Source organism: Burkholderia sp. BE17 (assembly GCF_009362305.1).
In the GTDB taxonomy this organism is placed as follows: domain Bacteria; phylum Pseudomonadota; class Gammaproteobacteria; order Burkholderiales; family Burkholderiaceae; genus Burkholderia; species Burkholderia pyrrocinia_C.
The window spans coordinates 1-54,305 of the sequence record NZ_WHNU01000008.1 but is presented as its reverse complement, the minus strand read 5'-3'; the positions used below and the strand labels follow the sequence as shown (position 1 = coordinate 54,305).

Here is a 54,305-nt window from a genome sequence, read left to right as displayed (position 1 = left end):
GCCGATGATCGTGCCGATCGTGTGCCTCGCGCTGCTCGGGATCGGCGCGCTGGTCGCGTGGACGCGGTCGGAGCGGGGGATGGTGGCGGCGCGGGTGTGATGCTCATGGATTCGCGGCTGCTCCAACCGGTTCACGCTCCTGGAGCGTGCCGGTGTGCTACCGTGCGGTCCATTGGCACACGTGGGGAATGCAATGAATTCCGCGACGAAGTTCGCGTTTCGGATCGATCCGCAATTGCTTGAAGCCGCTGAATCCGTTCTGGCGAAAAACGAGACGCTCTCTGCGTTCATCGAATCGGCATTGCGCGCTCGTATCGCGCGGCGACGCCTGCAGCGCGAGTGTGTCGCGCGCGGTCTCGCATCACGCGACGAGGCGCGGCGTACCGACGACAACGTCGCTGCTGCGGACGTCCAGGCTGAACTCGCGCGCATGCTGAAAGCGGCACGGGCGACAAAAGCGGCCGAGTAAGCCATCCGGACGGCGATCCGTGCATCGCGGACGCAAGTCACGATCCTCGCCGTCCGGCATCAACGAGAAGACGACTACCGCTGACCGCGTAGGCGACGCGGCGCAACCGCATTCCGCCGCCTACCCGTGCGAAGCCTCATCTCCGCCATGCGCAACCGCCACCGGCTCATGCGACAGCGGAATCTCCACCTCGACCGTCGTACCTTCGCCGAGCCTTGTCGCGATCCGCAGCGTGCCGCCGACCAGATACGCACGCTCGCGCAAGCCGACCAGCCCGAACGAGCTCGACTTGCGCGGTGCACCGGGATCGAATCCCGTGCCGTCGTCGCAAATCGTCAGCGCGATCGTCTCGTCCCGGTGCACGAGGTCCACGTCCGCATGCGACGCGGCCGCGTGCCGCGCGACGTTCGCGAGCGCTTCCTGAGCGATGCGGAACACGGCCGTCGCGTACGGTTCGTCGAGCTGCAGTTCGGGCGGGTCGACGTGCAGCGTGCACGCGATCCCGTGACGGTGCCGGAAATCCTCCACGAGCCATTGCATCGCCGCGGCGAAGCCGAGATCGTCGAGCATCAGCGGTCGCAGGTCCGACGCGATGCGCCGCGTTGCGGCGACCGCGCCGCGCGCCATCGTGTGCATCGCCGCAATCTTGCGCGCAAGCAGCGCGTCGTCCTGCGGCACGTGGTCGATCAGCCATTCGAGATCGTTCGTCAGCGTTGCGAGCAGCTGCGCGAGTTCGTCGTGCAACTCGCGCGCGATGCGACGCTGCTCGGCCTCGCGCGCGGTCGCGCTGATCGCGGCGATCTCGCGCAGATCCTCGCGTGACGCCTGCAGCGCACGCTCCGCACGCACGCGCTCCTCGACTTCGCGCCGCAAGTCGCGGTTCGATGCGCTCAGTTGCTCGGTGCGCGCGGCGACGCGCTGTTCGAGCCGTTCGTTCGCCTCGTTCAACTGCGCGCTCTTCTGCACGATGAGCAGATGCTGGTGGCGCTCGCCGGCCAGCGCGCGCACCGTCTGCGCATGCAGCCGGCCGTTCTCGAACAGCATCGCGAACAGCACGACGCCGGACGCGACGAGGCCGTACGCGCGGCCCGCGTAGAAGCCGAGATCGTAGCGCCCGTGATTGAGCATCGACGACAGCGCGATGTCGAACAGCCACGCGACGAGCACGGTCATCACCCACAGGTCGAGCACGGAATGGCGGCGCCGCTGCCGCCACATCAGCATCAGCGCAACCAGGTTCAGCCCCCAGACGACCGTGATCGCGTTCTTCATGTTCGCGGCCATCCGGTTGCCGTGCATGATGCGCGGCAGCAGGTCGTGGCCGGCGGTCGCGAGCACCGCGAGCGCGGCCGTCGCGCCGACCGCCGCGGCGATGCAGAGCACCACCGGAATCGCCGCGCGGCGCTGCGGGGCCGGGATCGGGCGCGCGCGCGACGCCGCGCGCAGCAGCGCGTACGCGGCGACCGCGAGCGGAAAGCCGCCGTGCCAGAACAGGTACAGCCAGGCCGTGGTCTGGTCGCCGGCGCCGAGCAGGCCCGTCGGCGTGAACAGCCCCGGGAAGGTCAGCATGTGCGTGCCGGCCATGAAGGCCGTGAACAGGTAGCCGCCCGCGAGCGCGAGCAGCGATTTCTCGCGCAGGATCGCGTACTGGCCGAGCAGGAGGCCGGCCGTCACCATGTCGTTGACGACGATCGCCGACTGGTACACGGGGATGAACGCCCAGCCCTGCGCGAGCGGCATGCCCGCGAACGGCGCGAGCGCGGCGAAGATCGCGGCCGACACGAGCACGGTCGCGATCGCGAGCCGCCGTTCGGGCCGGCCCGGCGGCAGCGACGACATGAACAGGCGCGACGTGTCCGGATCGTCGTCGTCCGCGGGGGCGGGCGGTAAGTGGAGGGCGGTCGTCATGCGTCGTCGAAGCCGGGGTCGAGATCGTGGCGCATCGCGTAGCGGACCAGCGCGGCTTCGTGCGGCAGTTCCATCTTCTCGAGGATCCGCGTCTTGTACGTGCTGACCGTCTTCGCGCTCAGCGCGAGTTCGGACGCGATCTGCGTGACGGTCTGGCCCGCGACGATGCGGTGCATCACGTCGAGCTCGCGCGCGGACAGCCGTTCGTGCGGCAGCATCTGAGCCCGCGTGCGCAGCGTGCGCGTGAGGCTTTCGGCCGCCGACGGGCTCACGTAGACGCCGCCCGCCGCGACCTTGCCGACGGCGTCGACGAGCTCGGCGGTCGCGCTGTCCTTCGTCAGGTAGCCGGTTGCGCCGGCCTTGAACGCGCGCGCCGCGTACTGCGCCTCCGCGTGCATCGTCAGCACGAGCGTGCGCAGCGACGGCGCGTGGCTCTTGATCATCCGGATCAGCTCGATGCCGGTCGGTGCGGGCATCGACAGGTCGAGCAGCAGCACGTCGGCGGCGCCGCGCTCGGCCAGCGCGAGCGTGGCCGAGCCGTCGCTCGCCTCGCCGACGATTTCGAAACCGCCGGCCATCTCCAGGATGTGACGCAGTCCGTCCCGCATGACTGCGTGATCGTCAGCCAGAATTACCCTGATCATCGAGCGACCCTCTTCGGGATGACGCCGCGGGCCCTGCCGTCCGGTTGCCGCCGCGACTGTTCTTCCGATCAATATATTCCGCCCAATCCCAAAACGGTACACATCCGGGAAATTTTCGAGATATCCGACCCCGGAATGTGTACTGAACCGAAGTAATCGATGAGAAAAGGCGCAGCGTGGACCGCTTGTGCATAGGGTATTCCCTGGTGGCCGATGCACCCGGGGCGGACCGGCGCGGCGTCACGCGAAGCGCCCCGCGAGCGGCCCCGATTCGGGGCTAAACTGGTGCCCGATGCCACCGCGCCAACCGAGGAGCCCCGCGATGATCGACCTTGCCGATATCCTGCCGTCCGCACTGCCTGCCGCCGTCGCCTGGGCCGAAGCGGAGGCGGCGCGCGGGATCGCGCGGGGCGTGCCGCTGACGCCGGCGCAGGCCGACGACGCGCGCAAGGTGGGCGTCGCGCAGCCGCAGCGGGTCCGCGTCGTGACCGTCGAGCGCATGCCGTTCCCCGAAACGCCTTCGCTGGCCGCGATCGCACGCGACACGGGGCTGCTGTCACCGGGGACGATCGGGCTCACGCTCGGCCATGCGGTGTACGTGCTGCGCGGGCAGGACACGCGCCGCCTGCTGACCCACGAATTCCGTCACGTGCATCAATACGAGGCCGCCGGGTCGATCGGTGCGTTTCTCGCGCGCTATCTGTACGAGATCGCGACGGTCGGGTACCACGACGCGCCGCTCGAGGCGGATGCGCGGCAGCACGAGTTCGATTGACCTCCGACGCCGGCACGACCGCGCGCACCTCGCGATGAACGTTTCCCACGCCACTGCCGGCCCGGTGTTCGCACACCGGGCCGCGCCGCTTTGGAGCGCGCGATGAGCGACACGATCCACGCATGGATCGGCGCGATCGGCGCGCATCCGCTGCTCGTGCTGGCGATCGTGTTCGTGACCGCGTGCGCCGAGGCGATCGCGCTGGTCGGCACGGTCGTGCCGGCCGGTGCCGTGATGTTCGCGGCCGGCGCGCTGATCGGCGCGGGCGCGCTCGACGGGTGGACGACGATCGGCGTCGCGGCCGTCGGCGCCGTGGTCGGCGACGGAATCAGCTACGAGCTCGGGCGGCACTATGGCGGGGTGATCCGCAACGCGTGGGCGCGCTTCGGCTACGCGGCCGCTTACTCGCGCGGCGAGGAGTTCGTGCTGCGTCACGGCATGAAGAGCATCGTGCTCGCGCGCTTCCTCGCGCCGGTGCGCGCGGTCGTGCCGGTCGTCGTCGGCTGCGCGATGCTGCCGCGCCGGTCGTTTTATCCGGTCAACGTGATATCGGCACTCGTGTGGGCGCCCGTGCATGTGGCGCCGGGCATCCTGTTCGGCGCATCGGCCGTCCTGGCCGCGGCGATCAGCGTGCGGGTCGCCGCGATCCTGGCGGTCGTCGCCGCGCTGGTCGCGCTGGTGTGGATCGGCGTGCGCGTCGCGCTGCGGCGCGGCTGGCCGCTGCTGCGTCGCGCACTCGTCGAAGTCGTGCACGCGTGCGCGCGCCGCTGGCCGCGCATCGGCGCGCGGCTGCACGACACGATCGCGCGCGGGCGCCGCCTGCCGGGCGCGGTGCCCGTGCTCGCGCTGCTGTTCGTCGGCTGCGTGTGGCTGTTCGCGGGGCTCGTGCAGGATGTCGTCTCGAACGATCCGCTGATGCAGGCGGACATCGCGCTGTACGCGTTCCTGCAGAACCTGCGCACGCCGCCCGTCGATGCCGCGATGCGCGCGCTCGCGGTGCTGCACGGGCACGATACGGGGCTGATCGTCGCGGCCGCGTTTCTCGTCTGGCTGATGATTCATCGCTGCTGGCTGACGTCCGCGTGGTGGCTCGCGACGATCGGCATCGCCGTCGTGCTCGTGCCGGCGTTCGGCGCGGGCGTGCCCGGTGCGACGCCCGCGAGCCTGCCGCCCGGCGCGCTGCACGTGCCGCTGCCCGATGCCGATGCGGCGTTCGCGATTCTCGCGAGCAGCGGCCTCGGCTGGGTGCTGGCGCACGACGGGCCCGCGCGGTGGCGCATCCCGGTCGTGACGGCCGTCGGGCTGTGGGTCGTGCTCGGCGGCTTCGCGCGGCTGTACGTCGGCGACACGTGGTTGTCGGGTTTGCTCGGCGGCTGGAGCCTCGGGCTTGCCTGGTTCGCGGCGCTCGCCGGCGCTTATGCGTACTGGCGCGTGCGCGAGCATGTGCAGCCGAGGGGCGCAGTCGTCGCGGTGGTCGTGGTGCTCGCGACGACCGGCGTATGGACGGTTCCCGCGCAATGGCAGCTCGACCGCGCGGCGCGCCCGCATGTCGGCGACGTGGTCGCGATGACCGTCGACCAGTGGATGCGCGGCGGGTGGCAGCGCGTGCCGACGCGGCGCACCGAGATCGGCGGCGACCGCGAGGAATATCTGCCGCTGCAATGGAGCGCGACGTCGGACACGCTCGATCGCCATCTCGCGCAGGCCGGCTGGCAGCGCGCGACGCCGTGGTCGCCGGCCACCGCGCTGCGCTGGCTGTTGCCGCAGGCGCCGGCCGACACGCTGCCGGTGCTGCCGCGCTACACGCATGGCGAGAGCACGCGCCGCGTGTTCGTCCGCGTCGATCCGGACCACCCGGAAAGCCGTGTCGTGCTGCGGCTGTGGCGTTATCCGTACGTGCTGCAGGATGCGCTCGGCACGCGGCCGCTGTGGTACGGCGCACTGTATCGCGAGACGCTGCACCGGCCGGCGCGGCTGATGACGATCGTGCGGACGACGCCGATCGACGATGCGGCGGCGATTGCGCAGGCGCTGGCGGTCGAGCCGACGATCGAGCATCCGTCGGCGGGAATGAATGCCGCGCCGGCCGGAATTCTGCTGGTGTGGATGACCAGGCCGTGAGCGGGCAGGCGGGCCGCGCGCCGCTTACGCGCGCGCCGGCTGCGCGGGGACGACGGACAGGCGCAGGCCGACCGTCTTGAGCACCGCGAGCAGGGTTTTCAGCGTCGGGTTGCCGTTGGGGGACAGCGTGCGATACAGCGATTCGCGGCTGATGCCGGCTTCGGCCGCGACGGCGCCGAGCCCGCCGTACGCTTCCGCGACCGTGCGCAGCGCGAGCAGGGCGGCCGCGCGGTTGTCGGGATCGTCGAGCGATTCCATGGCGACGCGCAGATAGGCCGCCGCGAGTTCACGATCGGCGCCGAGTTCGGCGACTTCCGCGTCGTGGTGCGATACCGCGCCTTTGAGTGTGGTCACATTTGCCTCCGTTTCCAGTTCAACCAGTGTTCCTTTGCGCGCCCGATGTCGTCGGGTTGACTGCCCTTGTCGCCGCCGGACAGCAGCAGCAGCACCAGTGCCCCGCCGCGCCGGCCGAAGTACACGCGATAGCCGGCGCCGACATGGATGCGCAGTTCGATCACGCCTTCGCCGACAGGCACGCAATCGCCGAAGTTGCCCGACTGCACTCGGCGCAGGCGTTCGCGAATCCGTGCCTGAGCGGGCTTGTCGCGCACGGCGTTCAGCCATTCGGTGAAAGGCTCGCGACCGTCGTCGCGCTGATAGCGAAGCAGTTCGAACTTGGATAGCATTGTAACTTATAAGCTACAGAAGCGGTGAGGGAAACGAGGCGGCCATGCGGCCTGCCACAGGCGGTGTGAGCGGGGTGCAATGCACGTGGCGCCGGTCGTCGGATCGAGGCGGCGTGCAACGTAACGGCGCCGCGGCCGGCGCGCATGCGACGCCTTCATGGTTCGGGGTTTCAGGCAGCGAAGCCGGCTTCCCGGACGACGATCATTCTTTCATCCGGTGCGTATGGCGGCGATTCGGCCGAATGGCCGGTGTCGATGGCGCGATGACGAGGCACGCGCCGTGGGCGGGGTGTCGGGAGGGAGTGATGTGAACGGCAAACCTGCCGGCGTCGGCGCGTCGCGCGCCTGTCATGCCGACAGGTCTTCCCGCCTTACTGCTTCGCCGGCGCGGCCGTTGCGACCTTGTCGAGCGCGGCCGGGATGTACGTGTCGAGCTGCGCGGTCACCGATTCGTAGAAGTCGATCGGCTTGCCCCAGGCGTCGGGCACGTCGACGTGCTTGCCGGACGCATATTCGGCGAGCGTGAACACCTTGCCGGCCGCCGACGGATAGAGCGCGAGCACCTTCTCCTTGTGCTTGTCGGTCATCGTCAGGATCACGTCGGAATGCTTGACGTCGTTCGCGTTCAGTTGCACCGAGCGGTGCGCGGACGTGTCGAGGCCGCGCCGCTTCATCAGGATCACGCCGTTTTCCTCGGGCTTTTCGTCGTACGGATCCTCGTCGACCGCGCGCGAGATCACCGCGACATGCGCGTGGCGCTGCGCGATCAACTGGCCCGCGATCGCTTCGGCCATCACGCTGCGCCCGGTGTTGCCGGTGTCGACGAACGCGACCTTCTTCGGTTCGTCGGCGAACGCCGACGTCGCGCACTGGATGCCGGCGCAGCAGAGCAGCGCAAGCGTGTTGAGGGTGTGGCTTCTTTTCATTGATGTCTCCGCCATGGTGGGGTGATGTCGCCCCGGCATGGCGCCGAGGCTTGCGGGAGATCATGACGGCCGTGTGCGGCGAAAAAAAATAAACGACCGGTTTTCGCAAGACGGTGTCGCTTCGTTGCAAGCGGACACGGTGGCGGCGCATGCGCCGTGCGCCTTGCGCCGGCGCAACGGCGAGCGCCTGTCGGGTTTCTCGCAGGCATTCAAGCGCCGGTACAGCCTGTCGACGGCCGCGTATCGCAGCGGCGTGCCGCGGGACGGCGGCCATCGATGAATCGCGGTACGATCGATTGCCTTCCCGCCGACATCCCCTTCACGAGAGAACCCGCATGATCACGCTTCGCCCGATGACCGAGGACGATTTTCCGCGTTTCTGGCCGACCTACCGCGCCATCGTCGCCGCTCAGGAAACCTATGCATTCGATCCCGCGCCGACGCCCGAAGCCGCGCGCGCACTATGGCTCGACGCGCCGCTCTGCACGTGGATCGCCGAAGAGGACGGCGTGGTGCTCGGTTCGTACTACCTGAAGGCGAACGCGGCCGGGCCCGGCAATCACGTATGCAACTGCGGCTACATGGTGAGCGAAGCCGCGCGCGGCCGCGGCGTCGCGCGCCTGATGTGCGAGCACTCGCAGCAGGTCGCGCGCGAGCGCGGTTTCCTCGCGATGCAGTTCAACTCGGTGGTCGCGACGAACGAGGTCGCGGTCGCGCTGTGGCAGAAGCTGGGATTCGAGATCGTCGGCCGCCTGCCGCGCGCGTACCGTCACGCGCGGCTCGGATTCGTCGATTGCTTCGTGATGTTCAAGTGGCTCGGCGACGCGGCGGCCGCCGAAGCCTGAGCACGCAGCCGCTTCGTCAGACGGCGAACGCGCCGTCGAACACGATCCGCTCGTCGAGCGCGAGCGTGCCGCGCGCGAAGATCAGGTCGAGATGGTGGCTGCCGTTTTCGCCGCCGCCGAGCCCGAGATGCAGGCCCGGATGGCGTTCCTCGAATCCTGCATTGCGGCCGTACAGCCCGCGGATCCCGAGGTTCGTGCCGATGCCGAATTCCTCGATCCGCCGGTGATTCGCGTGCCGGTCGAGATAGGTCGAGAAGTCGCGCCGGAAGCCCGCGTCGTCGCTGTCGAAATCGACGATCGTGCTGTTCTCGACGTGCAGCGTCGCGAGCCGCTCGGTCACCTTGTACTTGATCGCGAACGGCACGGTGCCGAGAAACGTGCCGCTGAACACGACCGAGCCGCTCAGGTCGGTGACGTGCGTCGCGATCTCGCCGGGCACGACGTCGAGATTGCCCATCCCGTCCACGCTCGTCCATTTCTGGTCCGGCGCGAGCGAGCCCGTCAGCGTGTTGCCGGCTTCGTCGATGAAGCGGATCTGCGATGCGCGCGCGGCCGCGTCGATCAGCCGGCCGTTGCGTGCCGCGATGTCGTCGAGCGATTCGGCGAATGCCTCGTCGAGATGCGGGCCGTAATCCTTGAATAAAACCGACTTGCCCCAATGCTCGACGATCGCGGGGCGGATCGCGGCAAGGAACGGCGGCCCGCTCGGCGACGGCGTCGGCAGGCACGACGAGTCGTACAGCAGCACGAACAGATCGGCGCGATCTAGCGCGGCGGCGATGTCGGCGGGCGGGGTGGTTTCGAGGCAGAGGGTGGTCGCGTCGAGCGAATCGGGCAGGGCGGCAAACGCGCGCAACGCGATGTCGCGGTTGCGGGTGTCATAACCGACCAGCAGTTTTCCCGACTCGCCGCGCGCGAGCTTGTCGCGCAGCGCGGGGTGAAAGCCGAGCGCGCGGTGCAGGTTCAGCATGCGTGTCTCCGGAAGCGGCGGAAGGGCCGTGGCCCTTCCGCGAGAACGGGTGGCCCGCTCAGACCGGCCAGAGCGCGGTGCCGAACGGCACCACGGCGTCCTCGACCATCATGTCGACGGCCTCGGGGTGCGTGTCTTCCTGCATCCAGTCAAGCAATTCGATCTGCTGGGTTTCCTGCATGTCAATTCTCCTGTGGTGAACATGAGTGATTCAACATGAAAGCGTGGCTAAAAGATCGCCGCTCCTCATCCGGAATTTCGTGAATGCCGGGCGAGTGGCGTCGATAATAGTCTGACGAATTTGCGAATGCAATGCGTTGCAAGGTTTTTAGCCAAAGGCTGCTAAACACGGGAAATTTCGGCAGAAGATGCGGAAAAAGGCAGATAAATCGAATAACGGGACCGAGCTTATTTTCCAAATATCGGGACCGCGGCCGGTTAAATGATTCCGGCGATTCTTTTAAATCGGAAATGCAATGGCGCCGATCATTTCGAATCGCGTCATTCATGAAAGACGATCGCACGCGGCAACCGCGCGCGTGGCCGGGCACGGCGGCGCCCCCGGTTTTCTGGCACCATCGGACGATCTTGCGCGACGGCCGCGGCCGCGCGCGCCGCCGTCCCGGCGGCACGACCCGAACAACGATGGAGACAACCGATGCCCACGGCGCTGCAACCGGAGCGTGCCGGCCCGTCGCGGCCGGACGCCGACGCAACCGACCCCGACCGCATGGCCGCGTGGCGGCTCGCGATCTGCCTGTCGCTCGGCAGTGCGATCGCGCTCGGCCTTGCACGCTTTTCGTATGCGCTGCTGTTGCCGCCGATGAAGGCGGATCTCGGCTGGACGTTCGCGCAGGCCGGCGCGCTGAACACGGCGAACGCCGCGGGCTACCTGATCGGCGCACTCGCGTTTCCGTTGCTGTCGCGGCGCTGGCATGCGGGCACGCTGCTCACGGCCGGCTGCGCGCTGACCGCGTTGCTGATGGCCGCGTGCGGATTCACGTCGGACATGCACGTGCTGCTCGTGCAGCGGCTCGCGACCGGCGTCGGCAGCGCGCTGATCTTCATCAGCGGCGGCGTGCTGGCCGCACGGCTCGCATCGGCATCGCCGCGCGATGCGGGGCTGCTGCTCGGTCTCTATTACGGCGGCACGGGATGGGGCATCGTCGCGTCGTCGCTGCTCGTGCCAGCCACGCTCACGCATGGCGTGCACGGCTGGCAGCCCGCATGGTTTGCGCTCGCGTTCGCGTGCGTGCTGTTCTCGGCGGTGGCCGTGTCGGCCGCGCGTCGCATCGAGCACGCGCATGCGGCACCAGCCACGCCGCGCGACGGAACAGCATCGGCCGTCACCGCGAGCCCGGCCCGCTTCGCGCTCGCGCTGGCCGGTTACGGCCTGTTCGGCGTCGGTTATATAGGCTACATGACGTTCATCGTGGCGCTGCTGCGCGGCGCGGGGATGAGCGGCACGGTGGTATCCGCGTTCTACGTGATGCTCGGCGTCGCGACCGTCGTCTCGGCGCGGCTGTGGTCGCGCCTGCTCGACCGGATGCGCGGCGGCCAGGCGCTGGCCGTGCTCAACGCGCTGCTCGGCATCGCGACGCTGATGCCCGCGATGTTCGTGCATCCGGCCGCCGCGTTCGCGTCGGGCGTACTGTTCGGCGCGACGTTCCTGTCGGCTGTTGCATCGACCACCGCGTTCGTGCGGCACAACCTGCCGCCCGATGGCTGGGCGAAAGGGATCAGCGCGTTCACGACCGTCTTCGCGTTCGGTCAGATTGCCGGGCCTGTCGCGATCGGCTGGGTGTCGGACAGCGCGGGGCTCGCGCGCGGGCTCGTGTATTCGGCGCTGACGTTGTTCGCGGGCGCCGCGCTCGCGGCCGGGCAGCGTGCGTTGCGGCCTGCCGCGTAGTCACGCAAAGGTCAACGCGCGCACGCCGTGCGCGACACGCGGTGGAACGCGCGGCTGAAGTAGATGAGGCTGTCGCCGTCGTCGCGCACGCGGATCGACGTCGCCTCGATGAACATCACCGAATGCGAGCCGACTTCCTTCATCTCGGCGATCGTGCCCTGCAGGCTCGCGAGCGCGTCGCGCAGCACGGGCACGTCCTGCTCGCCGCGATCCCACACGGGCAGCTCGAAGCGCCGCTCCATCGGCAGGTCGGTGAGCCCCGCGAAATGCCGCGCGAGCAGTTCGTGCTCGGCTGGCAGCACGTTGATGCAGACATGGCGGTTGCGCTCGAAGGTCGCGTGCATCGCGCTCGACCGGTTCAGGCACACGAGCAGGGTCGGCGGCGCGTCGGTGACGGAGCATACGGCGCTCGCGGTGATCCCGCAGCGGCCGTGCGGCCCGGCGGTGGTGATCACGTTGACGGCCGCGCCGAGGTGGGCCATCGCTTGCCGGAACGCTTTCTGCGCGTCGGTCGGTTCGACGCGTGCAGGTCGCGCGCCAGCGGGCGTGGAGATCGTGGAGGATGTGACGGACATGGGCGCTCCCGGGAGGACGAAGGCGGCGATCGTGCGCGCTGCCGGTGCGGCGTTCGATCGTCGACGATGACCCAAGCGTACGTCGCGAAAATGCGGACGACCATTCGCACGATTGACGATGAAGATGGCGTTCTCGCCAACGTGTCTAAAGGTTCTACCTAGATGCGCGGCGCGCTGCGCGAAAAAAGCGCGATTGTGCGTTCGTGCGGCACGTAAAAGGGTGTTCAGCGGGTTTTCGGCTCGTTATGATGTATCGCACACCCCCAGCGAACGACGCTCGCGACGAGCCGGCAACCGGCCCCATGCGCGGTGCGTGCGATACCCATACCTATATTTTGCGAGACACCCGCGATGACGTCACCCGCACCGATCGTATACATCGTCGACGACGACAGCGGCATGCGCACGTCGCTCGCGTGGTTGCTCGAATCGGTCGGCATCGCGTCCGAAGGGTTCGCGAACGCCGCCGACTTTCTCGCGCGCTTCGACGTGAACCTGCCCGCGTGCCTGGTACTCGACGTGCGGATGCCGGAGAAAAGCGGCTTCGACGTGCAGGCGGAACTGAATGCGCGCGGCGCGACGCTGCCGGTGATCTTCGTCAGCGGGCACGGCGATATCCCGATGTCCGTGCGTGCGCTGCAGAACGGCGCGATCGATTTCGTCGAGAAGCCGTATAACTCGCAGCAGATGCTCGAGCGCGTGCAGCGCGCGCTGCGGCTCGCGCAGCAGCGGCATGCGGTCGGCCAGCGCCACCGCGAGCTGCGCCAGCGGCTCGATGCGCTGACCGCGCGCGAGAAGGAAGTATTGCGCGGCGTGGTCGACGGCAAGGGCAGCAAGCAGATCGCGTCGGACCTGTCGATCAGCGTGAAGACCGTCGACGTGCATCGCGCGAGCATCAAGGAGAAGCTCGGCGCGACATCGATCGCCGCGCTCGTGCGCGACGTGATGGTCGTGTGGGGCGACGACGGGGAGTCGTCGCGCTAGCGGTTCGCTTGCAAGCGCACGTGCCCTGCGTACGGCACCGGTCGGCACCGCGCGATCGATGCGCACCGCCGCTCAGCGCATGTACAACCCGCCGTTGATATCCCAGCACGCACCGTTCGCGAAATGCGCGTCGCCCGACGCGAGCAGCACGGTTGCGTCCGCAACGAAGCCGGCCGATCCGAGCTTGCCGCCCGGCAGGCTCGCGAGCACCTGACGAAGCTTTTCCGGCGCGACGCTTTCATACACGATCGGCAGATCGAGCGGGCCCGGCGAGATCGCGTTGACGGTCACGCCCTGCGAAGCGAGGTCGCGCGCGAACACCTTGGTCAGCGTCAGCGTGCCGCCTTTCGCAGCCGCGTAGTGCGCGCCCGTCGCGGAGCCGCCGTTCTGCCCGGCGAGCGACGCGATGTTGACGATGCGGCCCGCGCCGCGCGTCGCGAAGTACCGGCCGAACACCTGGCAGCCGAACAGCACGCTGCGCAGGTTCACGTCGATCACCTGGTCGAACTGCTCGGCCGTGATCTCCATCGCGGGCACGACCTTCGATGCGCCCGCGTTGTTGACGAGCACGTCGATCGTGCCCCAGCGTGCGACGAGCGCATCGCGCGCGGCTTCGAAATCGCGCTTCGACGTGACGTCGAGCGGCAGCGCGATCGCGCGTTCGCCGCTCTGGTCGAGCGCGCGCGCGTGCGCATGAATCGCGTCGGCGGCAATATCGGCCAGCGCGACGCGGTAGCCGGCCGCATGAAAGCGTTCGGCGATGACGGCGCCGAGCCCGCGCGCGGCGCCGGTGACGAGGACGATTCGCTCTGACATGGTGCGTGATTCCCTGGTTTGCGGGCGCGCGCTTATCGAAGCGGCGATCGCATCGTGGTTCATGCGGCGAGTGCCGCTTCGAAGTGTGCCGCGATCGCGCATACCTGTTCGTCCGCGCCCTTGCGCCCGACGATCTGCAAGCCGGCCTTCAGCGGCGAACCGGCCAGCGGCAGCGGCATGCTCAGCGCCGGATGGCCGCTCAGGTTGAACGGCCGGATCAGCGACGACATTGCGATGACCGATACGCCGTCGCGCGCCTGCTGCAGCGTGATCGGCAGCGCGGGCAGCGTCGGCAGGACCAGCACGTCGGCGCGTTCGAGCGCGGCATCGACCTGCGCAGTGAAACGCGCGCGGATGGCTTCGGCCTCGGCGAGTGCGGCCGGTGTCGTCGTCGCGGCCGCGCGCAGCCGAGCATCGAGATCGGCGCCGAGCTTGGCCGTCGCGACCAGATGGCCGAACGCGCGCGACGTTTCCGCGTTGATCACGGCGAGCCCCGCGGCGAACGCGGCCGGCATCTCGTCGAGCACGATGGGATGCGAGCGCAGGCCCGATGCGCGTAGCGCCGCATCGAGCGCGGCCGCGATCGCCGGATCGGCGTCGACGGTGATTTGCGCGATCGTGCAGTTCGCCGACGATGCCACCGCACGCGCACGATCGAAACCCGGCGCGATTGCGGCCATCACCGCGGCCAGCGTGCGGACGTCGCGTGCGAACGGCCCGACGCAATCGAGCGTGGTGTCGACGGGCGCCACGCCGCGCCGCGACACGCGACCGAACGTCGGCTTCAGCCCGAATACGCCGCAGCACGCGGCCGGCCCACGAATCGAGCCGCCCGTGTCGGTGCCGAGCGCCGCATCGACTGCGCCGAGCCCGACCAGCGATGCGGAGCCGCTCGACGAGCCGCCGGGAATGCGCGATGCGTCCTGCGGATTGACGGGCGTGCCCGTGTAGTCGTTGATGCCGGTCATGCCGAACGCGAGTTCGTGCATGTTCGCCTTGCCGGCGATCTGCCAGCCCGCGTCGAGCAGCAGGCGGACCACGTCCGCATGCTGTGCTGCCGGCGGCGCATCGGCGAGCGCACGGCTTGCCGCGCGGGTCGGATGGCCGGCGATGTCGATCGTGTCCTTGATCGCGATCGTCGGGCCCGGGCCGCCGAGCGTGAAGGTGTCGATGAATCCTGTCATGGTCGGTGTCGTGAAGAGGCTGTAGAAGGCATCAGGCCCGTGGCGCGACGGCGAGCGGCCACGGGCCGTCGAGCACGCGCTCGGTGCGGAAATGGCGGATCAGCCAGGCGGAACCGTCGGCGGCCGGCGCGAAATCGACGGTCAGCCGCGCGGCGATCAGCTCGGCCGTGCCGTCCGCGTAGCGCGACGCCTGCAGCATGATCCAGCGGCCGCGCGCGCTCGCGTTGCCGGCGCGGATCTCGATCGATTCCGACGTCAGGAAATGCAGGTTCGCCGCGAAGTGCGGATCGGGCGGCAGATAGCGACGCAGCATCGCGACGATCGCGGCCGTGCCTTCGAGGCGGCCGAACTTGCGCGCATACTGCGCGCCGATGCCTTCCCACACGGCATCGGCCGTGAACAGGCCGGCGAGCGGCAGGCCGTCGCCGGCATCCTCGGGCACGTCGCACAGCGCCATGTAGCGCGTGATCGCCGCGCGCACCGCGCGCTCGGCGTCGAGCGCCGCGATACGCTGCGCGAGCGCATCGATCAGGCCGGGTGACAGGTCGGTCATCGCTTGCCTCACGACGCGGGTCGCGCGGCCGGCGGCACGGTCAGTGCGCGGCCGACCCGTGCCTCGATCTTGCCGTAGCGCCACAGGTTGTATTCGCCGACGGGCGTCGTGCGATACAGGTTGCACACGGCAACCGTCGTGTCGAAATCGGCGACGTCGGCCATGATGTAGAACGTCCACGGCGCGCCGTCGGCCTGGCCGACCACGAGGCGATCGTCGTCCATCACGCCGAGCACGCGCACGCCGGGCATCGCTTCGACGGCCGCGAGCATCGCGCCGTACGCCTGCCACACTTCGCCGATCTTCTCGCGCGGCAGATCGAAGAAGTTTTGCGACACGCCGCAGCAGAACAGGACGCGCAGCGGCAGCGGATTCGAATCGGACATGTCAGGTTCTCCAGAGGAATCGGTCGAGTGCATGAGTTAGCCGGCGGCGGCGCTTCGGCATGGGCTTCATGCACGTTCAAAAAAATGCTTCGGTCGATGCGGGTTACAGATAGCCGGGAAACGGCGTGACACCGGTAAACACCGCGCCGGCGCCGTCGAAGTTGCCTTCCGCGAGAAACGCGTGCTGCGTGACGACCATCGCGTCGCGCAGCAGCCGCTGCAACGGATGCGAACGGTAGATCGCGGCCGTGCCGCCGAGCCGGTATGCGCGTTCGACGACGCTTGCGCCTTCGCGCGCGATCTGCGTGGCCGCGAGCCGCAGCAGGCTGACCTGGTCGGGCGTCACCGGGTTGCCCGCGAGAATCGATTGCCAGACCGTGTCGGTCGCGTCGTAGAAGAACGCGCGCGTCGAGCGCAGCTGCGCCTCTGCTTTCGCGAGCTCGATGCGGAAATACGCGCGATCGGCGAGGCGCGGTGCGCCGGTCGTCGTCTGGCGTCCGCCCGACATCCGGTTCGCGACGTCGAGCGCCGCGCGCGCGAGGCCGAGGTTGACGACGGCCAGCACCTGCGCCGCATACGCGACGGTCGGATAGCGGTACAGCGGCTCGTCGACGGTCGGTTCGCCGCCGCGCACGAAGGTCCATGCTTCGGGCACGAAGCGGTCGTCGACGCGCAGGTCGTGGCTGCCGGTGCCCTGCATGCCGACCACGCTCCAGTTCTCGACGATCTCGACGTCGGCGGCGCGGAACACGGCCGTGCGCGGCTTGTTCGGCGCGGCGTCCTGCGCGCCCGGCACGGCGATGCCGACGCCGAGCCAGTCGGCGCCCTTGCAGCCGCTCGCGAATTTCCACGTGCCGTTCACGCGCCAGCCGCCGGGCGCGGGCTGCGCCGGCTGCACCGGGAACAGGCCGCCCGCGAACACCTGGTCGGGGCCGCTCGCGTACAACTCGGTCTGGGTGTCGAGCGGCAGCGCGGCGAGATAGACGTTCGCGGAGCCGAAGCTCGCGACCCACGCGGCCGAACCGTCGGCGGTCGCGATCCGTTCGATCATGTCGAGGAACGCGGTCGGCGCGAGCGCATCGCCGCCGAAGCGGCGCGGCGTGCCCGCGCGATAGATGCCGGCCTGCTTGAACAGCGCGATCACGTCGCGCGGCACGTGCGACAGGCGGTCGAATTCTTCGCGTCGTGCGGCGACGGTCTCGATCACGGCGTCGAGCGGCGACAGCTGCCCGGCGAGGTTGCCCGCCACGAGCGGCGAGGTCGGCGCGGGTTCGATGGCGAGGGCGGCTTGGGGCATGGCTGTCTCCTGGGCGGATACGGGTTCGAATGCGGGGCGGCATGCGTGTTGCGCGGCATTTCAACGCGCAGCACGACGATGCAGCCAGTCTAGAAACACCGAAAACACGCAGCAATTGGTGCGTTGAGCCGTGCGACTGGTGACGCTCCGTGCCGGACTAAAGAAATCTTCAGATGCGATCGGCGCGCGCCGGTGCTATGTTGGGTTTCCGGCCGCGCGATGCCGCGCGCCTTCTTCCGAATCCGATCATGAGTTTTCCCGACGAAGACGATTTCCACCGGCTGCTCGACGCGCTGACGACCTGCGTGCTGCTGCACGACGCGCAGACGAAGGCGATCGTGTGGGCGAATCGCGCCGCGTGCATCGCGCTCGGCTTTTCCGTCGAGGAACTGCTGCCGCTGAAGGCGCCGGACATGACGCGCCCCGGACCGAAGTACCGGCGCGAGATCGGCGTGAGCGCGATGGACCGCGCGATCGTCGACGGGCCGCAGGTGTACGAGTGGTGCTACCGGTCGCGGACGGGCGTCGACATGCTGTCGGAGGCGATCGCCACCTACGTGCCGCTGCGCGGGCACGATGTCGTGATGGTGCAGTTCCGCGACATCAGCGCGGAAGAAGCGATCCGCCAGCAACTGCGCCGCTACGAGGCGCGGCTGCGCGAGTTCATGCAGGATCTCGACGAAGGCGTCGCGGTCGTGTCGCCGCACGGCGGCGCGCAGTTCATCAGCGAATCGGGGCGCCGCGTGCTCGGGCTCGCACCCGACGAAGCGCTCGGCGAGGTGCTCGACTATTGCACCGAGGCCGATCGCGACCGGCTCGTCGCGCAGTTGCGCGATGCGCCGTCGACGTGTCCGTCGGAGCCGCAGCGCTACCGGATCGTGCGGCGCGACGGCTCGACGTGCTGGCTGCGCATCACGTGCCGGCAGGTCGAGATCGAAGGCGACCTCGACGGGCTGCTCGTGCATTTCCGCGACGTCAGCGATGAAGTTGCGATCGAGGATGCGCGTCGCGCCGAGGCGCGGATGCTCGAATACGCGGGCCGCTACAACGCGATGGGCGAGATGGCGACGGTGATCGCGCACGAACTGAGCCAGCCGCTCGCGGCCGTGCGCAACTTCATCGAGGGCGCGGTGCGGCGGCTGAACGGCGGCGGTGCCGTCGACGACGCGATCTGGGGGCTGCGCAGCGCGGATCGGCAGGCCGAACACGCGGCGCTGATCATCAAGAGCGTGCGCGAGTTCATCGTGAAGCGCGAGACGGTCGTCGCGGTCGCCGACCTGCGCGACATCCTTGCGGACGTCGCGTATTTCATCGAGCTGCGTGCGAAGGAGGCCGGCGTGACGGTCGCGATCGTGCAGGCCGACGCGCCGCTGCCGATCCGTTGTGAGCGCGTGCTGATCGGGCAGGTAATCCTGAACCTCGCGTTCAACGCGATCGAAGCGTTCGCCGGCTGCGAGCGCGTGCCGCGCACGCTGATGCTCGGTACCGCGAACGTGGACGGGTACGCCGAGCTGCGCGCGATCGACAACGGTCCGGGCATCGCGGAAGGCGCGCACGACCGGCTGTTTGACGGTTTCTCGTCGTCGAAGGCCGGCGGCAACGGGATCGGGCTGTCGCTGTGCAAGAGCATCGTCACGCGCCACGGCGGCAGGATCGGCGCGAGCCCGGCCGACGGCGGCGGGCTCGACTGCCGCGTGACGCTGCCGCTCGCCGGTGAGCACGCGTAGCGGCTGCGACGCGTTACGGCAGGGCGGCGACGCGCGGCGTGGCGAGGCCCGGCGTATTGACACCCGACGTAGCGACACCCGACGTAGTGACGCCCGACGTAGCGACGCCCGACCCATCGTCAGCGCGCCAGCGCCCGCGCGGTCTGCCCGCCGATGCCGAAGTCGGTGTTCGGAATGTCCTTGATGATCACGCGCGTCGCCTGCAGCGGCGCGTCGAGCACATTCGCGCCGGCATCGGACAACGCGGCGATCAGCGCGCGTTTTTGTTCATCGGTGCGCCCGGCGATCAGGATCGCGACGATCACGGGCAGCGACGGCGGTGCGCCGTCCGCGGCGCTGCGGCCGCCGAGGCCGCTGTGCGTCGCGGGCAATTCGGTGAGCAGCACGCGCACGGATTCGATCGGCGCGCCGATCGCGTCGACGGTCGCGCCGGTCAGCCGCGCGATCAGTTCGGCCTTGCGTGCGTCGTCATGGCCGGCCGGCAGGAAAACCTCGAGTGTGGGCATGGTCGTCCGGAAAGGTGAAGGTTGCCGGTTCACCGTTGCACTTGCCGCGGCGAACCGGCCATGGCTTACAGCAGGAAGCCGATCGCGCTGAGCGCTTCGGTCGAGTCGATCAGGCGCACGACCTTCTCGGCGATCCGCATTTCGCCTTCGGCATCGACGTGCAGCTTGTGCGTGACATCGGCCGCGAACAGCGTCGCGACGCCGCGCTTGTACGCGACGACGACCTGCGCGGATTTCAGCTCGACGGTGTCGGCGCCGCCGCTCTCCAGCGTGAAGCGCGACACGGTGCGCACCGTGCGCGCGGCATCGGTCGCCGACGCCGAGTAACCGGACACCATCCGCTGCACGCGTTTCTCACGCATGTCCTGATCGTCGAACACGTAGTTCAGCGTGGCCGCGAAGTCGGTCGCGTCGGGATCGATCGGCACCACGTAGTGGCCGGCCGGATCCCACAGGTCGAGCCACGCTCGATAGTCGCGGCGATCGAGCATCTCGGCTTCGCGCCACACGAATTCGACCGCGCGGGCGAAGGTCTGCTGCGAGAAAAGGGCGTTGCGGTCGTCCATCATTGTTGCTCCATCATCTTGCGCCATTGCTGGTAGGCCTCACGCATACCGGTCTCGTCGGTCGCATGCGCGGTCTTTTCGCCGTTCGCGGCGGTCGTCTCGCGGTTCAGCCCGCGGTTCACGAGGATCGGCACGTCGGGGCCGGCATGCGCGCCGCGCTGCACGCGCTCCCACGCTTCCGCGTCGTCGGGGCTGCCGAAGCCGAACGGGCCCTGGAAGTGCTCGTGGATGCGCAGCCGCTCGCGGTTCGCTTCGTCGGGGCCGCCGTCCATCGCGAGCGCGACGTGGCGGATCTCGGTTTCGTTCGCGGAGATCGGCCGCAGCACGCGGAAGAACGCCATCGACAGCGCGAGGTTAGGAAACAGGTTCAGGTTGAAGCCGACACCCATCAGCGAGCGCACGATGCGGCGTACTTCGTCCGGCGCGTGGCGCTCGGCGAGCTTCGCGGCGAGCGGCGCGAAGCGCTCGGGCAGCGGCGCGCCGTCGTCTTCGTCGAGATCGATCAGCTCCGGCATCAGCACCGCGAGGCTGTGGCCGTTGCCGAGCCCGCGGCAGAACGCGTCCTCGCTCGTCATGAAGCTCGTGATCGCGGCGGCCGTCTCGTCGTCGATCGATTTCATCCACGACTTGTGCACGACCGGGAAGTGATAGAGGTCCGTCGTGTTCTCGAGCTGGATCTTCCAGTTGCCCTTGAACTTGAACTTGTGCTCGCCGTTCGCCTTGATCGGGTAGCCGGCGCCCTGCTTCATGAACAGGTCGATCCACGGCTTCGCGCCGCCGAGGAAATCCTCGAGCGGTTCGATGTCGTCGTTGAAGCTCGCGAAGATCAGCCCCTGGTACACGCCGACGCGCAGCTTCACGAGCGGCAGGTCGCCTTTCTCGCACACGCCTTCGTAGCCGTCGCCGTACGGCAGCGCGCGCAGCGTGCCGTCGAGCGCATACGACCAGCTGTGATACGGGCACGTGAAGCCCTTCGCGTTGCCCTTGTGCGCTTCGCACACGGTCGCGCCGCGATGGCGGCAGCGGTTCTGCAGCACGTTGATCTCGCCGGTCTTGTCGCGCACCACGATCACCGGCTGGCGGCCGATCGTCGTCGTGATGAAGTCTCCGGGCTGCGGCAGTTCGCTCTCGTGCGCGACCCAGATCCAGGTGCGGTAGAAGATGCGGTCGAACTCGGCTTCGAACAGCGCCGGATCGTGATACATCGCGGGCGCGATGCGGTCGGGCTGCGCGAGGCCGTGCAACGCGCGGGTGTCGATCGTCTGGTAGGGAAGGTCGCTCATCGTCGTCGTGGGGAAAGAGTCGCGAAATCGGGCCGCGCGGGGCGCGGTATCGAGAGATCAGTCTCGTCTTCCGCTATATATCCGTCAAATTGATCTAAAATTGGAGAGTCAATAAATACGGCAAATGATGGAGGCTACGATGACGTCGGTCGATCATCTCGATCTGAACCTGTTGCGCGTGTTCCAGGCGATCGTCGAGGAACGCAGCCTGACGAAGGCCGGCGAGCGGCTCGCGCTGTCGCAGCCGGCCGTCAGCTATTCGCTGGGCCGGCTGCGCACGCTGTTCGACGATCCGCTGTTCGTGCGCACGCGTTCGGGCATGCAGCCGACGCCGGTCGCGCTCGAACTCGCGGCCATCGTCGGCAAGGCGCTCGACATGGTGCGCGTGGCGCTGCGCTACGCGGAGCGCTTCGATCCGGCCAGCAGCACGCGGACGTTCCGGCTGTCGCTGTCGGACGCGGGCGAGATGGCGTACCTGCCGGCGATCTGCCAGGCGCTGCGCGAGCGCGCGCCGCGCGCGACGCTGAGCGTGCAGCCGATGCCGGTGGAGGAGATCGAGGAAGCGCTGCGTGCGAGCCGGCTGGATTTCGCGATCGGCAACCTGCCGGAACTGATGCCGCGCACGCGCCACCAGGTGCTGTTCGAGGAAACCTACGTGTGCATGACGGGCCGCCGGCGCAGGTTGCCGGCCGGCGCGGCGCTGAGTCTGGAACAGTTCGTGAGTGCCGCGCACGTCAACGTGAAATCGGTCGAGCACAGCCACCATGCGCTTGACGACGCATTGCGCGCGCAGGGCGTGGGCCGCAACATCGCGCTCGAAGTGCCGCACTTCGTCGCGCTGCCGAGCGTGCTGTCGGTCACGGATCTTTACGCGACGCTGCCGAAGCGGCTCGCGCAGATCCTGAACCGCGACAACGCGTTCCGGCTTTATGAACTGCCCGTGACGCTGCCGCCCGCGCCGGTGACGATGCACTGGCACGAGCACTTCCATGAGGACGAGGGCAACGCGTGGATGCGCGCGCTGCTGGCCGAGATCGTCGAGCGTTTCGACGACGCGTGACGGCCGGGGTGTGCGCGGCGGCTTTCGCGTGAGCGCGTCAGAGATCGAGCACAAGCACCGCCGAGCGCGCGCGCGACACGCAGCAGCAGATCACCGTGTTGCTCGCGCGTTCGGCCTTGCTGAGGCGGTACTCTAGTCGGCCTGCCTGTCGGCGCAATTTGGCGCTACACCGAAGGCCATCCGATCGATCCGTTCATCGCACAACGCTTGGAGAAAGGGTGGAGGGTGCCGGGCCTCGCCGCGAAGTTGCAAGCGTCGCAGCAATGGCATGGCGAGCGCGCCGTTCAGGTGCGAGTTCGTGGCGCTGGCTGGTACGGCAATCGGTACAAGATGAAGCTTTGATTCATCGCGAGTACTCTGACCCGAAGCCGTCCGTCCGGACACTCCTGCTAAAGTATGGGCTTCGAAGTGCTGGGCCTAACGTTGAGAGAGCAACGTTATGTACTGCGAAGCCGATACGGAGAACAGGATTCATGGCTTCAGTGATTATTGATCTGGGTTCTGGAAAGCGCGCTACGCTGACGCGCGCGGCAGGTTCAAACGGTGAAAGCCGGTCGGCAAGTCAACGCAGCGACGTGTCCGAATTGATGTTGCACTGGCCGAAGTATGCGGGGCTCACGGGTGGGGCTGCTGGCTACCTCAGAGAGTTAGGTCTAGGGTTTCATAGCATCGATCCGGTTGCCGCCCTTAGGTCCGCCATAGACGATGGGCGCGTATCTGTGTCCATAGTTCGGCCGGTGGGAGGCGGTGGCGGCTCTGGCGGAGGCTCACCCACGACACCGCCTTTCCCAAAAGCCAGCAGGTTCGGCAGCGTGCCGGGAATGGCCGCGCTACCAGTCGACAAGCCTATGCCGAGTTGGGCCACGCCTAGCGACGTATCGGCAGGCGGGCTGATGAGCTATCTGGAAGGCGTTGCAGGTACGGGCTCAGGCGGCGCAGCAGGGTTTGCGGGCGGTGCATCCGCCTTGCTTGGCGACGCGCAGCCGTTCGATTACATCGGAGGCCAAGTCAGCGATAGCGATTGAATCGCTCGCCGCCGCGACCAACAACCCCAACTTTGCGGCAAAGATGCTTGGGTACGACCGTAAGACGTTCGGGCAAATGCTGCATATCCTGAAGCCGGCGAACGGCTTAGGGCCTGCCGACAATGTCATCTTCCATGACGGCGGAGATGTCGAGTTCAAAGGCGTAATTATTGACAACATCCATGACTATGCACCCTGACTCACCTACGCCTCCCGAGAACACGCTTGCACACGCGACGTTCATTATCTCGTCGGAGGACACGCACCCGGATACGTGGACTGCATTCTTTGGCGTATTCCCGACTCGCACGATTACGCGAGGGAAGCCCTACGTGCTGCCATCCGGACGCCTCAGCATGCGGCCGGGCAAGCTCAATCTTTGGGCATTGGAAAGCAAGGCCGTTGTGGATAGTGATCGCTTGGAGCCGCACCTGCGTTACCTGATCGATCGCCTTTCGTTGCCACGCGATGGTCTCCGGGAGCGAATCGAAAAAGCTGGCGCGCGTATGCGATTCTTCTGCTACTGGGACAACGAGACGGGTGATCGTGTTCCCTATGTGTCAGCGGACACCCGCAAGCTCATCGAATCGATCGGTGGTGTAGTTGAAATCGATGAGTATCGATAGCCGCGCGAGACGGAGTGAACGAACCGAGACGCGCGGCGCTTGAACGAAGGGTGCCGCGTGCAGGGCTCATTGGCGCAATGCGTCGGGAGATGCCGCGCGCGAACGGTTTGACCGATCGAGAAGACCGATGTGAAACGGGGGAAGGGCTGGGTGCGGCGGGGCCGGCTTGAGAGACTCACGATACAATTTTCGTATGGCTGTCGTACATTGCGCGTGTCAGACAGCCATATTGGCCGTAAGTCATTGTAGGGCGCGTCAGAGATCGAGGACGAGCACCGCCGAGCGCGCGCGCGACACGCAGCAGCAGATCACCGTGTTGCTCGCGCGTTCGGCCTTGCTGAGGCAATGGTCGCGATGATCGGGCTCGCCGTCGATGACGGGCACCATGCAGGTGCCGCACACCCCTTCGCCGCATGACGTATCGACTTCGATGCCGATTCTCGCGAGCGCGTCGACGATCGACGTGTCCGGCGTGACGCGCACCGATTGGCCGCTGCGCTGCAGGCGCACTTCGAAGCCGTCGGACGGGCCGGTGCTGGCGTCGGCGGCTGGCTCTGCGGCGAAACGTTCGAGATGGATCGATTCGTCGGGAATGCGCGTCGTAGCCGCAGCGACGACCGCATCCATGAACGGCCCCGGGCCGCACGTGTACACATGCGCGTGCGTATCGATCGATTCGACGCAACGGCCGAGTTCAACCGCGAGCGCATCGGGCTCGACGCCGTAGTGAAACGTCACGTGCGACGCGAACGGTTCGGCCGACAATTCGTCGACGAAGGCCGCGTGCCCGCGGCTGCGCACGAAGTAGTGCAACCGGTAGCGCGCGCTGCGCTTGTGCAGCGCATACGCCATCGACAGCAGCGGCGTGATGCCGATGCCGGCCGCGATCAACACGTGTTCGCTCGCGTCATCCGTCAGACGAAACAGGTTGCGCGGCGCGCCGATCGACAACTCGGCGCCGACTGTCACGTCGTCGTGCAACGAACGCGAGCCACCGCGCGACTGCGCTTCCTTCTTTACCGCGAACAAGTAGCTGCCGCGCTCGTCGGGGTTGCCGCACAGCGAGTATTGCCGCGTGATGCCGGATGGCGCGGTGACGTCGATATGGGCACCCGGTTCGTACGCGTCGAACGGCTGACCGTCGACGCGCGAAACCCGGAAACAGCGGATGTCCTGCGCCGCGTCGATCAGCGCGTCGATCCGGACCTGGTGGCGGTTCGCTTGCATGGGAAATTCCGTGGGGTAAGAGGAAAGCGGCGCGGCAGACACCGCGCCGTCATGCGATCGAGAATAGGGACGGGCATCGCATAAATCAAATCGATTAAAAAGCGATGCCTGAATCAGTGGGATGGATAATTTCCGGTCGCCCGCTGCGATCAGCGCGCAGCGATCGCGTCACCGGCATCGGCCGCCTGCGCTGCCGCTGCCGGCGCATGACCGCGTTCGCGATCGAGGCTGCGGCGATAGTGCCGGCACCCGGCCGCGAGCAACAGCGCGGCGAGCGTGGCCGCCGCGACATTGACGATCGACATCGAATGGCCAACCGCCGCCGGCGCGCCGAACACGCGATCGGTAAACAGCGCGACGACGGTCGTGCCGATTCCGAGCGCGATCAGGTTCGACACGAGCAGGAACAGCGCGGAGATCTGCGCGCGCATCTGGTTCGGCGCGAGCGTTTGCATCGCGGCGGTCGACGTCGGCATCGGGAACGACGCGAAGAACATCGCGACGACGAGCATCGCGAGCGACGACGGCAGGTGGTCGAGCTGCGTGAACAGCGTCGCGGGGATCACCATGCACGCGGCGCCGATCGCACCGGCGCGCATCGGCGCATCGCTGCGGCCGCGGCGCAGCAGCCAGTCGTTGAGCCAGCCGCCGCAGAACACGCCGGCCGTGTTCGCGACCAGCAACACGATGCCGAGCGTGTAGCCGGCTTCGACGGCCGTCATACCGAAGCGGCGGATATAGAACGCGGGCGTCCAGCTCAGCAGGCAGTACAGCGTCATCGCGTAGAACGAGAAGCCGAGGTAGTGGCACGCGAAGGTCGCGCGGTGCGTGCCGACGAAGCGCAGCGAATCGCGCATCGACACGCGCCGCACGGCGCCCGAGCGATCCTGCGCGAGCCCCTTGCGCTGCGGGTCGCGCACGGTCGCGGCGAACAGCAGCGCGACGAGGAGCCCCGGCAGCCCGACGATCAGGAACGTGACCTGCCACGCATGCACCTGCCCGACGACCGGCAGTGTGAACGCGCTCGCATGCTTGAGCAGTGCGATCACGTAGCCGCCGATCAGGAACGCGACGCCGCCGCCGATGAACGAGCCGAGCGAATACACGGCGATCGCGCGCCCGAGCTTCTCCTTCGGGAAGTAGTCGGCGAGCATCGAGTACGCGCCGGGCGACAGCGCCGCCTCGCCGACGCCGACGCCCATCCGCGCGATGAACATCTGCACGAAATGCTGGCTGAGCCCGCACGCGGCGGTCGCGACGCTCCACAGCGCGATGCCGATCGAGATGATCCGCGGGCGCGCGTAGCGGTCGGCGAGATACGCGACGGGCAGCCCCATCACCGCATAGAACAGCGAGAACGCGAAGCCGTTCAGCAGGCTGAACTGCGTATCGGAAAGGTGCAGGTCGCGCTTGATCGGTTCGATCATCAGCACGAGGACCTGACGGTCGACGAACGAAAAGACGTACGCGAGCATGCAGATGACGACGACATACCATTCGTACGTATAGCGCTTGCCGTCGGCAGCGCGGGCCGTGAATGCGGACATGCGGATTCTCCAGGAGCGGGCGGTGGAAAAGCGCGGCAGCGGCCTTGCGGGCCGGGCGCCGTCGCGGCGCGAAAGCGTGCGGGTGACACGATCGGAGACGCAGCGTAGTCGGCCAAATTCGGCCGCCATAGCCGGAGTGACAGCCGCGTCACACGGGCATCTACCGACCCGGATAAAGAAAACACCAGGGCCGTGCGCGCGGGCCGCCGCGCAACGCATAGGCGGCGGGGCGCGCGCGCATCATGCGGCGCATCTATAAGCGATATAGATCGCATTGCGTCGACGTCCGAAATTGTCGTTCCTAGACTCGGCCCGTTTTTCATTGGCAGCGTTGGCCGCTTGCGGCGAACGCGCTTCACACCGCACGGCGCGATGTCGACAGGCGCCGGCATTTCTACGGGACGACGAACATGAACCATCCGAACGGGCGGGCCGACCGGCTTGCCGTATCGCTTGCGGCGCTGCTGGCCTGCATCGCGCTGCCTGCGTTCGCGCAATCGGGCGTGACGCTCTACGGCCGCATCGACACCGCGATCGAATACGCGAACGCCGGGCCGAACCACGTGACGCGCATGGGCAGCGGCAACCTGTTCGCGACGCAATGGGGGCTGAAAGGCGTCGAGGATCTCGGCGGCGGCTACGCGACGATCTTCAAGCTCGAGGACGGCTTCAACGCGGCGAGCGGTGCACTGTCGAACAGCAGCGCGTTGTTCGGCCGCGAAGCGTGGGTCGGCATCACGGGGCCGTTCGGCGGCGTGCAGTTCGGCGAGCTCTACACGATCGTGCACACGACGTTCGTCACGTACAGCCTGCCCGGCCTCGGTGCGGGGCTTGCATGGGGCAACGCGACGAACAACTTCGTCGGGCCCGCGTTCCTGCGCGTGCGCAACTCGATGCGCTATACGTCGCCGCGCTATGCGGGCTTCATGCTGCGCGCGATGGCCGCGCGCGGCACCAACGGCGCGGCCGGCCAGCCTGCGACGCTTGGCGATACGTACGGCGCGGGCCTCAACTACGCGCGCGGCGGGCTGTCGGTGGATGTCGACTACATGCAGCAGAAGTTCAGCCCGGTTGCCGCGTCGAAGCTTGGCGATACGAGCCCGGCCGCGAACGGCAACTACACGGTCGGTGCGATTTCGTATGACTTCAACGTCGTGAAGGTCGCCGCGTTGTATCTGCGTCATCGCGGCGGGCCCGACGTCGCGACCGCGATCGACAGCCAGAGCGCGTATCCGCACAGCGACATCATAGAACTGAGCGCGACGGTGCCGATCGGGCGCGCGTCGCTGCTGCTGAGCGTCGGCCATTACCGGAAGGTCGCGGACAGCGAAGGCAACGCCGATTCGTATGGCATCCGCTTCGACTATCCGCTGTCGAAGCGCACGGTGCTGTATACGGGCGCCGCGATGGTGCGCAACGGTGCGCATGCGCGCTTCGTCGTCAACGGCGCGGCGGGCGGCGGCGTCGCGGTCGCCAAGCCGGGCGCGACCGCCAGCTCGATCGTCGCGGGCATCCTCACGTCGTTCTGATCGCTCCGGCCACGCCGGCCGGCCCGCGCCGGCGTGTGTCGTCATGCGCAGGCCGGCGGCTGCGGCGCGAGCCATGCGTCGAACGGCGCCTGCTGGCCGATCTTGAACAGTTCGAGCAGCAACGCGCGCAGCCAGCGATGGCCGGGGTCCGCATCGAAACGCCGGTGCCAGTACGCGTTGACGGGCCATTCGCAGGCGCCGGCGATTTCGTACAGCGCGCACGGTTGCCGCGCCGCGAACGTGATCGCGATCGTCTCGGGCAGGATCAGCGCGTAATCGCCGTCCTGCAGCAGCGCGGGCACCACCATGAAATCGGGCAGCGCCGCGCGCACGCGCGGCATGAGCCCGTGCCGTTCGAGCAATTGCATCGACTGCGGATGCGACGTGACCGCGACGAAGCGCAGCGCGTCGGGCGCCGCGCCGTCGAGCACGAAATCGTCGGGCAAACCGATGCGCTGCGCGGTGCGGCGCGGCATCAGCAGCACGCAGCGCTCGTGCAGCAGCGCGGTGCGCTGGAAGTGGCTCGACGCGTCGGCGAAATGCCCGAGCGCGAAATCGATGCGCCCCGATTCGAGCGCGACGTTCAACTGGCATTCGTCGACGTGCAGTGTCTCGATCACGGCGCCCGGCGCGCGCCGGTCGAATTCGGCGAGCAGCGTCGGCAGGAACGCACTCGCCGCGAAATCGCTCATGTGCAGGCGAAACACGCGTTGCGTGCTGTCGGGCGTGAAGCGCGAGCCTTCGTCGAGCACGTCCTGCAGGATCGCGAGCGCCTTGTCGACCGATAGTGCAAGCCGTTGCGCGCGCGGCGTCGGCTCGACGCCGGTGCCGGTGCGTACGAACAGCGCGTCGCGGAACATCAGCCGCAGCCGGCCGAGCGCGTAGCTGACGGACGGCTGCGTGACGCCGAGCCGCAGCGCCGCGCGGCCGACGTGCCGCTCCTCGTAGACCGCGCGAAACGTCTTCAGCAGGTTGAGATCGAGATCCTGCACGCGCAGGCCGTCGGGCGCGTCGCTGTCGTGCGGCACGGGATCGGCGCGAGCCGGGGCCGCGGGGCGGCCGGTTGCGGGATGCGTCATCGTGGTTTCCTCGCGGTGACGGAAGGCGCATGGCCGTAACGTCGCGCATACGCCTTCGCGAAATGGCCGAAGCCATGGATGCCGTGCGCGATCAGCACGTCGGTCACGCTGCGCGCGTCGCCGCGTTGCAGCGCCGCGTGCACGGCGGCGAGCCGGCGCTCGCGCACGTACGCGGCCGGCGTGGTGTGCAGGAACGCGCGGAACGCGTGCTGCAGCGTGCGCGGTGCGACGCCGGCGACGGCCGCCAGCGCGGCGAGCGCGAGCGGTTCGCCGAGATGCGCGTCGACGTGGTCGCACGCGCGGCGCACATGCGCGGGCAGCGGCGGCGTGCCGCGGGCGAGCGTGTCGCTGTACGAGTGCGGCAGGTGCGTGAGCAGCAGCGACATCAGCCACGCGGTGAGGTCGGCGCCGAAGGTTGTCGCGGCCGTGCCGATGCCCGGTTGCGCGCCGAGCCGGCACAGGTATTCGAACGTCGGCAGCACGAGCGCGGCGCCCGCGCCGGTGCCGCCGGCCGCGAGTTCGAACTGCAGCGGGCGCGTGAGCGTCGCGTGCAGCATGTCCTGCAGCTTGCGTTCGAGCGCGCCGCGTTCGAGCCGCAGCACGAGGTTGCGGCAATCGGGGCTCGTGCTCAGGCGGCTCGCGAGCGCGGGCGACGACACGGTCAGCTCGCCGGGGCCGGCGCGCGCGACGACGCTGCCGGCCTGCAGCTCGCAGGCACCGGCGAGCGTCAGCCTGAACAGGAAGTGATCGGCGTCGCCGCCGAAGTCGATGCGCATTTCGCGGCCGTAGCAGAGTTCGAGCAGCGCGCCGTGATGCAGCGGCACTTCGTACAGCTCCGCGCGAAACGGATCGCGGCCGCGCGCGGCCATCCGGTGCGGCCCGAGCCGGTGCGCGACCGCGCGTTCGACTTCGTCGGGTGCCTGCAGCGTGCCGAGCCGGTTCGGCGCATGGCGGGAAAGGGCAATGTCCATTCATGGACCTCGTATCGGATGCGTTGGCGCGGCTTCATGCGCAGCGCCGCGATTGCGTTGCGCGAACGGGCGCGTCGTTGCGCGTTTTGAAGCGACGCGGCGGGGGCGGCCGCGTAGTCTCGGAAACACTCGATCAACCGGAGACGACGATGAAGGTATGTGTACTGGGCGGCGGCCACGGCTGCCATGCGGCAGCCATCGACCTGCTCGAGAAGGGGCACGACGTGACATGGTGGCGGCGCGACCGCGAACCGCACGCGCATCTGCGCGAGCTCGGCGTGTTGAACGTGACCGACTATCGCGGCAAGCGACAGGTGCCGCTCGGCGATGCGCCGGGCGCGATCCGCCTGACCGACGATCTCGCAGCCGCGCTGCGCGGCGCACGGCTCGTCGTGGTGCCGCTGCCGGCCACGTCGCACGACGCGCTCGCCGCGCGGGTCGCACCGCTGCTGGAGGACGGCCAGGTCGTGTTCCTGCCGCCCGGCACGTTCGGCAGCTTCGTGTTCGCGCGAGCGGCGGCCGATGCGGGCAACCGCTCGCGGGTCGCGTTCGCCGAGACGGGCACGCTGCCGTACCTGGTGCGCAAGCACGGCGACAACGAGGTCGTGATCAGCGCGTATGCGACGCGGCTGCCGACCGGCGTGTTCCCCGCGAACGCAGCCGGCTGGGCGTTCGACGTGCTGCGCACGGGCTATCCGTCGGTCGAGCCGGTCGACGATGCGTTGTCCGGCGCGCTGATGAACGCGGGGCCCGTGATCCATCCGCCGCTGATCCTGATGAACGCCGGGCCGCTCGAACACTTCGACGCATGGGACATCCACAACGAAGGCACGCAGCCGGCGATCCGCCGCGTGACGAACGCGCTCGACGCCGAGCGCATCGCGGTGCGCGAAGCGCTCGGCTACCGCGCGCCGCATTTCCCGCTCGCGGATCATTACGCGGCCGAAGGCGACGAATGGATGTACGGGCGCGGCGCGCACGGCAAGCTGACCGATAGCGGCGACTGGCGCGAGAAGATCGATCTGCGCACGCATCGCTACATGCTCGAGGACACCCGGCTCGGGTTGTCCTTCATCGTGTCGTGCGGGCGCCGGGCCGGCGTGCCGACGCCCGTCGCGCAGGGGCTGCTGAGCATCGCGAGCGCGGTCGCGGTGCGCGATCTGTATGCGGAAGGCCGCACGCTGGAGCGGCTCGGGCTCGCGGCGTTGTCGAACGACGCGATGCGTGCGCTGCTCGACGCGGGGTACGCGGCATGAGCGCGGCAGCCGATGTGACGCGCGTGCATGTGCTCGGCGCGGGACGCATGGGGCAGGGGATCGCGCTCGTGTTCGCGTTCGCGGGCCTCAGCGTGACGCTGGTCGACTTCAAGCCGCGCGATGCGGCCGGATGGCGCGCATTCGAGGATCGCACGCGCGACGAGATCGCGCGGCCGCTGCGCGCGCAGGTCGCGCTTGGCTGCATCGATGCCGTGCAAGCCGACGCCGTCGTCGCGCGCATCGCACTCGTTGCGCGGGACGGCGCGGCGGATGTGGTGCGGCGCGCGGATGTCGTATTCGAGGCGCTGCCCGAAATGCTCGACGCGAAGGCCGACGCGCTGCGCTGGCTCGGCGAGCATGTCGATGCGCACGCAACGATCGCGTCGACGACGTCGACGTTCGTCGTCACCGAGTTGCAGCGCCATGTCGCGCATCCTGCACGGATGCTGAACGCGCACTGGCTGAACCCCGCGCTGCTGATGCCGCTCGTCGAGATCAGCCGCAGCGATGCAACCGATCAGTCGGTGGTCGACCGGCTCGCCGCGCTGCTCGAACGCGTCGGCAAGAAGCCGGTGATCTGCGGGCCGGCGCCCGGCTATATCGTGCCGCGCATCCAGGCGCTCGCGATGAACGAGGCCGCGCGGATGGTCGAGGAAGGCGTCGCGAGCGCGCAGGACATCGACACGGCGATCCGCACCGGCTTCGGCCCGCGTTTCGCGGTGCTCGGGTTGCTCGAATTCATCGACTGGGGCGGCTGCGACATCCTGTACTACGCGTCGAAGTACCTGGCCGGCGAGATCGGCCCGCGCTTCGCGCCGGCCGCGAGCGTCGTGCGCAACATGGAGGCCGGGCGCGACGGCGTGCGTACGGGCGCCGGGTTCCACGACTATGCGAACGTGGATGTGCCCGCGTACATGCGGCAGCGGCTCGGCGAATTCGCACGGCTGCTCGACCATCTCGGGCTTGCGCCGGTGTTCGATGGCGCGCGGCGGAAGGGCGGCAGCTAGGCGGCGCGTCGGGGCGGCGAGCGCGAGCGGTGGCACGCGCCGGGAACGGGCATGCCGGCCGCCACCGTGTTTACCGCCCGCCGGTGCGGATCGGCCCGCTTGCGCGGATCGAAGCATCTTGGTCACACCGTGTCGGTAGAGGCGGCAGCGGGAGCGGCCCTCACGATCCGCGTTTCGCGCATCACGCACAGCGTCGCGACGGTGACGAGGCCGAGTGCGACGAGGAACAGCGACACCGGCCACGACGCGTGATAGCGCGCGAGCAGCGCGGTTGCGATCAGCGGCGACATCCCGCCCGCGAAGATCGACGCGACCTCGTGCCCGAGCGCGACGCCCGAGTAGCGCACCTCGGTGCTGAACAGTTCGCCGACGAGCGCGGGCAGCGTGCCGATCATCGCGCCGTGGCTGACGGCCGTGCCGATCGTCAGCGCGAGCCACACGAGCGGCGTCGCACGCGTGTCGAGCAGCCAGAAGAACGGAAACGCGCACGCGACGAGGCTCAGCGCGCCGATCAGGTAAACGGGCTTGCGGCCGATCCGGTCGGACAGCCGGCCCCACGCGAGCATCGCGCCCATCTCGACGATCATCGCGATCATCACGCCGGTCAGCATCACGCCGTTCGGAATGCCGACGTATTTGCCGTAGACGAGCGAGAACGCGAGGAAGATGTACGCGCCGCCGTTCTCGGCCACGCGCAACCCCATCGCGAGCAGGATTTCCTTCGGGTGGCGGCGGATGCACTCGACGATCGGCAGATGCGTGTGCGCACCGCGCTTGCCGGCCTGCTCGAAGTCGCGGCTTTCCGGCAGATGGCGGCGAATATAGATGCCGATCGCGAAGATGGCGATGCTCGCGAGGAACGGCAGCCGCCAGCCCCAGGTGCGGAACGCGTCGTCCGGCAGCGCGTGCGCGGCAAGAAACGCGGCCGACGACAGCACGAAGCCGCCGCCCACGCCGAGCTGGCTCCACGCGGCGTAATAACCGCGCTGCTCGGGCGGCGCGTTCTCGCTGATCATCAGCACGCCGCCGCCCCATTCGCCGCCGGACGCGATGCCTTGCAGCAGGCGCAGCACGACGAGCGCCGCCGGCGCCCACAGGCCGACCTGCGCGTAGGTCGGCAGCAGGCCGATCGCGAAGGTCGACGTGCCCATGATCAGCAGCGTCCACACGAGCGATGCCTTGCGCCCGTAACGATCGCCGACGTGGCCGAACACGATCCCGCCGAGCGGCCGCGCGACGAAGCCGAGCGCGAACGCCGCGAATGCGGCGAGGCTGCCCGCGAGCGGCGACGCGCCGGGCGGAAAGAACACGTGGCCGAACACGAGCGCCGCGGCCGTGCCGTACACGAAAAAGTCATACCATTCCATCGCGTTGCCGGCGACGGAGGCGATGACGATCCGGCGGAGCTGCCGGTCGGCGAGCGGCCGGGCGGCGCTCGGGGACTGCACGGTGTCGGTCGGGTACATGGCGGACTCTGAAGGGGGAGGCGGGCGCGTGCCGTCTGTGCAGCACTGCGGGCTAGTGTTGTCGGCACCGCCTTCCCGGTCAAATCCGCAGAAAAAGGGGAGTGTCATCACTCCCGCAAATGATGGTCGCGCCGGGCGCGCGGCCGTGCCCGCGCCCGGCACGCCGTTACCGCTCGATCTGCCGGTTCCAGCGCGTATCCCACTGCGCGCGGCGCGCGTTGATCGCGGCCCAGTCGACCACCGTCACCTTGCGCACCAGATCGTCGACATTGCCGAGGCTCTGCTGCATCCCGGCGGGCATCTTCGCGAGACGGTTGGTCGGGATCTGCTTGCCGGCCTCGGCGGCCTTCGTCTGCGCGGGCGCGGACAGCAGGAACTGCGCGAGCTTCTGCGCGAGCTGCGGATCGGGATTGTTCGCGACCACGCACAGGTCGACGAGCAGCAGCACCGGGCCTTCCTTCGGATTCGCATACGCGACGGGAATGCCCTTGTCCTGCAGGTCGCCGACGCCGGTCGGCGTGAGCGGGAACAGGCCGGCTTCGCCGGTCTGCACCATCTCGGAGATCTTCGCCGAGTTCGGGATGTATTCGACGACGTTCGGCCCGACCGTGCTCGCCCACTTGCTGAAGCCGGGCTCGACGTTCTGCTCGCTGCCGCCGAGCAGCCGGTTGATCGCGAGGAAGCCGTGCAGCCCGAACGTGCTGCTCGACGCCGACTGGAACACGACCTTGCCCTTGTATTTCGGATCGGCGAAATCCATCCACGACGTCGGCGGCGCCCAGCCTTTCTCCGCGAACAGCTTCTTGTTGTACGCGATGCCGGTCATCCCGAGCTGCACGCCCGCGCCGACGTCGTCCTTCATCCGCGCGAACGGGTACAGCTCCTTCAGCACCGGCGCATCGTCGAGCTTCTGGCACACGCCGAGGCTGACCGCGCGCGCCATCACGCCGTCGTCGAGGAACGCGACGTGGATCTGCGGCTTGTTGCGGTTCGCGAGCAGCTTCGCGAGCACGTCCGACGACGTGCCGGGCACGACGACGACCTTCACGTTGTTCGCCTTCTCGAAGTCGGGTAGCACCTGGCTCGTATAGGCCTTTTCCATCGGCCCGCCGTTCATGCCGATGTAGATCGTCTTCGTTTGCGCGAACGCGGGCGCGCCGGCGCCGGCGATGCAGAGTGCGGCTGCGGCCGCGATCGTACCGAGCAGTTTCATCGAGAGGTCTCCTCTTGGGGGAAAGGGGCGGTCGGCGCGGCTTCGCGGAAGAAGCGTCCGATCGAGAATGCATCGAGTGGCGTGGCGGTTTCGCCGGTCGTGACGAGATCGGCGAGCACGTCGCCGACGCCGGGCGCGAGCAGGAAGCCGCCTCCGGAGAAACCGAACGCATGCAGCAGGTTCGGCGTCGTGCGGCTCGCGCCGATGATCGGGTTGTGGTCGGGCGTGCAGCCTTCGACGCCGCTCCACGTGCGGATCAGCAGCGCGTCGCGCAGTGCGGGCAGCAGCGCGCACGCGTCGCGCATCACCGCACGCGTCGTATCGACCGACGGCTGGCCGAATTCGCCGTCGCCACGACCGCGCCCGCCGCCGATCACGCAGTTGCCGCGCGCGACCTGCCGCGCGTACACGCCGCCGCCGTATACGCCGAGGTTGTGCGTGATGAACGGCGGCAGCGGTTCGGTCACCCACATGTTCGGGTAGATCGGCTCCATCGGCACGGCTTCGCCGAAGCGCTCGGCGATCGTGTTCGCCCATGCGCCGGCCGAATTGATCAGCCACGTCGCGGTGCATGCGCGGCCGCTTGCGTGGAAGTGGAAGCATGTGCCGTCGTGATGAACGTCGTCGACCGGCGTGTGCTCGAACACGTCCGCGCCCGCCGCGCGGGCCGCGCGCGCGAACGCGGGCGACACGAGGCGCGGGTTCGCATGGCCGTCGGTCTCGCACAGCGAGCCGCCGAGCGCCGCGCGGCCGAGCCACGGATAACGACGGCGGAACGCGTCGCCGCGCATCACCTGTAGCGGCAAGCCGTGCTCGCCGGCAAGCGCTGCATACGCGTCGAGCGCATCGAGATCGGCGTCGCTGCGCGCGAGCCGCAAGTGCCCCGACACGACGAATTCGCCATCGATGCCGATCAGCTCGGGCAGGCGATCCCAGATGCGCCGCGCGCGCAGCGCGAGCGGCAATTGCTCGGCCGGGCGGCCCTGGCAGCGCACGCCGCCGTAGTTCACGCCGCTCGCCTGCGCGCCGCAGTCGCGCCGCTCGAACAGCCCGACACGCAGGCCGCGCCGCGTCAGCGCAAGCGCGGCCGATGCGCCGACGAGGCCGCCGCCGACGATCGCGACGTCGTAATGCCGGTTCTCACTCATCGCGCGCCTCGTCGGGAATCGCCGCGACGTCGTCGCCCGCGAGCGCGGCCGAGATCGGGAACGGCTTCACGGGTGGTTGCGCGCGCAACCGGCCGACCTCGGCGAGCGGCCGGCCGGTTGCGGCGGCCAGCACGAGTGCGGCCGCGTCGCCGCACATGCGGCCCTGGCAGCGGCCCATCCCGACGCGCGTCAGCGCTTTCAGCCGGTTGAGTTCGGTCGCCGCGCCGCCACGGATGCAGCGGCGCAGCGTGCCCGCGTCGATCTCCTCGCAGCGGCACACGATCGTGTCGTCGGGGCAGCGTGCGGCCTGCTCGACGGGCGGCGCGAATGCCGCTTCGAGGCCCGCGCGGAATGCGCCAATGCGGGCGAGCGTGCGTTCTAGCATCGCCGCGTCAGGCTTGCCGGACGGCGATGGTGACGCGATGCCCGCATCGTCGAGCAACGCAAGCGCCGCGCGCCTGCCCGACGCTTCGGCCGCGTCGGCGCCCGCGATGCCCGCGCCGTCGCCCGCGACGTAGATGCCGCGCACCGACGTGCGGCCGGCCGTGTCGCGCTCGGGCAGCCATGCGCGGTTGACCGGATCGAAACCGAACCGGCAGCCGGCGAGATCGGCGAGCTGCGTTTCCGAACGCAAACCGAAGCCGAGGCCGAGCGCGTCGCAATCGAGCACGCGCGGCTGCGCATCGCCGCCGGCCGCGCGCCACGCGAGCCCCGTCACATGCTGATCGCCGAGCACGCGTTCGAGCGTGACGCCCGTTTCGATTGCCACGCCATGCGCGCGCAGCCAGCCGATGTAATAGAGCCCCTTCGCGAAGGTCGACGGCATGCGCAGCAGCGCGGGCGCGGCGGCAGCCTGGCGGCGCAGCGGGCTCGTGTCGAGCACGGCCGCGACCTGCGCGCCGGCCTTCGCATACTGGTACGCGACGAGATACAGCAACGGCCCCGTGCCCGCGAACACGATGCACCGGCCGATCGCGCAGCCCTGCGCCTTCAGCGCGACCTGCGCGCCGCCGAGCGTATAGACGCCGGCGAGCGTCCAGCCCGGCACGGGCAGCATGCGGTCGGTCGCGCCGCTCGCTATGATCAGCTGGGAGTACGGCACGGTAATTTCTCGCCCGTCCTGCAGCGTATCGACACGGCCCGCGCCGCATGCCCACGCGAGCGTGTTCGGCCGGTAGTCGACGTGCGGCAGCAGCGCGGCCATTGTCCGGTGCACGGCGTCGGCTTTCGCGGCTTCGAAACCGTACAGCGTGCTTTTGCCGCGCGCAAAGCCGCCGTCGGCCGGCGGTTGACGATAGATCTGCCCGCCCCAGCGCGCGTTCTCGTCGATCACGACGGGGCGCAGCCCCGCGTCGACCAGCGCCTCGGCCGCACGCACGCCGGCCGGCCCTGCGCCGACGATCACCGGTTGCAGTGCGGCGTTCATTGCGTGTCTCCGGTCGTGGCCGGTCGAACGGCGGTGAGAATTCGCATGCCTTCGGCGATTGGCGTCGAGCACGCGCGCACGCGCGCGCCGGCCTCGGTGCGCACCCAGCAGTCCTGGCACGCGCCGATCAGGCAGAAGCCTGCGCGCTGTTGGCCGCTGAATTCGCTGACGCGCACGCGGCGCTGCGCGACGAGGATCGCGGTGAGCACGGTGTCGCCGGCGAGCGCGTGCGTGGGGCGGCCGTCGAGCGTGAACGCAACGGCGGCGCGCTCGCGCTCGGCGACGCGCACGAACTGCGCGCCGTCGGCCGGGTCGTCTTGGGAACGGGAAACGGGAGTCGACATCAGTGTTGGCCGATCAGGATGCGGTTCAGGCCGTACACGCGATCGAGCAGCAGCATCGCGCCGGCGGTGATGAAGATGACGAGTGCCGACACCGACGCCATCATCGGGTCGATCGATTCGGTAGCGTACATGTACATGCGCACGGGCAGCGTGACCGTCTGCGGCGACGTGACGAAGATCGACATCGTCAGCTCGTCGAAGCTGTTGATGAACGCGAGCAGCCAGCCGCCCGTGATGCCGGGCACGATCATCGGCAGCGTGATGCGGCGGAACGTCGTCCACGGGTCCGCGCCGAGCGAGCACGCGGCCTGCTCGATGCTGCGGTCGAGGCCCGCGACGGATGCGAGCACGAGCCGCATCACGAACGGCGTGATGACGATCATGTGCGCGAGCACGAGCCACGCGAACGAGCCGGTCGCACCGATCAGCGCGAAGAAGCGCAGCAGCGCGATGCCGAGCACGAGGCCGGGGATCACCAGCGGCGACAGCAACAGCCCGTTCAGGAACGCGCGGCCGGGAAACGCCGCGCGGCCGATCACAAGGCCCGCCGGCAAACCGATCGCGAGCGACAGCGTCGCCGACGCGAACGCGAGCTTCAGGCTGTTGAAGAATGCGGTGACGAAGTCGGGATAGTCGAGGATCGCGCGGAACCAGCGCAGCGACAGCCCGTGGGTCGGCAGCGTCAGCGTTTCGTCGGGCGTGAACGCGACCAGCACGACGATCGCGAGCGGCGCGAGCACGAACAGCATCACGAGCGTGTGGAACGCGAGGGCGAAGGGGCCGTTCTTTCTCATCGGGATGCGCCTCCGAGGCTGCGCGCATAGCGGCGTTCGAGCACGCGGTAGTAGGTGAGCATCACGACGAGGTTCGCGACCAGCAGCAGCACCGCGATCGTCGCGCCGAGCGGCCAGTTCAGCGAGCCGAGGAATTCGTCGTAGACGGCCGTGGCCGCGACCTTCAGCCGGCGCCCGCCGAGCAGGCCGGGAATCGCGAACGCGCTCGCCGACAGCCCGAACACCATCAGGCTGCCCGACAGCACGCCCGGCATGAGCTGCGGCAGCACGATGCGGCGCAGCGTCGTGAACGGCGACGCACCGAGCGACAGCGCCGCGTGCTCGGTTTGCGGATCGAGGCGCTGCAGCGCGGTCCACACCGGAATCACCATGAACGGCAGCATCACGTGCACCAGCGCGATCACGATCGCGAAGGTCGTGTATTCGAGCTTGTACGGCCCGAGGCCGGCGAGCCCGAGCGCCTGGTTCACGAGCCCGCTCGTGTTCAGCAGCATGCTCCAGCCGAACGCGCGCACGACGACCGACACGAGCAGCGGCGCGAGGATCGCGAGCAGGAACAGCGAGCGCCACGGGTCGCGCATCTTCGACAGCACGTACGCTTCCGGCGTGCCGATCGCGACGCAGATCGCGGTCGTCAGCGCGGCAATGCCGAACGTGCGCGCGAAGATCGTGTGGAAGTACGACGAGCCGAGCACTTCCGCGTAGTTGCCGAACTGGAACGCGGCGATCGGCCCGGTGGCCGGGTCGTAGCGGTAGAACGTCAGCACGAACGTCATCGCGAGCGGCACGAGCACGAGCGCGGCGAACAGTACGAACGCGGGTGCGCACATCAGCCACAGCGGCGCATGGGCGCGCCACGTTGCGCGCATCGTGCGTCCGGTGGCGGTGCGCACCGGCACGGCATCGGGCGCCGTGGGCCGAGCGAGGCCGGCCGTCGCGCCGTCGGTGGGCAGCGGGCGGGAAGGCTGTCGCATTCAGGCCTCCCGGCGCATCACGCGCACGGCATCGCTGTGCCAGTCGATGCCGACCGGCGCGCCTTCCGCGAGCGGCTCTGCGCCTTCGTTCTGGCAGCACACGAGCACTTCGCCGAGCGCGCTGTCGACGCGGTACAGCCACTGGCTGCCGAGGAAGAAGCGGCTCGTGACGGTCGCGGCGAAGCGGCCGGTATCGGGCGAGCACAGCCGCAGCTTCTCGGGACGGATGCAGACCGACACCGCGTCGCCGACGCGCATGTCGCGCTCGCGCGGCGGCAGGTGCGCGGTGCGCCCGGTTTCGGCGAGGTCGTGACCGAGGTCGATGCGGATCGCGTCGCCGTCGTGCGCGACGACGGTGCCCGGCAGCAGGTTCGCCTTGCCGATGAACTGCGACACGAAACGGTTTTCCGGGCGCTCGTATGCCTGGTACGGCGTGTCGATCTGCGTGACGCGGCCGGCTTCCATCACGACCACGCGATCGCTGATCGACAGCGCTTCCGATTGATCGTGCGTGACCATGATCGTCGTCGTGCCGATCTTGCGCTGGATCGCGCGCAACTCGAACTGCATGTCCTCGCGCAGCTTCGCGTCGAGGTTCGACATCGGCTCGTCGAGCAGCAGCACCGGCGGCTCGATCACGACCGCGCGCGCGATCGCGACGCGCTGCCGCTGGCCGCCCGACAGCTCGCGCGGAAAGCGGTGCGCGAGCGTATCGAGGCGCACGAGCGCGAGCGCCGCGCGGATGCGCTCCGCGCGCTCGGCCTTGTCGACGCCGCGCATGTCGAGGCCGAAGCCGACGTTCTCCGCGACGCTCATGTGCGGAAACAGCGCATAACTCTGGAACACGATACCGAGCCCGCGGCGGTTCGGCTTCAGGTGCGTGATGTCCTGCCCGTCGAGCGCGATGCGGCCGCGCGTGACGTCGACGAAGCCGGCGATCATCTGCAGCGTCGTGGTCTTGCCGCAGCCCGACGGCCCGAGCAGCGACACGAATTCGCCTTGTTCGACCGACAGGTTGACGCCGGCGACGGCGGTGAGCTCGCCGAAGGTTTTCGTCAGATCCGTAAGCGTGAGAAACGACATGGGGAGCTCCGGGTTCGCACACCGCATGGCCGGTGCGCCGATGACGCGGACTCTAGCCAGCCATATTTCGGAGCGTCAATTTCGAATTCTGCTGAACGGGATGAATTTAGAAAAAATTCCGTTGAGCGGAACGGATCGACGTATCGCGCGTAAATCGTTCCGATGAATGAAGGGTGGCCGGGCCGCGAAATGCACGCGTCAATCCCGTACACACCCGGATGCCCGCGGAATTTCGGCCGGACGACAATGGCGGCTACCGTATTCCGTTCAATGAAATCGTCGAGGAGAGCCGGCATGCAGGAACCCCTTTCGTCCGGAATGCCCGGCACGCCGGTCGCGCGCGCGCCCGGCGCCGACGACGAGGCCGATCCGGCCGGCGCGCCGGGCACCGGCATGCTGCAGCGCGCGTTCGCGATCCTGCGTGCGCTGGCCGGCATGCAGCAGGACGGCGTGCGCGTCACGCATCTCGCGAAGGCCGTCGGCCTCACGCAGGGCACCGCGCACCGGATCCTGCAATCGCTGATCGCCGAAGGGATGGTCGAGCAGGACGAGCAGTCGAAGCTGTACCGGTTGAGCGTCGATTTCTTCGCGCTGGCCGCGCTGGCCGGCAACCCGAGCAGCATGCGCACGCTGTGCCGCCCCGCGCTGCTGCGGCTGTGCGCGAGCCTCGGCGAAACGATCTTCCTGCTCGTAAAGAGCGGCTTCGACGCGGTGTGTCTCGACCTGTGCGAAGGGCCGTTCCCGATCCGCTCGTTTACCGGTGACATCGGCGGGCGCATCGCGCTCGGCGTCGGGCAGGGCAGCCTCGCGATCCTCGCGTTCCTGCCCGAAGCCGAACGCGAGGAAGTGATCCGCTTCAACGTGCCGCGCATTCGCGGCTACGGCGTGCTCGACGAGGTGTACTTGCGCACCGAGATCGAACGCGTGCGGCAGCTCGGCTACGCGGGCCGCAACAGCGGCGTGCTCGACGGGATGGCCGGCGTCGCGGTGCCGATCCTCGATCGCACCGGTTACCCGGTCGGCGCACTGAGCGTCGGCACGCTCGCGTCAAGGCTCGGCGACGACAGGATGCCGATGATCGTCGAACTGCTGCGGCGCCAGGCCGACGCGATCGGGCCGCGCACCAACCCGTTCGACGCCGCGCTGCGGCGGCCGATGCACGGGCTATCCGGGAAAACCGTATAACGGCGTCGCGCGTCGCCGCGCGTTGCCGTTTCGTCAGCTTGCTTACGCGAGCCATTCGCGTCTTATCGTCGACCTGTTTCGGCCGCACATGATGCCGATGAACATGCTCGTGTATCGCGTGACGTGTTTCGCGAACGCGGCGGATGTGTGCATGACGATGGTCGGTGGGCGCGTGCTGTCGTTCGGTGAGAATGCGGTTCTCGAGCGTGTGAACGAAGTCGCGGAACTCATGATCGAACGCAGCGGGTTGCGTCATCTGCTCGACGAGCCGACGACACGGTGGGGGCGCAGTCACTATCGATCCGATCGGTCGTTGTGCCGGCGGCGGCTCGCGCGCGAGGGTTTCGTCAGCGTCGGGCAACGCGACATTGCCGATGGTTGCCCGTCGGCGGACATGCTAGGATTTCTTCCAAACTACTCCGGAGACTGCTATGCCGTTCATCTGCGAAAACGTTGAATGTCGTGCCGTGCTGGCTCGCGGGCAAGTCAGGTCCAGGCAAGAGGACGACGGGTGGTGCTTCTACTGCCCGGACTGCAACGCGAGGAACGAGTTGAAGGATATCGGTGCGCCAGGCGGCCCTGTCGAGTTGGTTCAGCCGGAAAGATCCGACCTTCCGCACAAGGTCATCGCGACGGCCCGACCATTGGAGGACGGCCGATACGCAGCGCAATTGCGCGTTCAGCGGGCACTCGGCGTGAAGGGAACGTACGCGGCCGAAGAGCATTGGGAGCAGCTCGGCGTGTTCCCGGACCCGCAAGCGGCCGTCGCGCATGCGAAATCGTTCGCAACGGAGTTGCTGGGACAAACGGCCTAGTCGCGAGCGGCACGCTCGATTGCGCGATACCTGGCGATGCGCGGATCGGTACGGGAGGCCCACGACCGTGGGTCCGCGCCACAGCCCGCCCGGTGCTGTGCGGCATGCGCAAACGGGTGCCGCGTTACGCCGAATACCCCGCCAAACAAGAGCTGACTAACCTCGATTCACGCAGCACCACTGACAGCGAGCTTGACGAATAGTCTGGCTGCTTCGTTGCCATGAGACAAAGCGCGCAGTGCAAGGGCGAGCGCCAGCTGGGCGTCGTGGGTGGCCGCGCTGCGATCCTGCTCGAAGAGCTTGACGGCGTGGCGCATGTGCTGTGCCGCTTGCGTGTGAAGCTCGACGGCCGCCGCATGAAGTTTTGCGACGTCCGCGGCACTTGCGGCCGAGCCGGTCGATGGAGGTGTTGTCGAGGGCGTATTGGCACCGTGCGCGCCAGCGTCGTGTGCCTGATCGATCGCATGCAACGTGTGACCGTGAGCCATCATCGCCTGATGGGCTGCGTGGGCAAAGTCCTTGCCGTCCTCGAAATGCCGCGACGCCTCGCGGTGATATCGCGCGGCCTGCTCGTGATGCGATGCCGCGGCTTCGAGATGCCCTTTCTTGCTGTGCTTCGTATTCATGCCGGCTCCTGTGCAACTGTAGGACTGACTCGGATGGCGACCGATTCGAAGACGCGGTGGCGGGTCGCAGCGACGTTCTAATCTACACGCAGTTGCGGCTTGTGTGGCATTTGCGTGTCGCGGAACATCGGCATCGAAGCCGCGCTTTCCGCCGGCGCCAACGCGTGTCAGCCGCAAGGGCAAACAGCTCAAGTCATCCTGGGTCATGGATAGCGTCCGCAAGTTGGGTTGCGGACGCTATCACGGCTCCTCTTACACACAGACGCCGGGTGTGCGGAAACTCGCGCTTGCATTCGTGCGTACCGTGTTGAAGATAGTCGGTGCAATGCACGCAGATTTCGTTTGTATCGGTCAGATGTTTATCCTATGATTCCCCGCACAGACGCTCTTTTGCTACCGGGGTAGCGATGCAAAACAAAAGCGAATCGGGGATCCCTTCTACGCTATGCAGCGGTTCCGTCAGGAACGTGACTGCAATGTCGTCTCTTGTGTCGATGCAGAGTCCCGCGATGCCCATTCATAATTAAAGGCAATAAAGGGTTGGAGTTCTGTATTACCAACGGTCTTCGTGAATCTGTTTCAAGCGCAACTGCTGGAGGTGTCTCACGGCAGGTAATGTCGCGGTATTCAACGGCTCAAGCAAACCCATGACCGGCATGCTGGGGAAATAACGTCGCCGTGCCTCGGCATCGGGTTGCGTCAAAGGAGCAGTCGTGGGAGACATGGTCGGGTACGCAGCGGGGCATCACGCCGTTGCCCGGGCTTGTGCACCGTGAAGCGCCCGAGGAGGCGAGACAGGCCGTGCAGGAAAGCGCTGCGGCGCAGGTGCGCCATGCACGCGTGGAAAACAACAGCGTGGGGATCTTTGCCAATCCACCAAGGCTGAGAATCGCAGCGACGGGATGTGCGCGATGAACCGGGCGAATTCCCGGCGTGGATTTTATCGATAGAAGAACTTTTGATTTTGGATTTCCGTTGTTTACAACAAGGAGTGTCCTGAAGATGAATCTTATGTAAAATTTCCGTTCCAAACCTTTTAAACATATAGGTGGGTTTTCATATACCCATCATCCATGCGCGCGCCCTGGTATGGCGCAACGGGCTTTCAATTTTCTCGTAATCGGCAGGCTTTCTGATTTTCAGGTGGTGCCTTTCATACTTTTTGGAGAATGAAAATGGCTATGACACAAATCGGCAAGTTCACGCTGCACAATGGCGGAGGGTTTGTTGCGAGGGGCGAAGTCGCTTATCTGGACGACAATGGGGAGAAGCATCTGTCCGGTAGTGCCGGAGACATTCTTCTGGGGCAGACCAAGGACGTCGATCCGGACAAGCTGGGCGTGCCTGACGGCAGCATTGTTTCCCTTTACGTCTTCGTGGTGTGGGGTACCGATAACGAAGCAAGGCAATCCTTCATATACAAGAAGGGTTTGCAGGTTGCTGCCAACTACACGATCACCGGAACGACCTTGAGCAATACGCTGGGCCTGATTTCCGTAGACTGACGCTTCTGATCCTGTTCGCCGGGGTATCGCTCCGGCGCACGCTTCGGGCCATGCACAGCATGCACAGATATGCGACACAGGCTGCAAACTCCCGCGGCCGACGAGGGGTATGTCATGAATATTCCGGACGACAGCAACAACGGCAATGAAAACCGCTGGACCAATTGGGCCGGCAATCTCACCTCGGTGCCGGACGCGATCGAGCGTCCTGCAAGCGTGGCCGACGTGCAGGCGCTGGTGAGACGCTCGCGCGGGAACAAGCTGCGGATGATCGGTACGGGGCATTCCTTCAGTCCCCTGATCGTCAACAACGGCGAGACGTTGGTCGACATGTCGAATTTCGCCAAGGGCACGCGAAAGGCATGGCGTTGGCAGGACAAGGGGCGGGATCTTGTCAGCTTCGTGCCTTCCGCGACCTGGGCGGAGGTACGCGACGCACTCACCGCGCCGGACCCGGCCGTGCCGCCAATGTACCTGTCGTCGACCGGCGCGCTGGCGTCGATCAATGCCACGGGCTTCGTCGCCGCCGGTTGCCATGGCACCGGCTGGGACCAGAGAACGGTCTCCGATTTTGTCCATGCCATCGAGTTCGTCTCCGCCGACGGGCAGGTTCATGTCTTTTCCGAGGACACGACCCCCGGCGACATGGACGCCGTGCGCGTCAGCCTCGGCACCCTCGGCGTCATTACCGAGCTGACCCTTCGGGTGGAGCCGCTCTACAATCTGCACGACCAGGAAATCGTCACGGCCACCGAAAGCGTGATGGGTCCCAATCCGCAGGGCACGGACGGCGAGATCAGGCCGCAGAACCTGCATAAGCTGGTGACCGAGAACGACTATGTCGAATTGTTCTGGTTCCCGGGCAGCGGCTACAACAACGGCCAGATCTGGATCAAGAAGTTCAACCGGACGTCGGACGAGCCCCGGGACGTCCCGCTGCGTCCCGATGGCTGGATCGACAAGATGGCCACCTCCGTGATGGAGTGGACCGCGACCCACCCGCTGGTCTGGCCGCTTGTTCTGTCCACGGCCTGGGATACGATCAGCAGCAGGGCCAGAGACATCGAGGCCAAGGGCGGCTTCGTTGCACCGGCACCGCGCGTTCTCTTCTATGCCGACCAGGCTTTTCCGATCCTCGATCTCGAGGTCGCCATCCCCATTCCCGCAACAGGGCGAGGGACGTGGAACGTGGACAACGTGGTTCGTGCCTGGTATGCGGCCTTGAACTATGCGTACAAATTCCAGCGCGATTTCCCGCTGACCACCTGCCTTCATGCGCGCTTCACGCGGACTAGCCCGGCGCTGCTGTCGCCCGCCTTTTCGACGGCAGCCGACGATCGGGTGTGCTGGATGGAAATCTTGAGCGCCTATCCGAAGTCCGAGCCGGACGCGAACAAGCGCGCGCAGGCCATGGCCCCTCACCTGGCGATGATCAACGCCGTCATGGCAGACTGGATCGGGACCCGGCACGGTCGGCCGCACTGGGCCAAGAACTGGCAATACATTACGCCGCATCTCGACGTGAAGGCGCTGTATCCGCAGGCCAACCTCCTCAAGTTCGACGCGCTGCGACGCCGGCTCGATCCGGATGGCATGTTCGTCAACCGGTTCCTGTCGGAGCAGGGGTTGTTCTCTTGATGCTTGCATCCTCGGCCAGTCTCGACTTCCAGTTTTCAGTGGAACCCATGTCGCATGATGGCGTCCCCGGGGGAACGGAGAAACCGTAGTTGTCGACGCCGTTGCCGATGCCGTTGCCGAAAAAACAAGGGACGCCGCACACTCACGCGACGTCCCTTCGCATTTTCGCCGGATACAACCGCCCACATCCGTCAGTTAGAGATATCCAACGGGAAATACTTCGTCGCGATCAGGGAATGCGGTTCAGTGAACGGCGCCGGTGATACGCGCCATGCCGTGCCGGTAGCCGGCGGGCGAGAACGCGGCGTTCAGCGCGGCCATCGCCACGATCACCGCGATATGCATCCACCACGCGATCGCGAAGCCGCCGCCCGCGTCGCGCAGCCAGCCGATCAGCCAGGGGCTTGCCGCGACGGTCAGGAAGCCGACACCCTGCACGAAGGCCGCGAGCGCGCCCGCGAGCCGCGCGTCGGGCAGGTGGTCGAGCGTCACGATCAGGCTCATCGAGAAGAAGCCGCCGAGACCGAGGCCGACGCTCGCGACCCAGAGCCACGGCGCGAACGCGGGCAGCATCGCAAACCCCGCGAAACCGGCCGCCTGCAGCGCGAGCGTGAGCCACAGCACGTTGCGACGGTCGGGCGAACGTTTCGCGAACATCGGCATCGCGAGTGCGCCGATCGCCTGGAACAGCGCCATCCACGCGAGCAGGTTGCCGCTTGCCTGCGCGCTCATGCCGACGCTGCGGTAGAACGCGGGCAGCCATGCGACGAGGCTCGCATAGCCGCTGTTGCTGAGGCCGAAGAACAGCGCGAGCTGCCACGCGCGCGGAATGCGTGCGAACGCAGTGATCGACGCCGATGCGGCCGTCGCATGCACGACGTCGCGCGGTGCTTTCGCGCGCCACATTGCGAGCGTGACGAGCGCGGGCACGGCCCACACGGCGAGCGCGAGATGCCAGCCGCCGTGCGCGGCGAGCCACGGCGCCGCGACCGCGCCGAATACGCCGCCGCCGACCAGCGCGGCCGAATAGAGGCCCATCGCGAGCGGCAGCCGGTCGACGAACCAGCGTTTCGCGAGGCCCGGCACGAGCGCCTGGACGACGGCGACGCCGGCGCCCGCGACGATCGCGGTCGCGATCAGGCCCGCGCTGCCGCCGGTCCACAGGCGTGCCGTGCAGCCGGCCGCGATCAGCGCCAGCGCGGCGGCCAGCGCGCGCTGCTCGCCGAAGCGCCGCGCGAGCCCCACGCCGACCCCGGCGATGACACCCATCAGCACGAACGGCAGCGTGGTCAGCAGCGCGGCCGCGCGAAAGCCGAGGCCCGTGTCGGCGCGCACGACGTCGAGCACGGGGCCGAACGCGGTCAGGAACGGACGCAGGTTGAGGCCGGCCAGCACCAGCAACGCGAGCGCGCCATAGGACACGGAAGCCGCGTGCGGGCGGTGTACGGCTTGCGCGGTGCCGGGGTCGGTCATCGGGATGCTCCAGGGAGGGGCCGGTGGCCCCGAGATGCGATGCCGAAAGGGTAAGCGCGCGCCGCGCCAGGTGAAAATTAAATATTCGACTGGGAACCAGTGCGAATTGCGATGGGACGACGCGGGATGGCGGGGACGGATGGGCGCGACCGCGGCCGCGCGGGACCGGCCGTCGCCGTGCGCTTCGGTGGAGGCGTCGTTACGCGGCCGACGCGTGTTCCGTGCCGGCTTTTTCGCGCGCCGCGACCAGCGTCCGGATACGCGCGCGATCGGCGGCCGTCTCCGGCGTGAAGATCACGAGCGTCAGGTCGGGCCGGCCGTTTACCGCGAACGCCGAGTATTCGAGCGCGATTCGCCCGACGGCCGGATGACGGATCTCCTTGGTGCCTTCCTCATTCGCGCGGATATCGTGATCGCGCCACAGTGCGTCGAATTCGGCACTCGTTGCACGCATCTCGTCGACGAAGGCCTGCACGGTTTGCGTCGCGCCGCCGCGCGCGACGTCGGCGCGAAACGCGCCCACCGCGAACCGCGCGACCTGTTTCCAGTTCGACTGCGCATCGCGCACGCGCGGATCGACGAAGATCAGCCGCAGGATGTTGCGCCGTTCCGGCGGCAGCGTCGCATAGTCGGTCAGCGTCGCGGCCGCCGCGTCGTTCCATGCAATGACGTCCCAGGTCGCCGAGCGCACGATCGCCGGGCTCGCGTCGAGCGAATCGAGCACGTGCTGCAGGCGCGGCGTCACGCTGTCGGTCGCGTGGTAGCGCACTTCGGGCGGATGGCCGACGCCGATCAGGAACAGGTGCTCGCGTTCCGCTTCGTTCAGCATCAGCGCGCGCGCGAGCCGGTCGAGCACGTCGGCCGACGGCGCGCCGCCGCGCCCCTGTTCGAGCCACGTGTACCACGCGGCGCTCACGTGCGCGCGCTGCGCGACTTCCTCGCGCCGCAGGCCCGGCGTGCGGCGGCGCGTGACGGGCAGGCCGAGTGCGGCCGGGTCGAGTTTCTCGCGGCGATCCCGAAGGTACGCGCCGAGCAGGTTGTCGGGTGCGTCTGCCATAGCCTGTTAGTTCGTTTACCGGTAAACCGTCACGTCTTCACCGCGAGTGGCCGTCGACGGATAGTAATCCTCCATTCCATCCGGAGGTGCTGAACATGCGTGTCTTTGTCACTGGAGCATCGGGATTCGTCGGCTCCGCCGTCGTTGCCGAACTCATTGCCGCCGGCCATTCGGTACTCGGGCTTGCACGGTCCGATGCGGCCGCCGCGTCGGTTGCAGCCGCAGGCGCCGATGTCCATCGCGGATCGCTGGAAGATCTCGACAGCCTGACGCGCGGCGCCGAAGCCGCCGATGCCGTGATCCACACGGGATTCAATCACGACTTCTCGCGCTTCGCGCAGAACTGCGAACTCGACCGCCGTGCGATCGAGACAATCGGTGCGGTGCTCGCGGGCTCGGCGCGGCCGCTCGTCGTCACGTCGGGCCTCGCGCTCGTCGCGCCCGGCCGCGCGGCGACCGAGGACGATCCGCACGTGCCGGCGTCGCCGACCTATCCGCGTGTATCCGAAGCCACTGCGGCTGCGTTGAAAGCGCGCGGCGTGCATGCGTCGGTCGTGCGCCTGCCGCCGTCCGTGCACGGCGACGGCGATCACGCGTTCGTGCCGCACCTGATCGCGGTCGCGCGGGAGAAGGGCGCATCGGCCTTTATCGGCGATGGCGGCAATCGCTGGCCGGCCGTGCACCGGCTCGACGCGGCACGCGTGTACCGGCTCGCGATCGAACGCGGCGCGGCGGATGCGCGCTATCACGCGGTCGACGATACGGGGGTGCCGTTCCGCGAGATCGCGGCGGTGATCGGCCGCAGGCTGAACGTGCCGGTCGTCGCGAAATCGGCGGCGGAAGCCGGCGAGCACTTCGGCTGGTTCGCGATGTTCGCGGGGATGGATGCGCCCGCAACCAGCGAGCGCACGCGTGCATCGCTCGACTGGGCCCCGAAGCAGCCGGGGCTGATTGCCGACATCGACCGGCCGCGGTATTTCGAAAGCTGAGCGGGCGGCGCGCACGTGACCATCGGCATGGCGCCGACCGTGCGCGCGGCCATGCCCGAATTCTTCAGCGTGCCGACCCGCACGACGCTTTCGATGCTTTCATCGATCGGAGCGGCCGGCCGGTCGCTTGCGCCGATCACGAACTCGATCTGTGATAGCGCCGCCGGAAGTCGGGCCGCGCCGGAATGACGATCGTCTTCGCGAGCGCGGCCGCGATATCGAAGCGCAGCCGGCCTTTCGGCGCCGCGCGTCATTCGACTGGATGCAGATCCTGCAGCAGCGTCGGCACGAGTTCCGACACGGTCGGGTGGATGTGCATCGCGCGGCTGATCGTCGTGTACGGCGCGCCGGCGGCCATCACGTCGAGCATCCCGTGCACGACCTCGTCGCCCGTCACGCCGAGGATCGACGCGCCGAGGATCGCGTGGCTGTCCGCGTCGACGATCACCTTCATGAAACCCTGGCTTTCGCCTTTTTCGACCGCGCGGCCGACACGCGTCATCGGGCGCGTGCCGACGAGCAGTTTGCGGCCCGTCTGCTTCGCTTCCGCGAGCGTCATGCCGACGCGGCCGAGCGGCGGATCGATATACATCGCGTACGCCGTGATGCGGTCGGACACCTTGCGCGGATCGTTGTCGAGCAGGTTGGCCGCGACGATCTCGTAGTCGTTGTATGCCGTGTGCGTGAACGCGCCGCGCCCGTTGCAGTCGCCGAGCGCCCAGATGCCGGGCACGTTCGTGCGCAACTGCTCGTCGACGTCGATATAGCCGCGCGGGTCTGTCTCGACACCCGCACGGTCGAGCCCGAGATCGTCGGTGTTCGGCACGCGCCCGACCGCGAGCAGCAGGTGCGAGCCCGCGACCTCGCGGCCGCCGCCCGCGCAGTCGAGGCCGACCGCGATGCCGTCGCCGTCGCGTCGCGCGCTCAGGCAGTTCGCGTCGAGCTGCACGTCGATCCCTTCGTTTTCGAGGATCTCGCGCACGGCCTGCGATACGTCGTCGTCCTCGCGGCGAATCAGGCGCGAGCCCTTCTCGACGATCGTGACCTTCGACCCGAAGCGGCGATACATCTGCCCGAATTCGAGCCCGACGTAGCTGCCGCCGACGATCACGAGATGCTCGGGCAGGAAATCGACGTCCATCATCGTCGAGTTGGTGAGGTACGGCACCGAATCGAGGCCCGGCATCGGCGGCACCTGCGCGCGTCCGCCGACGTTGATGAAGATGCGTTCCGCTTCGAGCAGTTCGTCGCCCACGCGCACCGCGTCGGCGCGCTCGAATCGGGCATGGCCCCGAAACACGGTCGTGTTCGCGAGGCCGCGCACCCATTGTTCGACGCCGTGGTTCGAGCGGCCGGAGATCTGGTCCTTGCGCGCCTTCACGGCTTTCATGTCGACGGTGACGGGGCCGCCGACCGACACGCCGTATTCGCCGGCGCGCCGCGCGAGCTGCGCGGCGTACGCGCTCGCGATCAGCGCCTTGGTGGGGATGCAGCCGGTGTTCACGCAGGTGCCGCCGAAGCGGCCGCGTTCGACGATCGCGACTTTCATGCCGGCGGCGGACAGCCGCGCGGCGAGCGGCGGGCCGGCTTGCCCGGTGCCGATGACGATCGCATCGAAGTGTTGCGTCATGACGTCCTCCTGCGCGGGTGCAACGAGGGAAGGCGTGCGGGCGAGCCGCGCGCGGCGGTGGCGGCGCACGGTCGCGCGACGGCGAGCGCTTATGGTAGTCCTGTTGGCGTACGCTCGCGAGCACCGGAAGGGCGGGCGACGCGGGGAGCGCGACAGACGGGCCGCGCACCGGTGTGCGCACCGGGCCGCGCACGACGCGGTCGGCGCGCGATGCAACCGGTCGCGTCGCGTTGCGCCCGTCGTTTCAGTCCTTGCGCTTCCATTGACCGAACGAGACCGGCCGGTGCGCATCGGCGCGCGTGACGGTGACGTCGTCGGGCTTGTCGTCGAGCGGAAACGATTCGGTGACGATCTGGTTCGAAAATACCCAGCCGTGCGTGCGCGAGTCGTAGCGGAACGTCACGTAGTCGCTCCAGTTCTGCCCGCATGCGACGAGGTTCTGCACGGTGAAATAGCGGCCCTTCACCGAGAGGCCGTCGTCGGCGAACGCGAACGGGTCGCACTGGCCGCCTTCGTTCGCGCGCAGGACGACCTGGTCGTTGCGCGCGGCGAGCCGGTACGCGTGGTCGGCCTGTTCCTCGTAGATCAGCAGCGGGCGCGGCGACGGCTGCTCGCGCGTATCGACCGCGCGATGCACGACGACCAGAAAGCTGTGCCGCCCGTTGCCGAGGTCCGGGCCGGCTTGTGCGATGAACGGCTCGTAGCCGGGCGGCAGTTGCGCGGCGATCGACTTCGGCAGGTCGTCGGCGCGGGCGCCGGCAGGCCATGCCACGAGCAGCGGGAGCAGCAGCATGGACAGGCGAAGAACGCGCATGGCTGTGTGTCCGGTTGAACGGAGGAGAGGTAGATCGGCTGCGCGGGGTTACAGATCGCGCCCGAGAAACTCGGTGCCCGGCACCGGATTGAACGTGACGGGCGGCGCGGGCGTGAAGCCGAGCGACGCATACAGTTGCCTTGCGGCGACGAACTCGGGCAGCACGTCGAGGCACATGCGCGCATAACCGGCCGCCGTCGCGTCGCGCAGCAGCCGTTCGACGAGCTGGCGGCCGACGTTCAACCCGCGCGCTTCGGGGCGTACATACACACGCTTCATCTCGCACGTTGCCGCGTCGATTTCGCGGAACGCCGCACAGCCGACCGCGCGCTCGCCATTCCATGCGAGCAGCAGCAACCCGCGCGGCGCCGCGTATTTGCCGGGCAGCGCGGCGATCTCGGGCTCGTAGTCCTGGAATGCGAGGCTGACGGTGGGGCTCGCGATGTACTCGCGGAAGATCGCCTCGACGACACGGGCATCGTCGGGATAACGGGCGGCACGGATCTCGATCATGGGCGGCGGCGCGGGATGACGGGAAAGAGGGCCAGCATAGCAGCGCACGGCCGCTTTCGGCCACGCGCGAAGCGTGCCAGAATCGACGGCTGGACCGTCGGAAACGACACGCAGGCGCCGGCGGATCGGCGTCGCCGATCAAGGAGACTTCGATGACCGCATCGGCTGCCGTACTCGCGATCCTGGCCGCGCTGTGGCTCGGCGCGATGATTCCGGGCCCGAGCTTCGTGCTGGTTGCCCGCAATTCGATCGGGCTGTCGCGCCGCGACGGGCTCGCCACCGCGCTCGGCATGGGCATGGGCGGCATCGTGTTCGGCGGCGTCGCGCTGGCCGGGCTCTATACGCTGCTGCAGGCCGTCGAATGGCTGTATGTCGGCCTGAAGGTCGCGGGCGGCGCGTACCTGATCTACATGGCGTCGAAGATCTGGCGCGGCGCCGACCGGCCGATCGCGATGGACGATCCGCGGGCCGCGGCCGGCGGCAGCGCGCGCAAGTCGTTCTGGACGGGCCTCACGACCCAGCTCAGCAACCCGAAGACGGCGATCTGGTACGGCAGCATCTTCGCGGCGCTGCTCCCGCAGCATCCGCCGCTGTGGTGTTACCTCGCGCTGCCGCCGCTCGTGTTCGGCGTCGAATTCGGCTGGTACACGATCGTCGCGCTGTGCTTTTCCACGCGCCGGCCGCGCGAGCTCTACCTGCGCGCGAAGAAGTGGGTCGACCGCATCGCGGCCGGCGCGATCACGCTGCTCGGGCTGCGGCTGATCCTGAACGCACCGAAAGCGGGGATCTGAGCGCTTCGACTCCCGATCCGCATGCACGGCGGGCGGCCATACATCCGGTCGGCTGCCGGAGCGAACCGCCCGAACCGCGTACCGCGCTTCCGGAAACCGACGGTCGCCTGGAAACGCGTTCTTCTTGCTCATGACACACCGGGAGAGGCTCCCGGCGACCAGACTCGGTCCGAGCGGCCCGAGCGACCCGAGCGACCCGAGCGACCCGAGCGACCCGAGCGACCCGAGTGACCCGAGTGACCCGAGTGACCCGAGTGACCCGAGTGACCCGAGCCGAGTGACCCGTGCCGAGCGACCCGTGCCGAGCGACCCGTGCCGAGCGACCCGAGCCGAGTGACCCGAGCCGACCCGAGCCGACCTGAGC

General features: G+C 68.1%; 56 protein-coding genes (1 of these 56 running past the window's edge). 22 read left to right on the top strand and 34 right to left on the bottom strand.

Features of this window, described 5'->3' with window-relative positions; genetic code table 11:
• Together GD429_RS09270 and GD429_RS09265 are read left to right on the top strand one after the other, a co-directional pair.
• A protein-coding gene (locus tag GD429_RS09270) for an MFS transporter (protein ID WP_321574490.1) crosses the window boundary here: on the top strand, positions 1-100 show its 3' portion. It extends 1,211 nt beyond the left edge of the window; 100 of the gene's 1,311 nt are visible here — the last part of the coding sequence; the start codon falls outside the window, past its left edge; its stop codon occupies positions 98-100.
• 93 nt (positions 101-193) lie between these two features.
• The gene (locus GD429_RS09265; RefSeq protein WP_152856661.1) at positions 194-469 is read left to right on the top strand and encodes a YlcI/YnfO family protein; all 276 of its coding nucleotides are present in this window, start codon (positions 194-196) and stop codon (positions 467-469) included.
• 120 nt (positions 470-589) lie between these two features.
• Here the strand turns inward: GD429_RS09265 and GD429_RS09260 are convergent, their stop codons facing one another.
• Positions 590-2,377, bottom strand: coding sequence for a sensor histidine kinase (locus GD429_RS09260; RefSeq protein WP_152856660.1), 1,788 nt, complete (start codon positions 2,375-2,377; stop codon positions 590-592).
• Entirely contained in the window at positions 2,374-3,021 is a 648-nt protein-coding gene (locus GD429_RS09255) for a response regulator transcription factor (protein WP_152856659.1), read from the bottom strand. The genes GD429_RS09260 and GD429_RS09255 overlap by 4 nt, the downstream gene beginning before the upstream one ends.
• Positions 3,022-3,343: 322 nt before the next feature.
• Between GD429_RS09255 and GD429_RS09245 the strand changes: the two genes are divergently transcribed.
• Positions 3,344-3,796, top strand: coding sequence for a hypothetical protein (locus GD429_RS09245; protein WP_152856658.1), 453 nt, complete (start codon positions 3,344-3,346; stop codon positions 3,794-3,796).
• Between the two features lie 102 nt (positions 3,797-3,898).
• The gene (locus GD429_RS09240; RefSeq protein WP_152856657.1) at positions 3,899-5,917 is read left to right on the top strand and encodes a VTT domain-containing protein; all 2,019 of its coding nucleotides are present in this window, start codon (positions 3,899-3,901) and stop codon (positions 5,915-5,917) included.
• A 24-nt stretch (positions 5,918-5,941) separates the two neighbouring features.
• On the opposite strand, the gene GD429_RS09235 is transcribed toward GD429_RS09240, so the two are convergent.
• The 3 genes from GD429_RS09235 to GD429_RS09225 form a co-directional block, all read right to left on the bottom strand.
• Positions 5,942-6,271, bottom strand: coding sequence for an addiction module antidote protein (locus GD429_RS09235; protein ID WP_321574489.1), 330 nt, complete (start codon positions 6,269-6,271; stop codon positions 5,942-5,944).
• A complete protein-coding gene (locus GD429_RS09230) occupies positions 6,268-6,603 on the bottom strand; it encodes a type II toxin-antitoxin system RelE/ParE family toxin (protein WP_152856656.1) in 336 nt (111 codons plus the stop codon). The genes GD429_RS09235 and GD429_RS09230 overlap by 4 nt, the downstream gene beginning before the upstream one ends.
• 371 nt (positions 6,604-6,974) lie before the next feature.
• Positions 6,975-7,529 carry a protein tyrosine phosphatase gene (locus GD429_RS09225; protein WP_152856655.1) on the bottom strand — a complete coding sequence of 185 codons (555 nt, stop codon included), beginning with the start codon at positions 7,527-7,529 and terminating at the stop codon, positions 6,975-6,977.
• A 335-nt stretch (positions 7,530-7,864) separates the two neighbouring features.
• On the opposite strand from GD429_RS09225, the gene GD429_RS09220 reads away from it, so the two are divergent.
• Positions 7,865-8,374: a GNAT family N-acetyltransferase gene (locus GD429_RS09220; RefSeq protein WP_152856654.1), complete on the top strand. Its 510-nt coding sequence runs from the start codon at positions 7,865-7,867 to the stop codon at positions 8,372-8,374.
• A 16-nt stretch (positions 8,375-8,390) separates the two neighbouring features.
• On the opposite strand, the gene GD429_RS09215 is transcribed toward GD429_RS09220, so the two are convergent.
• Entirely contained in the window at positions 8,391-9,344 is a 954-nt protein-coding gene (locus GD429_RS09215; protein WP_152856653.1) for a leucyl aminopeptidase, read from the bottom strand.
• A 58-nt stretch (positions 9,345-9,402) separates the two neighbouring features.
• Complete coding sequence (locus GD429_RS41600) at positions 9,403-9,525, bottom strand: hypothetical protein (RefSeq protein ID WP_006479692.1); 123 nt, start codon at positions 9,523-9,525, stop codon at positions 9,403-9,405.
• A gap of 477 nt (positions 9,526-10,002) precedes the next feature.
• Between GD429_RS41600 and GD429_RS09210 the strand changes: the two genes are divergently transcribed.
• A complete protein-coding gene (locus GD429_RS09210) occupies positions 10,003-11,253 on the top strand; it encodes a YbfB/YjiJ family MFS transporter (RefSeq protein ID WP_152856652.1) in 1,251 nt (416 codons plus the stop codon).
• An 11-nt stretch (positions 11,254-11,264) separates the two neighbouring features.
• Here the strand turns inward: GD429_RS09210 and hpaC are convergent, their stop codons facing one another.
• Positions 11,265-11,828, bottom strand: coding sequence for a 4-hydroxyphenylacetate 3-monooxygenase, reductase component (gene hpaC / locus GD429_RS09205; RefSeq protein ID WP_152856651.1), 564 nt, complete (start codon positions 11,826-11,828; stop codon positions 11,265-11,267).
• A gap of 351 nt (positions 11,829-12,179) precedes the next feature.
• Between hpaC and GD429_RS09200 the strand changes: the two genes are divergently transcribed.
• Positions 12,180-12,812, top strand: a complete 633-nt coding sequence (locus tag GD429_RS09200) for a response regulator transcription factor (protein WP_044845365.1) — start codon at positions 12,180-12,182, stop codon at positions 12,810-12,812.
• Positions 12,813-12,884: 72 nt separating this feature from the next.
• Here the strand turns inward: GD429_RS09200 and GD429_RS09195 are convergent, their stop codons facing one another.
• From GD429_RS09195 to GD429_RS09175, 5 genes are all read right to left on the bottom strand, one after another.
• Complete coding sequence (locus GD429_RS09195) at positions 12,885-13,628, bottom strand: SDR family NAD(P)-dependent oxidoreductase (protein WP_152856650.1); 744 nt, start codon at positions 13,626-13,628, stop codon at positions 12,885-12,887.
• A gap of 59 nt (positions 13,629-13,687) precedes the next feature.
• A complete protein-coding gene (locus GD429_RS09190) occupies positions 13,688-14,812 on the bottom strand; it encodes an amidase (RefSeq protein ID WP_152856649.1) in 1,125 nt (374 codons plus the stop codon).
• A gap of 31 nt (positions 14,813-14,843) precedes the next feature.
• A complete protein-coding gene (locus tag GD429_RS09185; RefSeq protein WP_152856648.1) occupies positions 14,844-15,365 on the bottom strand; it encodes a nuclear transport factor 2 family protein in 522 nt (173 codons plus the stop codon).
• An 8-nt stretch (positions 15,366-15,373) separates the two neighbouring features.
• Positions 15,374-15,751, bottom strand: a complete 378-nt coding sequence (locus GD429_RS09180; RefSeq protein WP_011660268.1) for a hypothetical protein — start codon at positions 15,749-15,751, stop codon at positions 15,374-15,376.
• A gap of 103 nt (positions 15,752-15,854) precedes the next feature.
• Positions 15,855-17,048: an acyl-CoA dehydrogenase family protein gene (locus GD429_RS09175; protein ID WP_152856647.1), complete on the bottom strand. Its 1,194-nt coding sequence runs from the start codon at positions 17,046-17,048 to the stop codon at positions 15,855-15,857.
• A gap of 173 nt (positions 17,049-17,221) precedes the next feature.
• Here GD429_RS09175 and GD429_RS09170 point away from each other — a divergent pair, with 173 nt between their 5' ends.
• Positions 17,222-18,775, top strand: coding sequence for a sensor histidine kinase (locus GD429_RS09170; RefSeq protein ID WP_152856646.1), 1,554 nt, complete (start codon positions 17,222-17,224; stop codon positions 18,773-18,775).
• 119 nt (positions 18,776-18,894) lie between these two features.
• On the opposite strand, the gene GD429_RS09165 is transcribed toward GD429_RS09170, so the two are convergent.
• From GD429_RS09165 to GD429_RS09155, 3 genes are all read right to left on the bottom strand, one after another.
• Positions 18,895-19,281, bottom strand: a complete 387-nt coding sequence (locus GD429_RS09165; protein ID WP_152856645.1) for a 2-hydroxymuconate tautomerase family protein — start codon at positions 19,279-19,281, stop codon at positions 18,895-18,897.
• A gap of 65 nt (positions 19,282-19,346) precedes the next feature.
• Complete coding sequence (locus GD429_RS09160; protein WP_152856644.1) at positions 19,347-19,850, bottom strand: aromatic-ring-hydroxylating dioxygenase subunit beta; 504 nt, start codon at positions 19,848-19,850, stop codon at positions 19,347-19,349.
• Positions 19,847-21,130 carry an aromatic ring-hydroxylating oxygenase subunit alpha gene (locus GD429_RS09155; protein ID WP_152856643.1) on the bottom strand — a complete coding sequence of 428 codons (1,284 nt, stop codon included), beginning with the start codon at positions 21,128-21,130 and terminating at the stop codon, positions 19,847-19,849. Before GD429_RS09155 ends, GD429_RS09160 begins: the two co-directional genes overlap by 4 nt.
• Positions 21,131-21,269: 139 nt before the next feature.
• On the opposite strand from GD429_RS09155, the gene GD429_RS09150 reads away from it, so the two are divergent.
• The 3 genes from GD429_RS09150 to GD429_RS09135 all read left to right on the top strand — a co-directional run bounded on the left by GD429_RS09150 (position 21,270) and on the right by GD429_RS09135 (position 23,841).
• On the top strand, positions 21,270-22,190 hold the full coding sequence (locus GD429_RS09150; protein WP_152856642.1) for a LysR family transcriptional regulator: 921 nt from the start codon (positions 21,270-21,272) through the stop codon (positions 22,188-22,190).
• A gap of 969 nt (positions 22,191-23,159) precedes the next feature.
• A complete protein-coding gene (locus GD429_RS40985; RefSeq protein WP_227791599.1) occupies positions 23,160-23,414 on the top strand; it encodes a hypothetical protein in 255 nt (84 codons plus the stop codon).
• Positions 23,398-23,841 carry a DUF4279 domain-containing protein gene (locus GD429_RS09135; RefSeq protein ID WP_415748930.1) on the top strand — a complete coding sequence of 148 codons (444 nt, stop codon included), beginning with the start codon at positions 23,398-23,400 and terminating at the stop codon, positions 23,839-23,841. Before GD429_RS40985 ends, GD429_RS09135 begins: the two co-directional genes overlap by 17 nt.
• Positions 23,842-24,096: 255 nt before the next feature.
• Here GD429_RS09135 and GD429_RS09130 read toward each other — a convergent pair whose 3' ends face one another.
• Positions 24,097-25,068 carry a PDR/VanB family oxidoreductase gene (locus tag GD429_RS09130; protein ID WP_152856641.1) on the bottom strand — a complete coding sequence of 324 codons (972 nt, stop codon included), beginning with the start codon at positions 25,066-25,068 and terminating at the stop codon, positions 24,097-24,099.
• A 149-nt stretch (positions 25,069-25,217) separates the two neighbouring features.
• Positions 25,218-26,615, bottom strand: coding sequence for a spinster family MFS transporter (locus GD429_RS09125; RefSeq protein WP_152856640.1), 1,398 nt, complete (start codon positions 26,613-26,615; stop codon positions 25,218-25,220).
• 410 nt (positions 26,616-27,025) lie between these two features.
• On the opposite strand from GD429_RS09125, the gene GD429_RS09120 reads away from it, so the two are divergent.
• A complete protein-coding gene (locus GD429_RS09120) occupies positions 27,026-28,144 on the top strand; it encodes a porin (protein WP_152856639.1) in 1,119 nt (372 codons plus the stop codon).
• A gap of 41 nt (positions 28,145-28,185) precedes the next feature.
• On the opposite strand, the gene GD429_RS09115 is transcribed toward GD429_RS09120, so the two are convergent.
• Both GD429_RS09115 and GD429_RS09110 read right to left on the bottom strand, forming a co-directional pair.
• Entirely contained in the window at positions 28,186-29,223 is a 1,038-nt protein-coding gene (locus GD429_RS09115; protein WP_152856638.1) for a LysR family transcriptional regulator, read from the bottom strand.
• On the bottom strand, positions 29,220-30,194 hold the full coding sequence (locus GD429_RS09110; protein ID WP_152856637.1) for an AraC family transcriptional regulator: 975 nt from the start codon (positions 30,192-30,194) through the stop codon (positions 29,220-29,222). The genes GD429_RS09115 and GD429_RS09110 overlap by 4 nt, the downstream gene beginning before the upstream one ends.
• Before the next feature lie 149 nt (positions 30,195-30,343).
• Here GD429_RS09110 and GD429_RS09105 point away from each other — a divergent pair, with 149 nt between their 5' ends.
• Both GD429_RS09105 and GD429_RS09100 read left to right on the top strand, forming a co-directional pair.
• A complete protein-coding gene (locus GD429_RS09105; protein WP_152856636.1) occupies positions 30,344-31,450 on the top strand; it encodes an NAD/NADP-dependent octopine/nopaline dehydrogenase family protein in 1,107 nt (368 codons plus the stop codon).
• The gene (locus tag GD429_RS09100) at positions 31,447-32,457 is read left to right on the top strand and encodes a 3-hydroxybutyryl-CoA dehydrogenase (RefSeq protein WP_152856635.1); all 1,011 of its coding nucleotides are present in this window, start codon (positions 31,447-31,449) and stop codon (positions 32,455-32,457) included. Before GD429_RS09105 ends, GD429_RS09100 begins: the two co-directional genes overlap by 4 nt.
• A gap of 122 nt (positions 32,458-32,579) precedes the next feature.
• Here the strand turns inward: GD429_RS09100 and GD429_RS09095 are convergent, their stop codons facing one another.
• The 8 genes from GD429_RS09095 to GD429_RS09060 all read right to left on the bottom strand — a co-directional run bounded on the left by GD429_RS09095 (position 32,580) and on the right by GD429_RS09060 (position 40,905).
• Positions 32,580-33,923, bottom strand: coding sequence for an MFS transporter (locus tag GD429_RS09095; RefSeq protein WP_152856634.1), 1,344 nt, complete (start codon positions 33,921-33,923; stop codon positions 32,580-32,582).
• Between the two features lie 166 nt (positions 33,924-34,089).
• Positions 34,090-35,136 (bottom strand): ABC transporter substrate-binding protein, encoded by a 1,047-nt coding sequence (locus tag GD429_RS09090; RefSeq protein ID WP_152856633.1) that lies wholly within the window; start codon positions 35,134-35,136, stop codon positions 34,090-34,092.
• A complete protein-coding gene (locus tag GD429_RS09085; RefSeq protein ID WP_152856632.1) occupies positions 35,133-36,284 on the bottom strand; it encodes an NAD(P)/FAD-dependent oxidoreductase in 1,152 nt (383 codons plus the stop codon). Before GD429_RS09085 ends, GD429_RS09090 begins: the two co-directional genes overlap by 4 nt.
• Complete coding sequence (locus tag GD429_RS09080) at positions 36,277-37,710, bottom strand: NAD(P)/FAD-dependent oxidoreductase (protein ID WP_152856631.1); 1,434 nt, start codon at positions 37,708-37,710, stop codon at positions 36,277-36,279. Before GD429_RS09080 ends, GD429_RS09085 begins: the two co-directional genes overlap by 8 nt.
• Entirely contained in the window at positions 37,707-38,054 is a 348-nt protein-coding gene (locus GD429_RS09075; protein ID WP_152856630.1) for a (2Fe-2S)-binding protein, read from the bottom strand. The genes GD429_RS09080 and GD429_RS09075 overlap by 4 nt, the downstream gene beginning before the upstream one ends.
• Positions 38,054-38,848 (bottom strand): ABC transporter permease, encoded by a 795-nt coding sequence (locus tag GD429_RS09070; RefSeq protein WP_152856629.1) that lies wholly within the window; start codon positions 38,846-38,848, stop codon positions 38,054-38,056. Before GD429_RS09070 ends, GD429_RS09075 begins: the two co-directional genes overlap by 1 nt.
• Positions 38,845-39,822 (bottom strand): ABC transporter permease, encoded by a 978-nt coding sequence (locus GD429_RS09065; protein ID WP_152856628.1) that lies wholly within the window; start codon positions 39,820-39,822, stop codon positions 38,845-38,847. The genes GD429_RS09070 and GD429_RS09065 overlap by 4 nt, the downstream gene beginning before the upstream one ends.
• Positions 39,823-40,905, bottom strand: a complete 1,083-nt coding sequence (locus GD429_RS09060) for an ABC transporter ATP-binding protein (protein WP_152856627.1) — start codon at positions 40,903-40,905, stop codon at positions 39,823-39,825.
• 294 nt (positions 40,906-41,199) lie between these two features.
• Here GD429_RS09060 and GD429_RS09050 point away from each other — a divergent pair, with 294 nt between their 5' ends.
• The 3 genes from GD429_RS09050 (at position 41,200) to GD429_RS09040 (ending at position 42,905) form a co-directional block, all read left to right on the top strand.
• Positions 41,200-42,090 (top strand): IclR family transcriptional regulator, encoded by an 891-nt coding sequence (locus GD429_RS09050; RefSeq protein WP_152856626.1) that lies wholly within the window; start codon positions 41,200-41,202, stop codon positions 42,088-42,090.
• Between the two features lie 97 nt (positions 42,091-42,187).
• On the top strand, positions 42,188-42,547 hold the full coding sequence (locus GD429_RS40980; RefSeq protein WP_227791598.1) for a hypothetical protein: 360 nt from the start codon (positions 42,188-42,190) through the stop codon (positions 42,545-42,547).
• Positions 42,522-42,905 (top strand): hypothetical protein, encoded by a 384-nt coding sequence (locus tag GD429_RS09040; protein WP_152856625.1) that lies wholly within the window; start codon positions 42,522-42,524, stop codon positions 42,903-42,905. Before GD429_RS40980 ends, GD429_RS09040 begins: the two co-directional genes overlap by 26 nt.
• Positions 42,906-43,072: 167 nt before the next feature.
• Here GD429_RS09040 and GD429_RS40350 read toward each other — a convergent pair whose 3' ends face one another.
• The gene (locus tag GD429_RS40350) at positions 43,073-43,531 is read right to left on the bottom strand and encodes a hypothetical protein (protein WP_175917505.1); all 459 of its coding nucleotides are present in this window, start codon (positions 43,529-43,531) and stop codon (positions 43,073-43,075) included.
• A gap of 1,175 nt (positions 43,532-44,706) precedes the next feature.
• Here GD429_RS40350 and GD429_RS09030 point away from each other — a divergent pair.
• On the top strand, positions 44,707-45,036 hold the full coding sequence (locus tag GD429_RS09030) for a hypothetical protein (protein WP_152856624.1): 330 nt from the start codon (positions 44,707-44,709) through the stop codon (positions 45,034-45,036).
• A gap of 114 nt (positions 45,037-45,150) precedes the next feature.
• Complete coding sequence (locus GD429_RS09025) at positions 45,151-46,674, top strand: D-arabinono-1,4-lactone oxidase (protein WP_193727082.1); 1,524 nt, start codon at positions 45,151-45,153, stop codon at positions 46,672-46,674.
• A 243-nt stretch (positions 46,675-46,917) separates the two neighbouring features.
• On the opposite strand, the gene GD429_RS09020 is transcribed toward GD429_RS09025, so the two are convergent.
• Entirely contained in the window at positions 46,918-48,147 is a 1,230-nt protein-coding gene (locus GD429_RS09020; protein WP_152856622.1) for a cyanate transporter, read from the bottom strand.
• Positions 48,148-48,346: 199 nt separating this feature from the next.
• On the bottom strand, positions 48,347-49,204 hold the full coding sequence (locus GD429_RS09015) for a helix-turn-helix transcriptional regulator (protein WP_152856621.1): 858 nt from the start codon (positions 49,202-49,204) through the stop codon (positions 48,347-48,349).
• Positions 49,205-49,299: 95 nt separating this feature from the next.
• Between GD429_RS09015 and GD429_RS09010 the strand changes: the two genes are divergently transcribed.
• Both GD429_RS09010 and GD429_RS40345 read left to right on the top strand, forming a co-directional pair.
• Positions 49,300-50,193, top strand: a complete 894-nt coding sequence (locus GD429_RS09010) for an SDR family oxidoreductase (protein WP_152856620.1) — start codon at positions 49,300-49,302, stop codon at positions 50,191-50,193.
• Positions 50,194-50,220: 27 nt separating this feature from the next.
• Positions 50,221-50,382, top strand: a complete 162-nt coding sequence (locus tag GD429_RS40345; RefSeq protein WP_193727081.1) for a hypothetical protein — start codon at positions 50,221-50,223, stop codon at positions 50,380-50,382.
• A gap of 61 nt (positions 50,383-50,443) precedes the next feature.
• Here the strand turns inward: GD429_RS40345 and GD429_RS09005 are convergent, their stop codons facing one another.
• The 3 genes from GD429_RS09005 to GD429_RS08995 all read right to left on the bottom strand — a co-directional run bounded on the left by GD429_RS09005 (position 50,444) and on the right by GD429_RS08995 (position 53,150).
• On the bottom strand, positions 50,444-51,823 hold the full coding sequence (locus GD429_RS09005) for an FAD-containing oxidoreductase (RefSeq protein ID WP_152856619.1): 1,380 nt from the start codon (positions 51,821-51,823) through the stop codon (positions 50,444-50,446).
• Between the two features lie 244 nt (positions 51,824-52,067).
• Entirely contained in the window at positions 52,068-52,637 is a 570-nt protein-coding gene (locus GD429_RS09000; RefSeq protein WP_152856618.1) for a hypothetical protein, read from the bottom strand.
• Positions 52,638-52,685: 48 nt separating this feature from the next.
• Positions 52,686-53,150 carry a GNAT family N-acetyltransferase gene (locus tag GD429_RS08995; protein WP_152856617.1) on the bottom strand — a complete coding sequence of 155 codons (465 nt, stop codon included), beginning with the start codon at positions 53,148-53,150 and terminating at the stop codon, positions 52,686-52,688.
• A 152-nt stretch (positions 53,151-53,302) separates the two neighbouring features.
• Here GD429_RS08995 and GD429_RS08990 point away from each other — a divergent pair, with 152 nt between their 5' ends.
• Entirely contained in the window at positions 53,303-53,941 is a 639-nt protein-coding gene (locus GD429_RS08990) for a LysE family translocator (RefSeq protein ID WP_152856616.1), read from the top strand.
• Positions 53,942-54,305: the final 364 nt, after the last annotated feature.

Excerpts from the sequence above, each read along its gene's own strand:
- GD429_RS09240 (WP_152856657.1), top strand. The coding sequence starts at position 3,899 with ATGAGCGACACGATCCACGCATGGATCGGCGCGATCGGCGCGCATCCG.
- GD429_RS09170 (WP_152856646.1), top strand. The coding sequence starts at position 17,222 with ATGCGATCGGCGCGCGCCGGTGCTATGTTGGGTTTCCGGCCGCGCGAT.
- GD429_RS09190 (WP_152856649.1), bottom strand. The coding sequence starts at position 14,812 with ATGACAGGATTCATCGACACCTTCACGCTCGGCGGCCCGGGCCCGACG.
- GD429_RS09010 (WP_152856620.1), top strand. The coding sequence starts at position 49,300 with ATGCGTGTCTTTGTCACTGGAGCATCGGGATTCGTCGGCTCCGCCGTC.
- GD429_RS09135 (WP_415748930.1), top strand. The coding sequence starts at position 23,398 with ATGACTATGCACCCTGACTCACCTACGCCTCCCGAGAACACGCTTGCA.
- GD429_RS09060 (WP_152856627.1), bottom strand. The coding sequence starts at position 40,905 with ATGTCGTTTCTCACGCTTACGGATCTGACGAAAACCTTCGGCGAGCTC.
- GD429_RS09160 (WP_152856644.1), bottom strand. The coding sequence starts at position 19,850 with ATGATGGACGACCGCAACGCCCTTTTCTCGCAGCAGACCTTCGCCCGC.
- GD429_RS09175 (WP_152856647.1), bottom strand. The coding sequence starts at position 17,048 with ATGCCCCAAGCCGCCCTCGCCATCGAACCCGCGCCGACCTCGCCGCTC.
- GD429_RS09255 (WP_152856659.1), bottom strand. The coding sequence starts at position 3,021 with ATGATCAGGGTAATTCTGGCTGACGATCACGCAGTCATGCGGGACGGA.
- GD429_RS09195 (WP_152856650.1), bottom strand. The coding sequence starts at position 13,628 with ATGTCAGAGCGAATCGTCCTCGTCACCGGCGCCGCGCGCGGGCTCGGC.
- GD429_RS09005 (WP_152856619.1), bottom strand. The coding sequence starts at position 51,823 with ATGACGCAACACTTCGATGCGATCGTCATCGGCACCGGGCAAGCCGGC.
- GD429_RS09165 (WP_152856645.1), bottom strand. The coding sequence starts at position 19,281 with ATGCCCACACTCGAGGTTTTCCTGCCGGCCGGCCATGACGACGCACGC.
- GD429_RS09115 (WP_152856638.1), bottom strand. The coding sequence starts at position 29,223 with ATGACGCATCCCGCAACCGGCCGCCCCGCGGCCCCGGCTCGCGCCGAT.
- GD429_RS09080 (WP_152856631.1), bottom strand. The coding sequence starts at position 37,710 with ATGAACGCCGCACTGCAACCGGTGATCGTCGGCGCAGGGCCGGCCGGC.
- GD429_RS09040 (WP_152856625.1), top strand. The coding sequence starts at position 42,522 with ATGCCGTTCATCTGCGAAAACGTTGAATGTCGTGCCGTGCTGGCTCGC.
- GD429_RS09215 (WP_152856653.1), bottom strand. The coding sequence starts at position 9,344 with ATGCTGAACCTGCACCGCGCGCTCGGCTTTCACCCCGCGCTGCGCGAC.
- GD429_RS09245 (WP_152856658.1), top strand. The coding sequence starts at position 3,344 with ATGATCGACCTTGCCGATATCCTGCCGTCCGCACTGCCTGCCGCCGTC.
- GD429_RS09090 (WP_152856633.1), bottom strand. The coding sequence starts at position 35,136 with ATGAAACTGCTCGGTACGATCGCGGCCGCAGCCGCACTCTGCATCGCC.
- GD429_RS09230 (WP_152856656.1), bottom strand. The coding sequence starts at position 6,603 with ATGCTATCCAAGTTCGAACTGCTTCGCTATCAGCGCGACGACGGTCGC.
- GD429_RS09210 (WP_152856652.1), top strand. The coding sequence starts at position 10,003 with ATGCCCACGGCGCTGCAACCGGAGCGTGCCGGCCCGTCGCGGCCGGAC.
- GD429_RS40345 (WP_193727081.1), top strand. The coding sequence starts at position 50,221 with ATGGCGCCGACCGTGCGCGCGGCCATGCCCGAATTCTTCAGCGTGCCG.
- GD429_RS09200 (WP_044845365.1), top strand. The coding sequence starts at position 12,180 with ATGACGTCACCCGCACCGATCGTATACATCGTCGACGACGACAGCGGC.
- GD429_RS09100 (WP_152856635.1), top strand. The coding sequence starts at position 31,447 with ATGAGCGCGGCAGCCGATGTGACGCGCGTGCATGTGCTCGGCGCGGGA.
- GD429_RS40980 (WP_227791598.1), top strand. The coding sequence starts at position 42,188 with ATGAACATGCTCGTGTATCGCGTGACGTGTTTCGCGAACGCGGCGGAT.
- GD429_RS09155 (WP_152856643.1), bottom strand. The coding sequence starts at position 21,130 with ATGAGCGACCTTCCCTACCAGACGATCGACACCCGCGCGTTGCACGGC.
- GD429_RS09265 (WP_152856661.1), top strand. The coding sequence starts at position 194 with ATGAATTCCGCGACGAAGTTCGCGTTTCGGATCGATCCGCAATTGCTT.
- GD429_RS09015 (WP_152856621.1), bottom strand. The coding sequence starts at position 49,204 with ATGGCAGACGCACCCGACAACCTGCTCGGCGCGTACCTTCGGGATCGC.
- GD429_RS09225 (WP_152856655.1), bottom strand. The coding sequence starts at position 7,529 with ATGAAAAGAAGCCACACCCTCAACACGCTTGCGCTGCTCTGCTGCGCC.
- GD429_RS41600 (WP_006479692.1), bottom strand. The coding sequence starts at position 9,525 with ATGCAGGAAACCCAGCAGATCGAATTGCTTGACTGGATGCAGGAAGAC.
- GD429_RS40350 (WP_175917505.1), bottom strand. The coding sequence starts at position 43,531 with ATGAATACGAAGCACAGCAAGAAAGGGCATCTCGAAGCCGCGGCATCG.
- GD429_RS09085 (WP_152856632.1), bottom strand. The coding sequence starts at position 36,284 with ATGAGTGAGAACCGGCATTACGACGTCGCGATCGTCGGCGGCGGCCTC.
- GD429_RS09075 (WP_152856630.1), bottom strand. The coding sequence starts at position 38,054 with ATGTCGACTCCCGTTTCCCGTTCCCAAGACGACCCGGCCGACGGCGCG.
- GD429_RS09185 (WP_152856648.1), bottom strand. The coding sequence starts at position 15,365 with ATGACCGACCTGTCACCCGGCCTGATCGATGCGCTCGCGCAGCGTATC.
- GD429_RS09105 (WP_152856636.1), top strand. The coding sequence starts at position 30,344 with ATGAAGGTATGTGTACTGGGCGGCGGCCACGGCTGCCATGCGGCAGCC.
- hpaC (WP_152856651.1), bottom strand. The coding sequence starts at position 11,828 with ATGTCCGTCACATCCTCCACGATCTCCACGCCCGCTGGCGCGCGACCT.
- GD429_RS09150 (WP_152856642.1), top strand. The coding sequence starts at position 21,270 with ATGACGTCGGTCGATCATCTCGATCTGAACCTGTTGCGCGTGTTCCAG.
- GD429_RS09260 (WP_152856660.1), bottom strand. The coding sequence starts at position 2,377 with ATGACGACCGCCCTCCACTTACCGCCCGCCCCCGCGGACGACGACGAT.
- GD429_RS09095 (WP_152856634.1), bottom strand. The coding sequence starts at position 33,923 with ATGTACCCGACCGACACCGTGCAGTCCCCGAGCGCCGCCCGGCCGCTC.
- GD429_RS09065 (WP_152856628.1), bottom strand. The coding sequence starts at position 39,822 with ATGCGACAGCCTTCCCGCCCGCTGCCCACCGACGGCGCGACGGCCGGC.
- GD429_RS09020 (WP_152856622.1), bottom strand. The coding sequence starts at position 48,147 with ATGACCGACCCCGGCACCGCGCAAGCCGTACACCGCCCGCACGCGGCT.
- GD429_RS09220 (WP_152856654.1), top strand. The coding sequence starts at position 7,865 with ATGATCACGCTTCGCCCGATGACCGAGGACGATTTTCCGCGTTTCTGG.
- GD429_RS09025 (WP_193727082.1), top strand. The coding sequence starts at position 45,151 with ATGAATATTCCGGACGACAGCAACAACGGCAATGAAAACCGCTGGACC.
- GD429_RS08990 (WP_152856616.1), top strand. The coding sequence starts at position 53,303 with ATGACCGCATCGGCTGCCGTACTCGCGATCCTGGCCGCGCTGTGGCTC.
- GD429_RS09070 (WP_152856629.1), bottom strand. The coding sequence starts at position 38,848 with ATGAGAAAGAACGGCCCCTTCGCCCTCGCGTTCCACACGCTCGTGATG.
- GD429_RS09130 (WP_152856641.1), bottom strand. The coding sequence starts at position 25,068 with ATGCAAGCGAACCGCCACCAGGTCCGGATCGACGCGCTGATCGACGCG.
- GD429_RS09180 (WP_011660268.1), bottom strand. The coding sequence starts at position 15,751 with ATGTCCGATTCGAATCCGCTGCCGCTGCGCGTCCTGTTCTGCTGCGGC.
- GD429_RS09050 (WP_152856626.1), top strand. The coding sequence starts at position 41,200 with ATGCAGGAACCCCTTTCGTCCGGAATGCCCGGCACGCCGGTCGCGCGC.
- GD429_RS09120 (WP_152856639.1), top strand. The coding sequence starts at position 27,026 with ATGAACCATCCGAACGGGCGGGCCGACCGGCTTGCCGTATCGCTTGCG.
- GD429_RS09000 (WP_152856618.1), bottom strand. The coding sequence starts at position 52,637 with ATGCGCGTTCTTCGCCTGTCCATGCTGCTGCTCCCGCTGCTCGTGGCA.
- GD429_RS09110 (WP_152856637.1), bottom strand. The coding sequence starts at position 30,194 with ATGGACATTGCCCTTTCCCGCCATGCGCCGAACCGGCTCGGCACGCTG.
- GD429_RS08995 (WP_152856617.1), bottom strand. The coding sequence starts at position 53,150 with ATGATCGAGATCCGTGCCGCCCGTTATCCCGACGATGCCCGTGTCGTC.
- GD429_RS09030 (WP_152856624.1), top strand. The coding sequence starts at position 44,707 with ATGGCTATGACACAAATCGGCAAGTTCACGCTGCACAATGGCGGAGGG.
- GD429_RS09125 (WP_152856640.1), bottom strand. The coding sequence starts at position 26,615 with ATGTCCGCATTCACGGCCCGCGCTGCCGACGGCAAGCGCTATACGTAC.